We start from the raw sequence: 57,671 nt of genomic DNA on the forward strand, positions 1-57,671 counted from the left end.
CATCGCGGACCGCCGTGGCGCACGCTCCAGCCGGTGCGCTCGCCGTAGGCGTCGGCCGCGTACAGCGCGTCCATTGCGTCCACGTCCATCGGTCCGTCCGTGCCGTTCACCCCGTCCGTCCCCACCGTGTCGTGGGCGCCCGCCTGCACGCCCCGCACGTCGTCGACCCCCGCACCGTCGAACCCCACGCGGTCGATCCTCGCGCGGTGCCGCCCGCCGGGCATCTCGGAGGCCCCGGTGACCGCGACGAAACGCTCCGTGGGTGCGGCGTCCGGTCCGGCTGTGGGCTCCGCCACCCGGGTCGGAAGCGGCTCGGCCACCGCCGTCCGGCGCGCGGGCAGCGCCCAGCGGGACAGCGCCTCCGGGCCCGAGAGCGGGGCGAGCTCGGAGAGCCCGACGTGCGCGCCCGGGGTGCGGAAGGTCGGCAGCAGCGTGGTCTCGGCCCAGGGGTCGGCGGGCCAGGACGCCGTCTGCAGGGCGGCGAGGTCGGCGTCGAGGTCGTTCTCGAAGCAGTCCTCGTAGTCCTGGTACTCGTACCCGCCGTCGGCGTCGAGGCCGTCGAACGCGTGGCGCAGGGCGGCGGGCAGGTGCTCGTCCGCGGTGTCCGCGCCGGGGTGGTGCAGCCGGTACAGCTCGGCGTAGCCGGGGCTGCGGGTGAGCAGCTCGCGGTGCCGCCCGGAGGCGGTGATCCGCCCGTCCTCGAGGTAGACGATCTGGTCGGCGTCGGTCACCGTGAGCAGGTTGTGGCTGATCACGAGGGTGGTGCGGCCCTCCATCAGCCGGCGCAGCGGCGTGAGGACGCGCTCGGTGGCGCCGGCGTCGAGTCCCGTCGTCGGCTCGTCGAGGATCAGCACGGGCGCGTCGCGGACCATGGCCCGCGCGATCGCCAGCCGCTGCCGCTGCCCGCCGGAGAGCAGCCGGCCGCGCTGGCCGACCCGGGTGTCGTAGCCGTCGGGCAGGGCGGTGATGAACTCGTGCGCGTCGGCGGCCCGGGCGGCCTCGACGATCTCGGCCTCGCTCGCGTCGGGCCGGCCCCAGAGGATGTTGTCGCGCACCGTGCCGTCGAACACGAGCGTCTCCTGCAGCAGCGCCGCGACGTTGCGCCGGACGTCGGCCAGGGCGAGCTCGCGCAGGTCGTGGCCGTCGAGCACCACGGAACCGGCGTCCGGGTCGTAGAAGCGCAACAGGAGCTTGGTCAGCGTGGTCTTGCCGGCACCGCTGGGGCCGACCACCGCCACAGTGTGGCCGCGCGGGACGAGGATCGAGACCTGCTCCAGCGCGGGCTCGGTCGTGCCCGGGTAGGTGAAGGTGACGTCCTCGAGGCGCAGGTCGCCGCGGGCCCGCTCGATCCGCATCGGGTCGGGCCGGTCGGTGACCTGCGGCTCCTCGTCCAGCAGCTCGATGACACGCTCGGCACCGGCGGCCGCGGCGTAGATCGTGTTGCCCATCTCGCCGAAGCCGCGGACCGGGCCGAACAGCTGGCTCAGGTACCCGGTGAACACGAGCAGCCCGCCGAGGGTCAGGTTGCCGCGGGCCATCTGCCAGATGCCGACGCCGAGGACGGTCAGCACGCCGACGACCTCGAGCATCCCGACCAGCGGCCCGAACAGGGACTTGAGCCGCACCGCCACCATCTGCGCGGCGAAGGCACCCCGGCTCTCCCGGTGGAAGCGCTCGGTCTCGCTGGCCTGCCGGCCGTAGGCCTGCACGAGGGCGACGTTGCCGAGGCTCTCCTCGGCCACGGCCGCGATGGCGCCGGTGCGCCGCCGCTTCTCCCGCGACGCGGCCTTGATCCGGCGCGCGAAGAACCGGGACGCCAGGCCGAACACCGGTGCGGCCGCGATGGCGATCAACGCCAGCTGCCAGTTGAGGGAGAAGAGCAGGGTCGTGAAGACGATCACCTGGACGCCGTACGTCACGGCCATTGCGACTCCCGTCAGCACGAGTTCCTCGATCGCGCCGATGTCGCTCGACAACCGCGACATCACGTCGCCGAGTTGGCGCCGTTCGAAGAATCCGAGCGAGAGTCGCTGCAGATGAGCGAACACCCGCGTGCGCAGGACGAGGACGAATCGTTCACCGACCCACGCTGCGACGTACGAGTCGAAATAGTCGATCACCGCACCGAGGACGGAGACGGCGAGATAGGCCCCGATCACCCACGGCAGCAACGCGTAGTTCTGCGGGGTCAGCACGTCGTCGATGAGGATCATGAACAGCCACAGGCTGGCGGCGATCGTCAGCGGGCTGAGCGCGGAGAGGACGAGGCCGAGCGCGAAGCGGCCGCGGAAGCCGGCGGTGTAGGGCCAGAACCGGCGGAAGATCTGCCGCACGGTCAGGTGGGGCGCCTCGGGCAGCAGGGTGTCCGCGGTGCGGGCCGCGCGGTCGCCCGCGTGGTCGTCGGCAACGGCGTCGACACGGCCGTCGGTACCGGTGTCGAGGTCGGGCTCCGCGGCAGTATCGGCGCTGGTCACGGGAACAGCTGTGGTCGCGACGTCGGACGGCGCGACGTCGACGGCGGGGAACGGCTCGGGCGTCGGCTCCGGCCCGGGAGCGGGCTCCGGGGCCTCGGCGACCTCGGCGACCTCGCTGACCTCGGTGACGGGCCGGGTCGCGCGGCCGGAACCGCGCCTCGTCGCGCGGTGACGGGCGGTGGGGGACGGCATCTTCACGTGCCTCCGGTGGTCCGGGTGAGAACGGGGGAGTGCGGGGGCCGGAACGTCGGGCGAGAAGATCGGTCGGGGAGACGACGGCGGCCCCTCCCACCGCAGCGCGGGAGGGGCCGCCGCACGTTCATCGCTCTCAGAAGCGTTCTGGGAGCACCCGGGTCACTTGTGCCCGTGCTTCTTGTCCTTCTTGCCGTGCGACTTGCTCCACGACTTCTTCGAGTGTGAGCACTTGTCGTGCTTCTTCGGCTTCTTCGGGCCGCCACCGAGCGGCAGCAGAGCCAGGAAGTCCATCTGCTTCTCCTTCTCCGGGGACGCGGTCCGCTATTGCGCACCGCGTATCTCGCCTAAAGCGCGAACGGGAAAGAGGTTGCGACGTTCTCGACACGCCACTCGATCGGGCTAAACGGTCGGTGAACGTCGGGCATGCGGCGTCCGGGCGAGCACCGCCCGGTCGGGTGATGTGATCAGACCGTGATCGATCACTGCGCGCACCGTGAGGCGCGCAGAGGTGGTGTGAAAGCCGTCACGACGAATGTCCGCGGATCGCCCGGTTCGTCCCTCGGTCACTCTCCGCGGACGGAGGGGCCGGGGTCGGACGTCAGGCAGCGCGGCGCTGCGCCACCGGCTCGGCGGCGGGGTCGATGACGGACTCGACCTTCTCGACCGCCTCGTCGACCACGTCGCCGACGGCGGCCGTGAGGGCGGCCGGGACGCCCTCCGCGCGGCGGGCCCGGAGCCGGCGGCGCAGCATCCGGGCGGCCACCGTGCCCGTGACGCCGACGAGGGCGAGGGCGAGGCCGGACAGCACGATCGGCAGGATGCCGGCGTCGGGGAAGACCGCCATGAGCACGAACGAGGAGAGCGGCCACCACAGCAGGGATCGACCCGCACCGTGGCGCGTCCAGTCGTGATGCTCGGGCGCCATGTGGATCGCTTACCCACGGCGATCGGGGATCATGCCTGCGGCCCGGGAATCCCCTGTGAGCGTGGGACCCGCCGGCCCGTCGGCGTGGTTAGGTTCCGGACATGAGCAGCGACGCCGCCCCCACCACCGCGCTCGACGTCCGGGCCGCCCTCCTCGACGAGAACGCGCGGCTGGCCGAGCTGGTGCGCACCGCCGACCACGGCACGGAGATCCCGACCTGCCCGGGCTGGACGCTGACCCAGCTGTTCCGCCACGTCGGGCGCGGCCACCGCTGGGCCGCCACGATGATCACCGAGCGGGTGACGGAGGCGCTCGATCCCCGGCAGGTCCCCGGCGGGAAGCCGCCCGCCGACCTCGACGGGACGGTGGCGTGGCTACGCGAGAGCGCCCAGGCCGTGCTCGACGCCGTCGACGCGGTCGGTCCGGACGCCCCGGCGTGGTCGTTCACCGGGCCGAAGCCCGCGGCCTGGTGGATCCGCCGCCGGCTGCACGAGGAGACGGCCCACCGCGCGGACGCGCAGCTCGCGCTGGGGCAGGACAGCGACCTCGCGCCGGCGCTCGCCGCCGACGGGCTGTCCGAGTGGCTCGACCTCGTCGCTGCCCGGCGTGGCCGGGAGCTGCTGCCCGAGGGCGCCTCGCTGCACCTGCACGCCAAGGACGGCGACCTGGGCCCGGCGGGGGAGTGGACGGTCCGCCCCGACGGCTCCGGCGAGCGGGCCGGGATCGCCTGGGAGCACGGGCACGCGAAGGGCACCGTCGCCGTCCGCGGGCCCGCCACCGTCCTCTACCTGGCCACGCTGCGCCGGCTGCCCGCCGGCGACCCGCGGCTGGAGGTGTTCGGTGAGCCCGCCGTGTTCGACGCCTGGCTCGCCGCCACCCCCTTCTGACCTCAGGCCGGCGCGGTTTCCGCCGCGGCCTCCGGTGTCTCCTCCGGGGCCGCGGCGCGCCGCGGGAGCAGCACGGTGAGCGCGCCGGCCAGCACGGTCGTCACCGCGACCGCGACCAGCACCACCCGGAAGCCGGCGGTCATGCCCGCACCGGCCGCGACCTGGAACCACATGGTGCCCAGCGTGGCCACGCCGACCGCGGCGCCCAGCTGCTGGACGGCGTTGAGCACGCCCGAGGCCGAGCCGACCAGCGGGCCGTCGACGCCCGCCAGCACGATGTCGAAGAAGGGGGCGAGCAGCACACCCATCCCGACGCCGCAGACGACCAGCGCCGGCGCCAGCGTCCACCCGGTGACCGGGGCGAACCCGAGCGTGGCGAGCACGCCCAGCACGCCGACGGTCATCACGGCGGCGCCCAGCTGGATCGCGCCCCGGCCGAGTCGCGGGGCGAGCACGCCCGCGCCGAGCACCGACCCGGCTGCGACCCCGAACGCCCAGGGCGCCTGGGTGAGGCCGGCCTGCAGCGGGCCGAAGCCGAGCTCGAGCTGCAGGTAGAGGCCGAGCACCAGGACCAGGCCCGTCATCCCGGCGAAGAACACCAGCCCGACGACCGTGCCGCCGGTGAACGCCCGGATGCGGAAGAGCGCCGGCTCGACCAGCGGCGGACGCCCGGTCCGCGCGCGTCGCACCTGGTGCCCCCCGAACAGGGCGAGCAGCGGGACGGCGGCGACGGGCAGTGCGACCGCCCACGCCGGCCAGCCGAGCTCCCGGCCCTGCACCAGCGGGACGACGGCCGCGGCCAGGCCGAGCCCGACCAGCAGCATCCCGCCGAGGTCGAGCGAGCGGACCCCGCCCGGCACGTTCTCGGCCCGCGACCCGGGCAGCACCGCCCACGCCAGCGCGAGCCCCGCGAGCCCGATCGGCACGTTGACCAGGAAGACCGCGCGCCAGCCGAGCCCGGCCACGTCGCCGGCGACGAGCGCCCCGGCCACGATCGGCCCGGCCACCGCCGACAGCCCGATCGCGGGCCCGAAGGCCCCGAACGCCTTCCCCAGCTCCGCGGGCGGGAAGGCCGCCCGCACGATGCCGAAGCCCTGCGGGATCAGCACGGCCCCGCACAGCCCCTGCAGCACCCGGAAGGCGATCAGCATGCCCGGTGTCGTCGCCAGGCCGCACAACGCGGAGGTGACGACGAACCCGGCGAGACCGGCCAGGAAGACCCGCCGCCGCCCGAGCAGGTCGCCCAGCCGCGCCCCGGTGACCAGCCCGACCGCGTAGGCGAGCGTGTAGCCCGCGGCGACCCACTGGATCGTCGTGGACCCGCCGCCGAGATCGCGCTCGATCGACGGGGCCGCGACGCCGACGATCGTCGCGTCCAGCAGGTCCATGATCTCGGCGATCAGTACGGCGGCGAGCGCGAGCCAGCGCCGGCGGTAGAGCGTCTCCACGGGGCCCCCTCAGCGAACACTGTTCGAAACGAACGCCGTTCTACTCCCGAACAGCGTTCGTGTCAAATAGAATCGGTGGCGTGGAGCACGACCTGCCCGAGCCGCCCTGGCGCACCCCGCGCAAGCAGCCGGTGCGGCGCTCCCTGTCGCGGGAGGCGATCGTCGAGGCCGCGATGGGGGTGCTGCGCAAGGAGGGCATCGACGGGGTGAGCATGCGCCGCGTCGCGACCGAGCTGTCGACCGGCGCGGCCTCGCTCTACGCGCACGTCGCGAACAAGGACGAGCTCGTCGAGCTGCTGTTCGACGAGGTCGCCGCCGAGATCCCGCTGCCCGAGCCGGACCCGGAGCGCTGGCGGGAGCAGCTCACGCAGCTGTGGGTCGACTCGCGGGCCGCGCTGATGCGCTACCGGGACATCGCCCGTGCCGCGCTCGGGTCGGTCCCGTTCGGACCCAACGCGCTGCGCGTCACCGAGACGACCATGCGGCTGCTGCGGCTCGGCGGCGTCCCCGAGCAGGCGGTCGCCTGGGCGGCGGACGTCGTGGGGCTGTACGTCAGCGCGAGTGCGGTCGAGGGCGCGATGCGGGCGCAGCGGGAGGAGGGGCACGGGCAGTGGGACGACCAGGCCCGGCAGATGCAGGAGTTCTTCGCCGCACTGCCGGCCGAGCGGTTCCCGACCTTCGTCTCGCTGCTGCCCCACCTGACCTCGGGCACGGACGAGGAGCGCTTCCGGTTCGGCCTCGAGCTGCTGGTGAGCGGCCTCGCCGCGCTCGCTACAGGTCCCCGGGAAGAAGGTCCATGAGCAGGCCGTCGTGCCAGGTCCCGTCGGGGCTGCGCTCGTACTCGCGCATCAGGCCGACCCGCCGGAACCCCACCCGCTCGTAGCTGCGGATCGCCCGCTCGTTCGTCGCGGCGGGGTCGATGACGATCCGGTGGTGCCCGCGCACGTCGAACAGGTGCCGGGCGAGCGTGCGCACGGCGTCGGCCCCGAGGCCCTGTCCGTGGGCGTCCGGGTGCAGCGCGACGTCGATGCCCGCGTGCCGGTAGTCGGGGTCCTCCTCCTCGTGGAACATGATCAGCCCGACGGTCTCGCGGTAGGCCTCGACCGCGTAGCAGTGCGGCCCGAGCAGCTCCCGGCGCACGCGCTCGAGGTCGTAGCCGGCCCACCACCGCTCGACCTCGGGGTGCTGCAGGATCTGCAGGAACTCGCCGACGTGCCGCGGCTCGGTGGGCCGCAGCACCACGGTCTGCCCGGCCAGTGCGCCGGTGCCGTCCGTCTCCGGCGGCTCGTCGCCGCGCAGCGGGACCGCGCCGGGTCCCGGGTGTCCGAGCGTGCTCATGCGTGGTCCTCCGCGCTGAGGGTGACGCGGGCCCGCTCGTCGAGCGCGGAGGCCGACCGGGGCTTCTCGAAGATCACCTCGGCGTGCCGGCCGTCGACGAGCAGGGTCGCGATGTGGTTGCCGAACAGGGGGGAGCCGACCCGGTCCCACTGCGGCCCGGGGGCCGGGGCGCCGTGGTGGGCGGCCCAGGCCCGGGCCCACGCGGCGGCGGGCTTCGACCAGGCGAGCCGGAACGCGGCCCGGACGGCCCCCGGCACGTGGTTGTGCACCGGGGAGCAGACGACCTGGTGGACGCGTGCCGCGCTCGCGGGCACGCCGGGCAGCTCCGCCCGGGCCGTGTAGCTGTGGTGCACGTCACCGGACACTACCGTCACGGTCGCGGGCGGCCGCGGGCCCGCCCCGCGGGCGGCCCGCCCGACCACCTCGCCCAGCCGGTCGAACGACGCCCGGAACGCCGGCCAGTGCTCCATGTCCGCCGCCTGCCGGACGGCCTCGCCGATCCGGCCGCGCAACCCCGGGCGGGCCGCGGCGATCTCGTTGACCGTCTCGAGGTCGCCCAACGCCGGCGCGAGCAGCCAGGGCACGGACGTGCCGAGCAGCAGGTGGTCCACGTCCTCCCCGTCGGTGGTCGGGGCCGTCGCCTGCTCCTCCACCCAGGAGAACTCGCGCTCGCCGAGCATAAGGTGCTCGTCGCCGTCGAGGATCCGAGCGTTGCGCGAGTCGATCATCACCAGCCGGCTGCGGCCCATGTCCCAGCGAAAGCTGAAGCGCAGGCCCTTGCTGCCGTCGACCTCGGCGTCGGCGCGGTCGGCGAGGTCCACCAGCAGCGGCCAGACGTCGCCCTCCGCGGCCTGCACCTTCGTCCAGTCCGGGTCGGCGGCCAGCTCCTCGGGGGAGAGGTTGCCGAGGTGCTGGTAGACCCAGTACGAGGCCAGCGCGGAGCGGATGCGCTCGCGCCACCACGGCGTGCGCGCCATCTCCGCGCGCCAGGTCGCCGAGGTGTTCCAGTCGTCCCGCACGTCGTGGTCGTCGAAGATCATCGCCGTCGGCACGGTGGACATCACCCAGCGGATCTCCGGGTCGATCCAGGAGTCCCGGTAGAGGCCGACGTACTCGTCGAAGCCCACGATCTCGTCGTCCGGCCAGTCGGGGTGCCGGTCCCGGCGGCCGGCGATCCGGCGGCGGGTCTGCGGGGTGAGCTCGTCGGCGTAGACCTGGTCGCCGAGCAGCAGCAGTGCCGACGGCCACTCCTCGGCGGGGCGGCCGGCCATCCGGGCGGAGTAGGCGTCGAGGGCGTCGAGGCCGAAGAGCGCGGCCAGCTTCCGGTCCGAGAGCTTGACGTACCGGCAGGAACCGAACACGATCCGCGCCCGCCCGGCGGTGCGCGGCCCGCGCGTGGGGATCACGCTCGGCGGGAACGGGCTGTGCGGCAGTGGCCAGGCGCGCTCGCCGTCGACGTGCACCTCGTACGGGATCCGCGCGTCGGGCTCCAGCCCGGTCACCACGACGAGCGCGAAGTGGTGCCCCGCGACCTCGAACGTCCGCGCGCTGCTGCCCAGGACCTCGACCGTGGCCGGGCGTGCCGTCTGCACCCACACGACGGCCGTGGTCTCACCGACGTGGCGCAGGACGGGGCCGAGGAGGAGGGTCACGCCGTCACGCTAACGGGTGCTCCGATCGTCCGCGTGATCCAGTGCGAGCAGGGCGGCGCCGATCTTGCCGGCGGCGCTGCCGAACGTGCTCGGCAGCACCGGGACCAGCGGCCGGACCGACTTCGCGTAGGCGAACTCGGCCGCCGCTTCGCGCAGCGGGGCGAGCAGCAGCTCGCCCGTGTCGACCACGCCCCCGCCGATCACCACGGCGTCGAGCTCGAAGATCGTGGTGACGGACGCGATGCCGATGCCGAGCCACCGGGCCAGGGTCTGGAACAGCCGCCGCGCCGTCGGGTCGCCCTGCAGCGCCGCCTCCGTGACGATCTGCCCCGTGACCTCGACGTTCTTCTCGCGGGCCAGCCTGGCGATCAGCCCGTCGGGATTCGCCGCGGCGGCCTCGCGGCCGGTGCGGGTCAGGGCCGTGCCCGAGGCGAGCGACTCGAGGCAGCCGCGGTTGCCGCAGCCGCAGAGCGGGCCGTTCGGGTCCACGATGATGTGCCCCAGCTCGGCGCCGAGCCCGTGCGGTCCGCGATAGATCCGGCCGCCCAGCACGATCCCGCTGCCCACCCCGGTCCCGACGGTGACCAGCACCATCTCCTTGTGGAGGGTGTCGCCGAGACGGGCCTCGGCCAGTCCGGCCACGTTCGCGTCGTTGTCGACGACCGCGGGCAGGCCGGTCGCCTCCTCGATCTCGGCCCGCACGGCCCAGTCGCGGTAGGCGTTGTTCGGCGCCCACAGGATCTGCCCGCTCGGCCACGCGACGGTCCCCGCCGCACCCACCCCGACGGCCACGACCCCGGGGTTCTTGCGCCGCAGTGTGTCGATCATCCCGAGCAGCAGACGCGACATGGTCGGCGCGTCCGAGGTCGCGGGAGTCGGTTCGGTCAGCTCGTCGACGACCGTCCCGTCCTCGGCCACCACGGCGCCGGCGACCTTGGTGCCGCCGATGTCCAGTCCGATCGCGTGTCTCGCCACCCCGGCATGATTCCGAACGTGGGGGGTCCCCCGCCAGCGGCACCCGTGTTTGCCACCCGCGTGCGTGGGGAACGCGACCCCATGCCTGTGTTGCGTCGTGTGGCCCGTCCCATGCTGGCCGCCATCTTCATCTCGGGCGGAATCAACGCGTTGCGTCAACCCCAGGCGCACGCCGAGGCCGCCAAGCCCGTCCTGGACTACGCCGCGCCCGCGATCGACAAGGCCGTGGAGATGTCCCCGCTGGAGAGGCGCCCCGACGACGAGACGCTGGTGAAGGTCGAGGCCGGCGTCAAGGTCGCGGCCGGCACCCTGCTCGCGCTGGGGAAGATGCCCCGCACCTCGTCGGCCGCGCTCGCCGCCACCCTGATCCCGACCACACTGGCCGCGCACCGCTTCTGGGAGGAGTCCGACCCGGAGGCCAAGCAGGCCCAGCAGATCCACTTCCTGAAGAACGTCAGCCTGCTCGGCGGCCTGATGATCGCCGCGGCCGACACCCACGGCAAGCCGTCGGTCGCCTGGCGCAGCCGGAAGGCCGCCGAGGCCGCCGCGGCCGCGCTGGAGAAGCGCGCCGACGCCCTCTCCGGGGCGGCGCACAGCGCCACCGACTCGATGTCCGGGCTGGTCTCCGGCCTCGGCGGGTCGGGTTCGTCGGCCGGGCACGACCTGGTCGGTAAGGCGTCCGCCCTGTCCGACTCGTTGTCGGCCACCGTCGCGGACACGGCGCCGGTCGTGAAGGCGCGGGCCGCGGAGCTCGGCTCGGCCGCGGCCGAGCGCGCCGCCGCCCTCGGGGCCGCCGCCTCCGTGCTGGGCGCGACGGCGTCCGACCGCGCGTCCGGCTGGGCCGCCACCGCGTCGGACCAGGCGTCGGTGTGGGGCGAGGACCTGTCGAAGCGTGCCGCGAAGGCCGCGAAGAAGGCCGAGAAGCGCGGCGCGGCGCTGCGCAAGGAGGTCGACAAGCGCAGCGCGGAGTGGCAGAAGGAGCTCGACCGGCGCGGCAAGGCCTGGGAGAAGCTCGCCGACCAGAAGGGCGAGGCCTGGGCCAAGGCCGCGTCGAAGAAGCGGGCCCAGTGGGAGAAGGTGGCCGACAAGAAGCGCGCCGAGTGGGAGAAGAGCGCGCGCAGGGCCGCGAAGAAGGCCCGCAAGCAGGCCCCCGGCTACGTCGACCAGCTGACCGCGCTCGCCGCGCACGCCGGTGAGCAGGTGTCGCGCTTCGGCAGCGACGTCGCCCACCGCGCCGCCGAGGCCGGCTCGACCGCGGGCACCGCCGGCGCCAAGGCCGTCGAGGGGATCGCCAAGGACGCGCGCAAGCGCGCCAAGGCCGTCGCCTGACCCGCAGGACCCGTACGGCCCGGAAAGCCCCGGCCCCGCCACCGACGTGCCCCGGTGGCGGGGCCGTTCCGTGTGCGGCACCGCCCCCCGCGAGTCGGGAGTTCCGGCACCGCGAGTCGGGAGTTCCGGCACCGCGAGTCGGGAGTTCCGGCACCGCGAGTCGCGCTGTGGCCCTCGCGGGCCGCGCTCCGGCGCGATCCCGCCGACCGTGCGCCGTCGCCGGGCCGTCACGTACCGTGGCCGGATGCCCGCAGCCTCGGAGGAGGACTGGGACGACTGGGTCGCCGCCCGGACGCCCCGGCCCAACCCCGCCGACGAGCCCCCGCGCGACACCTACTGGTTCGTCGGCGGCCCGCTCGACGGCCGGGTCCGCACCCGCCCGGCCGAGCAGGAGGCGCCGGCCGTCGTCCGGCACGTCCACCTGCACGGCGGGCCGAAGATCGTCCACCACTACGACCTGCACGAGGTCGCGGGACACGGCGGCGAGTACCGGCTGCGCGAGGAGTGATCGTGCGGTAGGACTCCAGGGATGGGTCCTGCGTACGTGATCGGCACGCACGACACGAAGGGCGCGGAGCTGCGCCACGTCGCGGAGCTGCTCCGCGCCGCGGGTCTGGCCGTGACCTCGGTGGACGTGTCCACCTCCGACAAGGGCGCCGCGCGGGCGGACGTGTCCGCCGCCGAGGTCGCCGCCGCCCACCCGGACGGGGTCGACGCCGTCTTCACCGGCGACCGGGGCACCGCGGTCGCGGCGATGGCCGTCGCGCTGGAGCGCTGGCTGCCCGCCCGGGAGGTCGGCGGGGTGCTCGGCCTCGGCGGATCCGGCGGCACCGCGCTGGTCACGCCGGCGATGCGCGCGTTGCCGGTCGGCGTGCCCAAGGTGATGGTGTCGACGGTCGCGTCCGGCGACACCGCGCCGTACGTTGGTGCCGCGGACATCGCGATGCTCTACTCGGTCACGGACGTCGCCGGGCTGAACCGCATCTCCCGGCTCGTCCTCGGCAACGCCGCGCACATGCTCGCCGGGGCGCTGACCCGCGAGATCCCGGCGGGGGAGGACCGGCCGGCCGTCGGGCTGACCATGTTCGGCGTGACGACGCCGCTGGTCACCGCCGTCGTCGAACGGCTGGGGTCCGAGGTGGACCCGTTGGTCTTCCACGCGACCGGCACCGGCGGGCAGGCGATGGAGAAGCTCGTCGACGACGGCCTGGTCTCCTCCGTCCTCGACCTCACCACCACCGAGGTGGCCGACCTGCTCGTCGGCGGGGTCATGGCGGCGGGGGAGGACCGGCTCGACGCGATCGCCCGCACCGGGGTGCCGTACGTCGGCTCGGTCGGGGCCGTCGACATGGTCAACTTCGGGGCGCGGGACACCGTGCCGGCCCGCTTCGCCGATCGCCTCTTCTACGAGCACAACCCGCAGGTCACGCTCATGCGGACCACGCCGGACGAGAACGCCGCGATCGGGGACTTCCTCGCCCGCAAGATCAACGCGTTCACCGGGCCGGCGCTGTTCCTCGTCCCGACCGGCGGGGTGTCGCTGCTCGACGTGCCCGGGCAGCCGTTCCACGACGCGGAGGCCGACGCGGCCCTGCTCGCCGCGCTGGAGTCCGGACTGGACAGCCACGCCGTGCTGCGGAAGGTTCCGGTGGCGATCAACGATCCCGAGTTCGCCGACGCGGTCGTCGCCGCGTGGCGGGAGGTGACGGCATGAGGTTCCGCCGCGCGGAGCTGGTGGAGCGGTTCCGGGACATGGCCCGCCGCGGCGAGCCGATCGTCGGCGGGGGAGCGGGTACCGGACTGTCGGCGAAGTGCGAGGAGGCCGGCGGGATCGACCTCATCGTGATCTACAACTCCGGCCGCTACCGGATGGCCGGTCGGGGCTCGCTCGCCGGGCTGCTCGCCTACGGCAACGCCAACGACATCGTCGTCGAGATGGCTGCCGAGGTGCTGCCGGTCGTGCGGCACACGCCGGTCCTGGCCGGCGTCAACGGCACCGACCCGTTCTTGCTCACCGACCGCTTCCTCCGCGAGCTGGCCGACCTCGGCTTCGCCGGGATCCAGAACTTCCCGACCGTCGGCCTGATCGACGGCGTGTTCCGGGCCAACCTCGAGGAGACGGGCATGGGGTACGGGCTGGAGGTCGACCTCGTGGAGGCAGCACGCCGCCTCGACCTGCTGACCACGCCGTACGTCTTCTCGGCCGCGGACGCCCGCGCCATGACCCGAGCGGGCGCCGACATCGTGGTGTGCCACATGGGACTCACCACCGGCGGCTCCATCGGGGCGGAGACCGCGAAGTCGCTCGACGACTGCGTCACGCTGATCGACGAGTGGTCCGCCGCGGCCCTCGAGGAGCGCGACGACGTGCTGGTCCTCTGCCACGGCGGCCCGATCGCCATGCCGGAGGACGCCGCGTACGTGCTGGGCCGGACCAAGGCCTGCCACGGGTTCTACGGCGCGTCCTCCATGGAGCGCCTGCCCACCGAGACCGCGCTGGTCGAGCAGGCCCGCGCCTTCAAGAACGCCCTGCACCGAGAGGACTGAGCCATGCCGCGTCCGTACGCCAGTGGAGTCGTCGCCGCGCCCGCCGACGAGGTCTGGGCGCTGTTGCGCGCCTTCAACGACCTGCCCGCGTTCCTGCCCGCGATCGCGAACAGCGAGATCGTCGAGGGCACGGACGGCGCGGTCGGGGCCGTCCGCAGGCTCACCCTGGCCGACGGTGGGGACCCGTTCGACGAGAAGCTGCTCGCGATGGACGATGCCGACCGCACCCTCACCTACGCCTTCACCGGTGCGAACCCCTTCAACGCACGCCGCTACGTGTCCACGGTCCGCGTCGCACCGATCACCGACACCGGCGAGAGCTTCGTCGAGTGGTGGGCGGAGTACGACGCGGACGCAGGCCAGGAGGGGGAGCTGAACCGGACCTTCGCGCAGGGCGTCTACGCCGGCGGCATCGACGGCCTGCGGACGAAGCTCGCCTGAGGCCCGCTCAGGCGGCCGGCGTCAGCTTCAGCAGGAACTCGATCTGGCCCGTCGGATCGACGGTCACGAAGTCGCCGATGCTGGGCGGCGTCACGCCGAAGTCGGCGAAGGTGACCGGGACGGAGCCGGAGACGTCGATCCCGCCGCCGTTGCGGATCGCGGTGAGCGGGAAGGTGACCGGGCGGGTCACGCCGCGCACGGTCAGCTCGCCGGTGGCGTCGGCCGTCGCCCGCTCGCCGCCGGTGAAGCCCTCGCCGAGGTCCACGGCCTCGGTGAGCCGGAAGGTGGCGGTCGGGTGCTCGGCGACGTTCATGATGGTGCCGGTGAACTGGTTGTCGCGGCGCGCCTGGTCGCTCTTCACCGTGGCGAGCTGCACGGTGACGTCGCCCGCCGTGACCTGCGACCCGCTCACCGTGGCCGAGCCCGAGACGTCCTGGGTCCGGCCCACGGCGTCGATGCTCTGCCCGCCCAGGATCTCGTGCACCCGGTAGCCGGACTCGGAGCCGGCCGACACGGCGTAGGTGCCGCCCAGCTCGCCGGTCGCGGCGGTCCGGTCGGTGCCGACGGCGAGCGGCGCCGCGGCGTCGCCCTCGATCACCTTGGCGTAGAACAGCGGCCCGCCGACCGCCAGCACCACCACCAGCGCGACCGCGCCGAGCAGGTAGCGCTTCCAGTACGTCCGCAGCTTCACGGGCACCCCCGGATCGTGTGTTCGCCTCGCATTTGAACTTTCAACGAGCGACCGTAATGAGGGTTGCTGAGAGCGGGCTGAACGTTCAACGAAGAAGCGATCCCCGGTCGTGCGGCGCCCGCGAGTCGCGCCGCCGGCCCGCGAGTCGGGAGTTCCGGCACCGCGAGTCGGGAGTTGCGGAGCGCGAGGTGTCGCCGTGGACGCGGGCGCTAGCCTGTCGCGCGAGGGGCAGTAGCTCAGTTGGTCAGAGCAGCGGACTCATAATCCGTCAGGTCGTCGGTTCGAGCCCGACCTGCCCCACTCTCCAGACGTGGACCCGGACCCGGGGCGGCCGGCCGCCAGCCCGACCCCGGGCAACTGCTCGCAGCGTCCCGCACCCGCGGGTTGTCCCATGCAGCCTCGACAAGCTCAGCTCTTCTGCAGCGGCCGGAACGCGGCCCGCACCTCGGTCGCGAAGAGGTCGGGCTCCTCCCAGGCGGCGAAGTGCCCGCCCTTCTCAGCCTCGTTGAAGTAGGCGAGGTCGGGGTAGACCGCCTCGACCCAGCTCCGGGGCGACGCCCAGATCTCGCCGGGGAAGGTGGTGAAGCCGACCGGCACCGTGACCGCGGGCGGAGGCTGGCCGCTCGCCAGCGCTGTTGCCAGAGCTCGTGCGTCCTCCCAGTACGATCGGGCCGCCGACGCTGCGGTACCGGTCAGCCAGTACAGCGTGATGTTGTCGACGATGCTGTCCCGCGTGAGCCTGCCCGCGGGCTCGCCGTCGACGAAGGCACGGGAGATCTTGTAGTAGCTGTCCGTGTCGTGGTCGAGCAACCAGGCCGCCAGCGCGACCGGTGAGTCCAGGAGGGCGTAGCCGATCGTCTGGGGCCGCGTGGCCATCTCGAGGAAGTAGCCGAAGCCGTCCTGCCGGAACGTGGCGACCGCCTCGGCGGCTGCGCGTTCCTGTTCGGATTCCCTGGGCAGCCCATCGCCGATCGCGAGCACCGCGGTGAGCAGGTTCAGGTGGTAGCCGACCAGGCCCTCGACCGCCTGGCGACCCATGAAGTCCGTGACGAGGGCCCCCACGTCGCCGCCCTGGGCGACGTAACGGGTGTAGCCGAGGCGGTGCATCAGCTCCGCCCACGCGCGTGCGGTGCGGGCGGCGTCCCAACCGAGCTCGGTCGGCTCGCTCGAGAACCCGTAGCCGGGCAGGGACGGCAGCACCAGGTGGAACGCGTCCTCCGCGCGTCCGCCGTGCGCGGCCGGGTCGGTCAGCGGGCCGATGGTCTCGAGCAGTTCGACGACCGAGCCGGGCCAGCCGTGCGTCATGATCAGCGGCAATGCGTTCTCGTGTCGAGACCTGACGTGGACGAAGTGGATGTCGACCCCGTCGATCTCGGTCGTGAACTGCGGCAGCGCGTTCAGCCTCGCCTCGCACGCGCGCCAGTCGTAATCGGTCGCCCAGTAGCGGGTGAGCTCCTCGACCGTCGCCGACTGCACGCCCTGCGAGCGATCCGTGACCAGTTCCCTGGAGGGGAATCGCGTCGCGACGAGGCGGCGGCGGAGCTCGGCGAGCTGCTCCTCCGGGACATGGACCTCGAACGGGCGGATCGCCGTCCGGTTGGCCTCGATCGGGGCGGTGCGCTGCGCGGGTGGCGCACCGACGTCGGTGGTGCGCGAGGTGGGGTGGGTGGGCACGGACATCAGGCGCCTCCTGGCGGGTCGAGCTCCACGCGACGGGAGCTCAGGATCGGTGTGGTTGGTTGCGGTGTGCCCGACGTGGCTGGGGTCGGGAACGGTGGGTCTGCCCCTGTCCCTCGGGCCGCCTGGCGTCATGGCACGAGCGGTTGCCTGAAGCGTGGTGAACAGCGTGAGGGTCACGAGGGTTGGTCACGCCGCGGCGAACGCGTGCTCACATCGAGTGCGACGACGCCGCTCATGTCGAGCCATGTGTGGCCGGGCGTCTGCGCGATCCGCATGACCATCGCCTCGCTGTCGTACTGCCCAGGACGCAGTGGGCCCGTGCCCTCGCGGGCCTCGGGGCGACCGACGAATCCCCGCGAGATGAACCTCATGTTCTCCACCGTGCTTCGGTCGTCACCCGTCGTGGCGGTGTAGTGAGCTTCCGAGGGCGGACGGCGGGTCACGTCGCCGCGAGGGGCCAGTGTCCTCGTCAGCTCTCTCGGCACAACAATCGAATGTTCAGGTGGCGCCCGCAGGCTTCGCTCAGCTGCGCCGCTGCGCCCTATCGGGCGACACGCTTCTGCGTTGCCGTTGGCGCCGGTGGCCCCGCCCCTGCGTCATCATCTGCGAGCGATTGGCCCAGCTACCCCTGAACTGACGTACCGGCCCCTCGCCTCGCCTACGCTAGCCGGGTGTTCTTTCGGCTTCGCGTCGGATGTCCGGCCACGCGAACACGCAGGGCGGGTGCACAGCGATGACCGCCGCGGAACCTCCCTCCGCGATCCTGCTGATCCGCCACGGGGAGAAGCCCGAGGACGACGGCCGCGGCGAGCGGGGCGTCGAGTCCTCCGGCCGGCCGAACAAGCACTCACTCACCCCGCGCGGCTGGCAGCGCTCCGGCGCGCTTGCGGTCCTGTTCGGCGACCCCGCACTCATGGCCGAACGCGGTGTGTCGAAGCCGACGCGGCTGTTCAGCCCGAACTACGGACATCACACTCCGCACCATCGCGCGACTCAGACGCTCGACGGGGTTGCCCACCGCCTCGAGATCAGCCAGGAGTACCCGGCCACCGTCGACGAGGGAGCCGACCTCAGCGCGGCCGTGCTCGACGGAGGTCCGGGACCGGTCCTGGTGTGCTGGGAACACCACCGGATCCCTCACATCGCCGCACGTATCCTGACGGGAACCGGCCAGTCCGTGCCGCGGACATGGCCCGACAACCGTTTCGATGTCATCTGGGTGTTCAGGCGCGATAGCGTCGGCCCCCGGCCTGCCTATGTCTTCTCCCAAGTCCCCCAGAGACTGCTCGCCGGCGACCGCCGTGACACCATCTCGTGCTAGCTACCGGGCCGCCGTCGACCATGCAGGAATTCCGCGTACGGGCTGAGCCTTCCCGCTACCTTCGCGAGTCGTCGAGGTACTGCAGCAGCTCGTGAGCTGCGAGCTCGATGTCCTTGTGGCCCCACTCGCGGCGCGGTAGTGACAGCTGATGATGCCCATCCGGTGGATGCGCTTGAAGTCACCGAAGACGAAGGCGTAGCGGCGCTTGGTATCGGGGGCGGCGCCGTGTGGTCGTCACCCGGTCGCGGTATCGACACCCGGCGCCTCGGAGCGGTTCACTCCGACCCGCGCTGACGCCGTCCGGCGTATCAGCCACGGGTCCTTGCCGACGAAGCGGAGGTCCCCATGGACGAGCGCGTCGAGGACGGCCTCCGCCGGTCGTCGCTCGTGGAGCGCCTGGCACAGAGCCCGGTCGGCGGCTTCCTGCCGTGGATCATCTTCTGGGTGGTCGCCGGCAGCCCGAGTACCTGGGAGTACGGCGCGATCGGCGCGGCGCTCGCCGCGATCATCCTGGCGATCCCCTCGACCCGGCACCGCCGGACCAAGCTGCTCGACGTCGTCACGATCGTGTTCTTCGTCGGGCTCGCGATCGCCGGAGCGGTGCTCGGCGCGCACGACCGCGACGTGCTCGACACCTACTCGACGACGATCTCCAGCGGCGTGCTCGGACTGGTCGCGTTGGTGTCCCTGGCGTTCGTGCCGTTCACCGAGCAGTACGCCCGGGAGTCCACGCCCGAGGAGGTGTGGTCGACTCCGCAGTTCACGCACGTGAACCGGGTACTGACGCTCGTCTGGGCGCTGGCCTTCCTCGTCACGGCCCTCCTGGGCTACGTCGCGGTGCGGCTGCCGTCGACCAGCGACTGGACGAACTGGATCCTGCCGATCGTCGTCCTGGTGGGCGCCTTCAAGATCACCCGCTGGTACCCGGAGCACATGAGCAGGCGCTGACCGGAGCCTGCGGAGCGAACACTCGGTGATCGAGGCCGTCGGCACCCAGGAGTCGGCGATGATGCAGGCCATCCGCTCCACCCGTCCCGGCGGCCACGTCGGCGTCTCCCGGACGCGCTCCGGCAACCGCGGAACGCGGCCGCCGCTTGGCCGATGACGACGCACCGGCTTCCGCCTACCGTGGCCCTCCCACCTCAGAGCCTCTGTACGACTCTGTACGACGCCGGGGGGTAGCCGTGCTGTTCGCTCTGCTGTTCGTCCTCAGCCTGATCGTCGCCGCCGTCCACCTGCTCCGGGACGCCCGGCCGCGGACGCCGAACCGCATCGCCGAGATCGTCCTGCTGTGGCTCCTGGTCATCGCCGTCGGCGTGGGCGGCGTCCTCGGCTTCCTCGCGCACACGGTCTACGCCGACCCCACCGCGGCGTCGATCGGCTGGCCCGCCGGCAACCCCTTCCAGACGGAGGTGGCGGTGGCCAACCTCGCCGTCGGCGTGCTGGGCCTGCTCTGCTACCGGTTCCGTGACCAGTTCTGGCTCGCCACCGTGATCGCCTTCGCCGTGTGGTTCCTCGGCGACGCCGTCGGCCACGTGCACCAGATCGTCGTCGCGGACAACTGGGCCCCGAACAACGCCGGACCGGCGCTGTACGCCGACATCGCCCTCCCGCTCATCCTCATCACCCTGCTGGTCGTCGCACGGCGGCCCGCCCGGAGCCGGGGCGCTGCGGCCACTCTGCGGCACGAGGCACCCTGACCCGGTCGGGGAGCGCTGCTTGCGCCGGTGGGCCCCCCGCGGGCTAGGTTCGCGTCGTGAGGCTCCGGCGCCGCCCGCGCGAGGTCGACCTCTACCTCCCGATGGGGCGGATCGAGCACCTGTTCGAGGCTCCGCAGCTCGACCCGTTCGCGCCCGAGCTCGAGGACTACGACCCGCGACCCGGCCTCGAGCAGATGGTGCGGGCGGTCCAGCGGGCCAAGCGGAAGGCCCCGCTGAAGGTGACCGTCGGGTTGCCGGCCGACGTCGTCACGCCCGGCCTCGAGGAGCGTGCCCGGGCCGCCCTGTCGCGGGAGTGCCGTCGCCGGATCGCCGCACTGAACGACGACGTCGACGGCGTCCGGCGGCTCGGGATCCGCACGCTCCTGTGGGGGCTGCTCGCCGTGCTGTTCATCAACGGGGCGGTCGGCGCCCTGGGGACCACGGAACCGGGCTCGATCGAGGACGCCCTGTCGACCGGGCTGCAGACGGTCGCCTGGGTGGTCCTGTGGGTCCCGATCAACCTGCTGATCTACGACCTCTGGTACTACCGCCGGGACAGGCGCGCCTACCGCAGGCTGCGGGATCTCGCCCTCAGGGTCGTCGCCCAGGGCCCGGGGGAGACCGGCACGGGTTCCGGTCCGCACGCGAGAGGCGATGAGCCTCGAGATGTCCGGTGATTTTCGCGCTCCTTCTCCCGCAGGTCAGGGCTAGGATCGGAGAGGTCGCGGGCGTCCGCGTCGTCGCCCCTCCCCGGGCGGCCCCGGTCACGCTCTGACCCATGATCGAGAAGGTGTGCCGCGCAGTACCGGCACACCTTCCGCGGTCCGCCTCGGCGCCGTCGTACCACGCCTCAATGACGAGGAGTACCGATGTCAGTCAGCACGCGGCCGGCAACCTCCACGGCGAATCCCCTGGCGCCGCTCGCTCCCGAGGAGATCCGACGCACCACGGAGATCCTGCGGGCCGAGCGACAGATCGATCAGGGGCTCCGCTTCGTGACCGTCACGCTCCACGAGCCCCCCAAGCGCGAGGTCCTCGACCACGGCCGTGGCGACGGCCCGACTCCCGAACGGGCGGCCTTCGTGATCCTGTACGACCGCCGTCACCAGCAGACCGTCGAAGCGGTGGTCTCGCTCGACCGCGGAGTGGTGGCCTCCTGGGAGGTGATCGACGACGTCCAGCCCAGTGTGATGCTCGAGGAGTTCTTCAGCGCGGAGGAGATCACGCGGTCCGATCCGCGATGGCAGGAGGCGATGCGCAAGCGCGGGGTGACCGACTTCTCGCTGGCGATGATCGACCCGTGGGCGGCCGGCTACGACATCGACGACCCCACGGGTCGCCGGCTGCTCCGCCCGTTGACGTTCGTCCGCTCGCGGGAGGACGACAACGGCTACGCGCGGCCGGTCGAGGGGCTGGTCGTGCTGCTCGACATGGACAAGATGGAGGTCATCGACGTCCGCGACCACGGCGTCGTGCCGCTGCCGTCGAAGGCGGGCAACTACGCGCCCGAGCTGATGTTCGACGGTGACAACCGGCCGGCGTTCACGCGGCTGCGCGAGGACGTGAAGCCGCTGGAGATCACGCAGCCGGAGGGCCCGAGCTTCACCGTCGACGGGCACGAGGTGAGCTGGCAGAAGTGGCGGTTGCGGGTCGGCTACACCCCGCGCGAGGGCCTGGTGCTGCACCAGGTGGGGTACGAGGACCGGGGCCGGCTCCGGCCGGTGCTCTACCGGGCCTCGCTGTCGGAGATGTACATCCCGTACGGCGACCCCGCGCCGACGCACCGGATCAAGAACGTCTTCGACGAGGGCGAGTACGGGGTCGGCGTGCTGCTCAACCCGCTGACCCTCGGCTGCGACTGCCTGGGCGAGATCTTCTACTTCGACGTCACCGCGAACGACCAGGAGGGCCGGCCGGTCACGATCCCGAACGCCATCTGCATGCACGAGGAGGACCACGGGATCGCCTGGAAGCACACCGACTTCCGCACCGAGAAGGCGGAGGTCCGCCGCGCGCGCCGCCTGGTGATCTCCTGCATCGCGACGGTCGGCAACTACGAGTACGGCTTCTTCTGGTACCTCTACACCGACGGCACCCTCCAGTTCGAGGTGAAGCTGACCGGCGTCCTCTCCACCGGTGCCCTGGCCGACGGCGAGGAACCGCGCCACGGCGTCGTCGTGGCCCCGGGTCTGTACGGGCCGCACCACCAGCACTTCTTCAACGTCCGGCTGGACATGCAGGTCGACGGCGACCGCAACTCGGTCTACGAGGTCGACGCCGCCGCGGTGCCGCCCGGGCCCGACAACCCATACGGCAACGCCTGGGTCACGAAGAAGACGCCGCTGTCGCGGGAGAGCGAGGCGCGGCGGCTGATCGACCCGTTGGTCGCACGCGTGTGGTACGTCGTCAATCCGAACGAGGTCAACGAGCTCGGCCAGCCGACCGGCTACAAGCTGATGCCGGGCGAGAACGTGCTGCCCCTGCAGCAGGAGGGGTCGCAGGCGTTCGCCCGCGCGCAGTTCGCCTACAAGCACCTGTGGGTCACCCGCTACGACCCGCGCGAGAACTACGCCGCCGGCGACTACCCGAACCAGCACGGCTCACCGGGCGGGCTGCTCGAGTACCAGAAGGCGGACCGCCCGCTGGAGAACGAGGATCTCGTCGTCTGGTACTCCTTCGGCGCCCACCACGTGGTCCGCCCGGAGGACTGGCCGGTCATGCCGGTGACCACCATCGGGTTCTCGCTCAAGCCGGTCGGCTTCTTCGACGGCAACCCGGCGCTGGACACGCCGCGGTCCGCGGCGTGCCACACCGGCAACGGACAGGTCGGGCACGGCGACGGGCATCCGGCCCCGACGCCGGAGGTGGCCCAGTGAGCGAGCTCGCGAGCGAACCATTCCACACAGCAGCGCCGCGAACGCGGCCGACGAGCGTCAGCGAGGAGGACTCGTGAGCGCGGAGGGGGCCGGGCCGCACCCGGTCCACTCCGACACCGGGCTGGCCCACGGGACGATGAGCCAGCTCGACGTGTTGGCCCAGTCGGTGGCCGGGATCGCGCCCAGCGCCGCGATGGCCACCACCCCGGCGCTGATCGCCCTCTACGCCGGGCAGGGCGCGTGGCTGTCCTACGTGGCCGCGACCGTCGTCGTCATCCTGGTCGGGCTGGTCGCGACGCAGTTCGGGCGCCGGTTCGCCTCCTCCGGGTCGCTGTACTCCTACGTCGCGAAGGGCCTGGGCCCGGCCGGGGCGTTCGCGGCCGGGTGGGGGCTGGTCATCGGCTACGGGTTCATCGCGATGATCGGAGTGGTCGGCACCGCCATCTACTTCGGCAGCTTCCTCACCACGCTGGGGCTGCCGGTCGGCGGCACGCTCGCGGTCTGCATCATCCTGGCGGTCGCCGCGATCGGGGCCGCCGCGTTCGCGATCATCGGCATCAAGATCTCCACGCGCGTGGGCCTGGTCCTCGAGATCGTCTCGGTCGCCGCCATCCTGGTCGTGCTGATCGCCGTCCTGGTCGGCAGTGGCGGCCGCGGGGCCACCGCCCCGTTCGACCTCTCGACCCTGTCGTTCGACGGCGTCGCCTTCGGGATCGTGCTCGGGGTGCTCGGCTTCGTCGGGTTCGAGAGCGCCGCGAGCCTCGGCGCGGAGGCGCGCGACCCGCACCGTGCCATCCCGCGCGCCGTGCTCGGGAGCGCGGTCCTCGTCGGTGTCCTGTACGTCTTCGCGGCCTACGACATGGTGCGGGGCTTCGGCGACCCGAACGCCCTGAGCCAGAGCACCGCGCCGATCAGCGACCTGGCCGCCCGGTACGGGCTGGGCGGTGTCTCCTGGATCGTCGACCTGGGCATCACGGCGTCGTTCTTCGCGGTCACGATCGCCTGCATCAACGCCTCGTCCCGCATCCTCTACACGATGGCCGAGGAGGACATCCTGCCCAGGGCGCTGGGCCGGGCGCACTCCACGCACAAGACCCCGCACGTGGCGATCGCCGTCATCGCGCCGGTCGTGCTCGTGGTGCCGGTCATCCTGGTCGCCTCCGGGATGACGCCGCTCGACGTGTTCACCTACACAGGCACGATCGGGACCTTCGGTTACATGCTGGCCTACGTGCTGATGGCCGTCGCGCTGCCGTTCTTCCTGCGGAAGCGGGACGAGTTCAACCCCGCGTCGGCGGTGCTCGCGGTCGTGGTCGTCGCGGCGCTGCTCTACGTCTTCTACAAGAACGTGATCCCGGTGCCCGACTACCCGCTCAACCTGATGCCCTGGATCTTCCTCGGGCTCGTCGTCCTCGGCCTGGCCTGGTACGCGCTGGCCCGGGCCCGCCGGCCCCAGCTCGTCGAGGAGGTCGGATCGTTCGAGGAGGAGCCGGTCGCGCCGCATCCCCGGCACCGTCGGAAGGAGAACCCGTGACCGCTCAGGCGGGTTCCTCCTTCTCCAGCAGCGTCGCGGCGTGGTCGGGGACGGCGCGCTCGAGCTCGCGGGGCGGGCGGACGTAGCCGCGGCCCTCCGGGCGGGCGGGGATCGCGAGCGGGGCGCGGACCACGGGTTCCCAGGGGATGCTGTCCAGCAGGTGGGCGATCATGTTCAGCCGGGCCCGGCGCTTGTCCTCGGACTCGACGATGGTCCAGGGCGCGGTGTCGGTGTCGGTGTGGACGAGCATGTCGTCCTTGGCCTGCGAGTAGTCGTCCCACCGGGCGATCGACTCGAGGTCCATGGGGGAGAGCTTCCACTGCTTCAACGGGTTCTCGACGCGCTCGCGGAAGCGCTTCTCCTGCTCCTGCGGGCTGACCGAGAACCAGTACTTGCGGAGCAGGATCCCGTCCTCGACCAGCAGGTCCTCGAAGATCGGGCACTGCCGCAGGAAGCGCGTGTACTCGTGCGGGGTGCAGAAGCCCATGACCCGCTCGACGCCCGCGCGGTTGTACCAGGAGCGGTCGAACAACACGATCTCGCCGGCGGCCGGCAGGTGCTCCACGTAGCGCTGGAAGTACCACTGGGTCCGCTCGCGCTCGGTGGGCGCGGGGAGCGCCACGATCGGCGCGACCCGGGGGTTGAGGTGCTCGACGACGCGCTTGATCGCCCCGCCCTTGCCCGCCGCGTCGCGCCCCTCGAAGATCACGACGACCCGCGCCCCCGTGGCCTTGACCCACTCCTGCAGCTGGACGAGCTGTCCCTGCAGACGCAGCAGCTCCGCCTCGTAGAGCTCCCGCGGGAGGCGCTTCGGGGCCTTCGCCTTCTTCGTCATGGGAGAAGGGTCGGCGAGCGGCGCCCGAAAGGGAACAGGGAGATCGTCAGGCGGCCGCCGAGCGGGACCGGACGACCCGCCCGATCACCTCGATGACCACGCCCGCCACCGCGCCGAGCCCCACCCCGACGCCGACGCGGAGCCACGTGACGTCGAGCAGGAACACCGTGGCGGACAGGAAGGGCACCGCGAGGATCACCACGACGGCCAGCGCCAGGCCGCCGACGAGCAGGACCTTCCACCGGGTGAAGGGGCGGGCGAACAGGGTGAGCGCCCAGAGCGACGCCACCAGCACGGTCACGGTCGCCACCGTCTGCCCGGCCACCAGTCCGCCGGTGGGCTCCAGCCAGCGGATGGTGCGGTCGCCGGAGTACGCCGCCGTGCCGATCACCACGCCGATCGGGACCGCGGACCAGAGCACCCGGGGCAGGAAGCCCGGCACGTAGCGCCGCCGGTTCGGGGCCAGCGCGAGCACGAACCCGGGGATGCCGATCGTCACGGCCGAGATCAGCGTGAGCTGGATCGGCGCGAGCGGGTAGGCGGCCGCGGTCGCGATGACCACCAGGGCCATCAGCAGCGAGTAGACGTTCTTGACCAGGAACAGGTTCGCCGCGCGCTCGATGTTCGCCATGACCCGGCGACCCTCGGCGACGACGTCGGGCAGGTGCGCGAACCGGCCGTCGAGCAGCACGAGCTGCGCGACCGCGCGGGTGGCGGCGGCGCCGTTGCCCATCGCCACGCCGATGTCGGCGTCCTTGAGCGCCATGGCGTCGTTGACGCCGTCGCCCGTCATCGCGACGACGTGGCCGCGGCGCTGCAGCGCACCGACGATGGCCCGCTTCTGCTGGGGCGTGACCCGGCCGTAGACGGGGTTCGCCTCGAGGACGTCGGCGAGCGCGTCGGGGTCCTCGGGCAGGGTCCGGGCGTCGACGGCGTCGGCCGCGGCGGTGATGCCCGGCAGCCCGACGGCGGTCGCGACCGCGCCGACCGTGCGCGGGTTGTCGCCCGAGATCACGCGCAGGGACACGCCCTGTTCGGCGAAGTAGCGCAGGGTGTCGGCGGCGTCGTCCCGGATCCGCTCGGCGAGCACGACGAGGGCCCGCGCTTCGAGCAGCGGCGGGAGGACCGGGCCGTCGACCATGTCGTCGGCGTGGGCGAGCACGAGCACCCGCCGCCCGTCCTCCGCGATCTTCCCGGCGGTCTCCAGCAGGTCGGCGGACCCGGGATCGGCGGGCTCCGGCAGGACCATCTCGGGTGCCCCGAGCACCCACGTGCCGTGCTCGCCGGCGCCGACGGCGGACCACTTGCGGTCCGACGAGAAGGGGACGTTCGCCGTCGCGGTCCACGAGGTGTGCGAGAAGACGGTGGCGAGCGCCGCCGCGGTGGCGTTGCCGCCCGGCTCCGTGCAGCTCAGTGCCAGCGCCTCGCGGACCTCGGCCTCGGCGAGCGGGTCCGCGTCCCGCGGCAGGACGAGCCGGTCGAACACGATGTCGCCGTGGGTCAGGGTCCCGGTCTTGTCGAGGCAGACGACGTCGACGCGGGCGAGCACCTCCACGGCGGGCAGCTCCTGCACGAGGGTCCGCTTCCGCGCCAGCGTGACCGCGCCGAGCATGAACGCCAGGCTGGTCAGCAGCACCAGCCCCTCGGGCACCATCCCGACGAGCGCGGCGACCGTGCCGGTGACCGCGTCCTGCCAGCTGTCGGCGTCGCTGGTGCGGAACTGGCTCCACACCAGCAGCGGCGCGACCACCAGCATCATCACCGAGATCCACCGCAGGATGGTGTTCGTCCCGGAGATCAGCTCGCTCGGGGTGCGCGTGAACTTCTTCGCCTCGGCGGTGAGCCGGGTGGCGTACGCGTCGGCGCCGACGGCGGTGGCCCGGAACCGCCCCTGCCCGGCGACGACGATCGAGCCGGACCGCACCTGGTCGCCGGGGACCTTGGCGATCGGGTCGGACTCGCCGGTCAGCAGCGACTCGTCGACCTCGAGCCCGGCCGACGCCGTGACCGTCCCGTCCGCCGTGACCTGGTCCCCGGAGCGGAGCTCGACCAGCTCGTCGGCGACGACGTCGGCGACCTCGATCTCGGCCACCTCGCCGTCCCGCACCACCCTCGCGTGCGGGGCGTTGAGCACGGCGAGCCGGTCCAGCGTGCGCTTGGCGCGGACCTCCTGGATCACGCCGATGGCCGTGTTGGCCACGATGACCAGCCCGAACAAGCCGTTCTGCCAGCGACCGGTGGCGGCGATGACGAGGAAGAGCGCGAACAGCAGCCCGTTGAACGGCGTGACGACGTTGGCGCGCACGATCTGCCCGACGCTGCGGCTGGTCTGCGCGTCGACGGCGTTCGTGCGGCCCGCGGCGACCCGCTCGGCGACCTCCGCGGCGGTCAGTCCGCGGTCGCCCCGCGGCGACTCCATGACGGTGCCGCGTCCGAGCACGTCCTCCACGCGCGTCCCCCCGCCCTCGCGCCGCCCCGAGCCGTCCTCGGACCGGACGCGGCCCGCGTTACGCCCACCCGACGCCCGATGGCCGACGATCGGTCCGATTCTGTCGGTCGGGGGAAGGGCTGTCGATGCGGCTGTCGCGTGCGGTGCGCCGGGTGCTCCCGCTCGTCGCGGCGGTCCTGCTGGCCGGGTGCTCGTCGGGCGCGGGGCCGAGTGCGGGGCCGGGTGCGGGGTCGCCCGCGGCCGGAGCGCCGACGGCCGCGGTGCCGGCGGGCCTCGTGCCGGTCACCGTCGCGGTCCCGGCGGGCCTCGACTCGGGGCCGTTCGACACCCCGCGGCAGGCCCTCGTGCCGCCCGGCTGGTCGATGTCGGTGTTCGCGCGAGTGCCCGAGGCGCGGCTGGCCGCGTGGGCACCGGACGGGTCGCTGCTGGTCTCGGTCCCCGACGAGGGCACGGTCGTGCGGCTGGTGCCGGACGGGCGGGGCACGGCCACGGAGACGCCGCTGCTGGACGGGCTGAGCCAGCCGCACGGCCTGACCTTCGCCGGGTCGACGCTGTACGTGGCGCAGAGCGACCGCGTCGACGCGTACCCCTACGCCGACGGCCGCGCGGGGACACCCGCGCCGGTCGTGACCGGTCTGCCGGATGCGAACAGTCCTGACCTGCGAGGCCGCTACGGGCACGTGCTGAAGAGCGTGGCCGTCGGCACGGACGGTGCCGTCTACGTGTCCGTCGGCTCGACCGCCAACATCTCCTACGCGGACCTCGTGGCGGTTCCGCCGCGAGCGTCGATCCTGCGTGTGCCGCCCGGCAGTCACAGGCCCGAGCCGTTCGCCGTGGGGGTGCGCAACGGGACCGGGCTGGCGATCGCGCCGGACGGGTCGGTGTGGACGGCGGTCAACAACCGGGACAACATCCAGTATCCCTTCGACCGGCCGTACGGAGAGATCACGGGGTCGGCGCGCGGCGAGGTCGTCGAGGCCTACGTGCGGGACCACCCCGCGGAGGCCCTCGCCCGGCTCACCCCTGGTCGCAACCTCGGCTGGCCGTACTGCAATCCCGACCCGGACGTGCAGCCAGGCGTGGCGGGGACCGCACAGGTCCTCAGCGACGTCCCGTTCACCCGGGACGTGCAGACCAACCCCGACGGCGCCGCGCTCGACTGCGCCGCGCTGCCGCGGGTCGAGCAGGCGCTCGGCGGCCACTCGGCGCCGCTCGGACTGGCGTTCGTCGACGGCGGCCTGCCCGGTGAGTTCGCGCGCGGCGCGCTGGTCGGGGTGCACGGCTCCTGGAACGCCGAGCCGCCGCGGGCGCCCGAGGTGTCGTTCTTCCCCTGGCGGGACGGCGGGCTGGGGCCGCAGCAGACGCTCGTCGGCGGCTTCCAGGAGGCCGACGGCTCCCGCTGGGGCCGCCCGGTCGCCGCGGTCGCCGGTCCGGACGGCGCGGTCTACGTGACCGACGACGCGGCCGGCGCGGTCTACCGGCTGGCCCCGCCGGGGCGGTGAGGACGGCCCGGTGATCTCCGGCGAGGGACCAGGGACCTGCACCGACGGGACGCGCGACCATTCCCCTGTGGACCTCCGGCACGCCATGCTGACGGGATGAAGGCGTGGATCGTGCGGCGACCGGGGCCGATGACGACCGGCCCGCTGGCCCAGGTGGACCGGGACGACCCGGAACCGGGCGTCGGCGAGGTCCGCGTCCGGGTCTCGGCCTGCGGGGTGTGCCGGACGGACCTGCACCTCGTCGAGGGCGACCTCGCCCCGCACCACCCGGGCACGGTGCCGGGGCACGAGATCGTCGGCGTGGTCGACGCGCTCGGGACGGGGACGCGACGGTTCGCGATCGGCGACCGCATCGGGATCGCGTGGCTGCGCGGGACGTGCGGGCGCTGCCGGTTCTGCCGGACAGGCCGCGAGAACCTGTGCCCCGACGCCCGGTTCACCGGCTGGGACGCCGACGGCGGCTACGCCGAGTACGCCGTGGTCCCCGAGGCGTACGCCTACGCCCTCCCGCCGCAGCTCGACGACGCGACGGCCGCCCCGCTGCTGTGCGCCGGCATCGTCGGCTACCGGGCGCTGAAGCGGGCGGAGCTGCCGCCGGGCGGGCGGCTCGGGATCTACGGCTTCGGCGCGTCGGCCCACGTGGTGGCGCAGGTCGCCGTCGCGCAGGGTGCCACCGTGCACGTGCTGACCCGCTCCCCGGAGGCCCGGGAGCTGGCGCTCGCGCTCGGCGCCGCCTCGGCCGGCCCGGCGGACGCGGAGCCGCCGGAGCCCCTCGACGCCGCGATCACCTTCGCCCCGGTCGGCGGGCTCGTGCCGGTCGCGCTGCGGGCGCTCGACGCCGGCGGCACCCTCGCGATCGCCGGCATCCACCTCACCGACGTCCCGGCGCTGGACTACGAGCGCGAGCTCTTCCGGGAGAAACAGCTGCGCAGCGTCACCGCCAACACCCGGGCCGACGGCGAGGAGTTCCTGCGGCTCGCGGCCGCGCTCGACGTCCGGCCCACCGTCGACCCGCGGCCGCTGTCGACGGCGGACCGGGTCCTGGCCGACCTGGCGGCCGACCGGATCACGGGCGCGGCCGTGCTGCTGCCCGGGTGAGGACCCGGACCCGCAGACACCCGGCCCACGAGACCGGCGAGCGCCCCCTCGTGGGAAGGGGCGTCGCCTCCGGGGCCCGATGGGTACTCAGTAGCGCCTTGCGAGGCGCCTGGATGTGCGGCGGGCGGTGCGGCGTCCGCTGCGCCGGGCGATCCGCCGGTCTCGACCCAACATCTCCTGCCCCCTCGCCGTCAGACCGTGTCGGCCGAGGATGCGACCAGTGCCTCGGCCTCCTGCTGGGCGACCAGGCCGACCTGGACCAGGTCGAGCGGGCTGATGAACTCCGACGCCAGCCGCATACCGCCGGCGCGGGCGACGGCGTCGCGGAGCGGGATCGCCCAGCGGTGCTCGAGCAGGACCAGCGCCGCCGCGGTGTCCTCGGGGATGTCGGCCAGGACGTCCCACGCCTCCTCGTCGAGCAGCTCCACGCCCCGGTCCGCCGCGGCCTCCCCGAGGGCCGCGCCCTCCTCCGGCGTGAGCCCCGCACCGACGCCGACCAGGGCGCCGACGACCGCGCCGAACTCCTCCCGTTCGGCCTCGTCCAGCTGGGACTCCTTCAGCACGCTGACCTCGCCGCCGACCGCCTTGTACACGGCCAGGAAGTCGATCACCCGCACCGTGTCGTCGGCGCGGAGCCGCTCCAGCTCCGCGCGGATCCCGCCCTGGAAGTTCGGGTGGTCGAACCCGAGCACCAGCATCTGGACCGGTCCGATCGTCATGGGCCCTCCTCCTGTTCGTCGTCCCCGGAGAAATCGGGGGAAGGGCGGCTCACTGCCCCCCGACGGCCTGGTCCACCACGGTCGCCAGGCGCGCGAGCAGCTCGTCGGACTCGGCTCGGGTGATCAGGCCGTGCTGTGCCGCCTCCCGCACGTCGGCACACAGGACGGCGATCAGCACGCTCGCCCGGTCCCCGTCCTCGGCGACCGGCCGCAGGTAGGGATGTCCGGGACCGGCCAGGGGTCGTGCCATCGGTCGCCCTCCCTCGACACCGGCGCCGCAGCGCCGCCGTCCACCATGGGCAAGGCGCGGCGGGCGCACCTCGCCCCGACGGGGTGAGGGACGGGCGGGGTCAGAGCTCGCCGCGGCGCTGGGTGAGGGTCTCCGCGATGCGGGCGAGCTTGACGTTGAGCGACTGCGAGGCGGACCGCAGGATGCGGAAGGCCTCCTCCGCGTCGACGCCGCGGCGCTCCATGAGGATCCCCTTGGCCTGGCCGATCACGTCCCGGCTGCGTACGGCCTCGGTCAGCTGGGTGACCTGGAGCTCGGCGCGGGTGGAGGCGAGCGAGCCGGCGATGGCGGTGGAGGCGTGCGCCGCCAGGACCAGGGCCGCGTCGCGGTCGGCCTGCTCGAGGCCGCCCGGGCGCCGGGAGTAGAGGTTGAGCGAGCCGATGCGCGGCGGGTCCTGCGCGGGGAACAGGCCGACCGCCAACGCGCTCCCGACGCCCAGCTCGGCGGCCGCGGGGCCCCACTTCGGGAACTCCTTGCCGGCGGCGAGGTCCTCCGAGAAGGCGATGCCGATGCCGGGGATGCGGCTGGCGTCGAGGCACGGGCCCTCGTCGAACTCGTTCTGCAGCTCGTCGAGCCGCACGCCCACCGGGTCGGTGGTGGCCGGGGTGTCGATGGTGCCGTCCTGCGACCTCAGCGAGACGCTGACGATGTCCGCGCCGTTCACCACGCGCACCGCGGCCTGGGCGATGCGGTCGAGCACGTCCTGCACCGTGGGCGCGTCGAGCAGCTTCTCGGAGAGCGAGACGAACTCGGCGACGAGCGGGGGAGGAGCCCCGAGATCGCCGTACCGGTCGTGCTCCGACATGGTGTCCCTCCTGCTCGCCGTGACGGGCCGTTCGAGCGTACGCAACTCGCCCGGTCCTGCCGGGTGGGACCTTCCTCGGTACCACGGCTGTGGGGGATCACACCGGAGGGACACGGATCCGCGGGCGGGGACGGGGTGGGCCGGGACGTCGGCCGGCCGGTGTCCGGGGGCCGGGGCCGCAGATCTTGGGGGCGGCTCCCGGCCCGGACAGGTGGACGGGGGGAACCTTCCACCTACCTGCGTGTGTACCGACCGGCGGAGAGCGCGGGCAAGGCCCGCGCGCCCGCGGACGCAAGATTTTGCCGTCGGCTAACCGGCCTCTCAGCAGGCTCGTACGTTCGCGGCCCGCGAATCCCTCCGCGCCCGGGATGATGGCGTCGTGAGCGCGCGCATCCTCCTCGTCGAGGACGACCGGGGCCTGGGGGAGGGCATGGTCGAGAGCCTCACGCAGCACGGGCACGAGGTGGTGTGGGCCCGCACCGGCCGCACCGCCCTCGACTGCGCCGGCGCGGGGGAGCCGCTCGACCTCGTGCTGCTCGACCTCGGGCTGCCCGACATCGACGGCATCCGGGTGTGCCGGGCGCTGCGGGCGCTCTCCACCGATGTCGTGGTCGTGATCCTGACGGCGCGGGGCGCGGAGATGGACGTCGTCGTCGGGCTCGACGCGGGCGCCGACGACTACCTCACCAAGCCCGTCCGCCGCGAGGAGCTGCTCGCGCGGGTCCGGGCGCATCTCCGGCGCGGGCGCCCGGGACCGGCCGGCGAGCCCGTACGGCTCGGCGACCTCGAGCTCGACCTGCGGGAACGCCGCGTGGCCGTGGCCGGGCGCGAGGTGGTGTTGCGCGCGAAGGAGTTCGACCTGCTGGAGCGGCTGGTCCGCGACCCCGGGGCCGCGCTCAGCCGCCGCACCCTGATGGCCGACGTGTGGGACGACCACTGGGGCGGGTCCACCAAGACCCTCGACGTCCACGTCGCGGCGCTGCGCCGGCGGCTGTCCGGGTTCCCGGCCGGCACCCGGCTGCCCCGGATCCGCACGCTGCGCGGGCACGGCTACCGCCTCGACCCGCCGACGGCCTAGCCTGCACCCCTCCGCGACGGCGAACTCGGCGCCGGTGCCACCGCCGAGGGACCGCCGCGACCCGCGTGGGGCTGGGGGGTGACCGTGCGAGGGACCGCTCGCGTCCGCACCCGGATCGTCTCGCTCTCGGTGGCGATCGCGGCGATCGCCGTGACGCTCTTCGGCGTGCCGCTGGCCCTCGGGCTCGCCCGCTACGCCGTGGCCGACGAGGGCGTCACGCTGCAGCGGCTGGCCGACCTGACCGCCGCGGCGGTGCTCACCGACCTCGCCCACGACCGCGTCCCCGCGGTGCTGCCCGGCTCGGGGACACCCGGGACCACCCTCGGGCTCTTCGACGACGACGGGCTGCTCGTGGCCGGCGACGGCACCGCGACCGGCGACGAGCACGTCGCGGCCGTGCTCGCCGGTGCCGGCCCGCAGGTCGTCGAGAGCGGCGGCAACCTGGTCGCGACCGTGCCGGTGCTCGGGGAGCACGAGATCGTCGGCGTGGTCCGGGCCTCGCACCCGGTGTCGGCGGTCTACACCGCGCTGGTGCCGCTGTGGCTGGGCATGCTGGGGCTGGCCGCGCTCGTCCTCGCCGCGGCGTGGGTCATCGCGCGGCGACAGGCCCGGCGGCTGGCCCGTCCGCTGGAGGAGCTGGCGGTGCTGGCCGACCGGCTCGGTGACGGGGACTTCGGCGTGCGGCCGCGGCGGACCGGGCTCGCCGAGGTCGACGCCCTCGGTGCCGCGTTCGCCGGCACCGCCGCCCGGCTCGACGACCTCCTCGCCCGCGAGCGGGCGTTCTCGGCGGAGGCGTCGCACCAGCTCCGGACGCCGCTGGCGGCGTTGCGGCTGCGGCTGGAGAACGCCCGGGCGGACGCCGGTGCGCGGCCGGGTGCCGACGTCGGTCCCGCGCTCGACGCGGCCGTCGTCGAGACCGAGCGGTTGACCCGCACGGTCGAGGAGCTGCTGGACCTCGCGCGCTCGCGGGGCGGTGGGCGCGGCCCGGTCGACCTGCACGCCGTGCTCGACGAGGTGGCCGAGACCTACCGGCCCCGGCTGGTCGCGGAGGGCCGCAGCCTCGACGTGGAGCTGGACGGGGCGGACGTCGACGAGCCCGGGGCCGCGGAGCCGGCGGTCGTGGGGTCGCGGGCCGCGATCGGGCAGGTCCTGGCGGTGCTGCTGGACAACGCGCTGCGGCACGGCGGGGGAGCGGTCCGGGTCGGGGTGCGCGAGGTCGGCGACGCCGTGGCGGTCGACGTGGGCGACGAGGGCCCGGGCTTCACCGACGGCCGTCCCGAGCGCAACGGCCGCCCGCGCACCGAGACGCCGGCCGACGGCATCGGCCTGGGGCTCCCGCTCGCCACCCGGCTGGCCGAGGACCAGGGCGGCCGGCTGGTCGTCTCGCGGGAGAGCCCGCTGGTGATGACGCTCTTCCTGCCGCTGGACGACGGGGACGGGGAGGGCGGCGAGCCGGCGGACGAGGGGTCCCGCCCGCCGGGCTGACCGCGAGGGCGGCCCGGAGCCCGGCCGGAGCCGGTACCGTCGGCCCGCTCCGTGCCACTCGGCCCGGTGTGGGCCGACGCAGGAAGGGAACGACGCCGGGCATGGCCGACACCCCCGCCCAACCGGACGACCGCCGGGAGACCACGACCGCGGGTGGCCCCGGAAGCACGGCCGAGGACGGCCCCCGAGGCACCGTCGCGGGCGGTCCGGACGCCGCCGCGACGGGCGCGCCGCCCGCGACGGCCGCCACGGCCGCGCCGCGGCAGGCCGTGCTGTTCCCGCTGTACGCCGCCGGGTTCGTCACCGCCTTCGGCGCGCACGCCGTCGCGACGGGCGCCGGCGCCGAGGCGGGGGCCGGGCAGCTGTCCCTGCTCGCCCTGGGCCTGGTCCTGGCCGTCTACGACGGCGCGGAGGTCCTGCTCAAGCCGGTGTTCGGGTCGCTCGCCGACCGCTGGGGCCCGCGCCGCGTGCTGCTGGGCGGCCTCGCCGCGTTCGTCGTGGTGTCCCTGGCCTACGTGCTGGTCGCACTGGTCGGGGGGATCGCCGCGGGCCCGGGGGGCGCCGTCGCGCTGGCCCTGGCGCGGCTCGGGCAGGGGGCGGCCGCCTCGGCGTTCTCGCCCGCCGCCGGGGCGATGGTCGGACGGCTGGGGGCCGGCGGCCGCCGCGGGCGCGTCTTCGGTTCCTACGGTGCGTGGAAGGGCCTCGGCTACACCGCGGGCCCCCTGCTCGGCGGGGTGGTCATCACCTTCGCCGGGCTCACGGCGCTGTTCGTGGTCCTCGCCGCCGTCGCCGCCGTGGTGACGGTGTGGGTCGTCCTGGCCGTCCCCGCCCTGCCGGCGTTGCCGCGGCAGCGCCAGACGGTGGTCGACCTCGCGCGCCGGCTGTCCGCCCCGGCCTTCCTGCGCCCGACCTCGGCGCTCGCGGGCACCACCGCGGCGCTGGCGACGGCCGTCGGGTTCCTGCCGGTGCTCGGGACCGCGTCCGGGCTCAGCCCGATCGTGACCGGCGCCGTGGTGGCCTGCCTCGCGCTGTCCTCGACGCTGGTCCAGCCCCGCGCGGGCCGGGCGCACGACCGCGGCCGGTTGAGCACGCGCACGGCGCTCGCGGTCGGGTTCGCGCTGATGGTCGCGGGCTTCGTCCTCGCCGCGGTGGTCACCGGGATCGGCGCGCTGGTGGTGTCGGCCGTCGTGATCGGGCTCGGGGTCGGGATCGCCACCCCGGTCGCGTTCGCGTCGCTGGCCGCGTCCTCCCCGCCGGAGCGGCTCGGCCAGACGATGGGCTCGGCCGAGGTCGGACGGGAGCTGGGCGACGCCGGCGGCCCGCTGCTCGTCGGCGTGGTGGCCGCGGCCGCGTCCGTGGCCGCCGGCCTGGGCGCGCTGGCCGCCGTGCTCGCCGTCGTCGGAGTGGCGGCGACCGCCGGGCGCCGCGCCGCCCCTGCCCCGACGGACGGCGAGCCCGGCTGAGCCCGGGGGACAACCCCCGCGGATCCGGGGGACAGCCCCGGACGACCGGAGGCGCGTCCCCATTGGCCGGATCCGGGCGCGCCGACACCCTCGAACCACCGGCGGACCGCCCCACGCGGTCCGCGCGTCGGGTGGAGCAGCGGGGGACCACATGTCGATCACACGATCCGGCACGCAGCCGGGCGAGCACGGGCCGCCGAGCCCTGGCCGGCCGGACGTGCCGCTCTCGGAGCTGGTCGTCGTCGACCGGCACGAGGCGCAGGGCTGGCGGGTGCGCCGGAACGAGCGCCTCGACTCGGTCTTCGAGGAGCGGTGCGACTGGATCCGCGAGTACGGCCGCGCCGGCCAGCTCGCCGTCGACGCCCCCGGCGCCTCCCTGACCTACGACGAGCTCGACGCCCGCGCCAACCGGCTCGCCCGCTACCTGCGGCTGCACGGCGCCGGGGCCGGCGACCGGGTCGCGCTGCTGTTCGACGAGCGCGTCGAGGCCTACGTCGCGCTGCTCGCCGTCCTCAAGATCGGCGCCACGTGCGTGCCGCTCGACCCGGACGCGCCGGCCGACCGGCTCGCGTTCGTCGTCGCGGACACCTCGGCGCGGATCGTGCTCAGCCGCTCGCACCTGCGCGGCCGGGTGGCGGGCCCGGAGGCGCTGCGCACCGGCGGGGCCGCCGTGCTCGCGGTCGACGAGGCCGCCGCGCTGATCGCGGAGATGAGCCCGCAGCGGCTGCAGCCCGCCGAGCGGGGCGGGCTCGGCGACCGGCCCGCGTACGTCGTGCACGTCGCCGACGACTCGGGGTGGTCCGAGGGCGTCGCCATCGACCACCGCGCCATCTGCAACGCCGTGCGCATCGCCTCGGAGACCTTCGGGATCCGCGGCCACCGCCTCTACCAGGGCCGCGCGCTGTCCTCCGGCGGCGGCATCGAGGAGGTGTGGATGGCGTGGGCCGCCGGCGCGACGCTGGTGCCCGCGCCCGACGGCCCCGCGCTGCGCGGCCCGGCGCTGCACACCGAGCTCGACGAGCGCCGCGTCACCGCGCTGTGCACCACCCCCGCGCTGCTCTCGACGCTCGAGCGGGACCTGCCCCGGCTGCGGTTCCTGCTGGTGTCCGGGGAGCCGTGCCCGCCCGGCCTGGTCGCGCGGTGGCACCGCCCCGGCCGGCGCCTGCTCACGGCGTACGTGCCGCCCGGCGCGACCGTGACCGCGGCCTGGGCCGAGGCCCACCCGAACCGGCCGGTGACCGTCGGCACGCCCCTGCCCACCTACGCGGCCGTGGTGCTCGACCCGGAGTTCCCGCTGGCCCTGCCGCACGGGGAGACCGGCGAGATCGGGGTGGCGGGGCTCGGCCTCGCCTGCGGCTACCTCGACTCCGGCGACGCGTTCGTCGACGACTTCCTCGGCATCCCCGGCAACCCCTCCGGCCGGATCTACCGCACCGGCGACCTGGGCCGGGTCGACGCCGGCGGGGAGATCGAGTACCGCGGCCGCATCGCGCTGCAGGTCGTCGTGGGCGGCGAGCGCATCGACCTCACGGCGATCGAGTCGGTGATGCTGGCGGTCGCCGGCGTGGCGTCCGCGGTCGTGGTCGCGCACGGCGCGGGCCCGGAGGGCACCGAGCTGACCGGCTACTACACCTGCCGGTCCGACCGTCCCGCCGACGAGCAGGAGCTCCGGATCCGGCTGCGGGACCGGCTGGCCGCCAGCCACGTCCCGGGCCGCCTGGAGCGGCTCGCCTCGCTCCCGCTGACGGCCGACGGCCGGGTGGACCGCGCCGCCCTGCCCGGCCTGCCCGCGCCGCGGAGCGGCACCGAGATGGCGGTGCTGCGGGCCGAGAACGCCCGGTTGCAGGAGCAGATCGAGGAGCTCCGGCCCCACACCGAGCCGCAGACCGAGCCCCCGGCCGAGCCCCGGTCCGAGCCCCGGCCCGGGCCGCTTCCCGACGTGCTCACGCTCGACCAGATCCTCCGGCCCGCGGCACCTCCGGCGCCCGAGGTCCTGACCCTGGACCAGATCCTGGCCGCCCCCGCCCCCGCCGCCCCGGCGCCGGCCGCCCCAGCGCCCACCCCGGCGCCGGTTCCGGCTCCGACCGCGGCTCCGGCCCCGGCCGCCCCGTCGCACGCCGGCCTGGCCGCCGCGCTCGCGGGCGTGCTGGCCGAGGTGCTGGCCGTCGAGCACGTGCCCGTCGACCTCGACGTCTTCGACGACCTGGGCGCCGACTCGATGGTGATGACGCGCTTCTGCGCGCGGCTGCGCACCCGCGAGGACCTGCCGTCGGTCTCGATCAAGGACGTCTACGCCCACCCGACCATCGCCGGCCTCGCCACGGCCTTCGCCGGCGCCACGCCCGCCCCTGCCGCGGCGCCCGCCGACGGCGCGTCGGTGGTCGCGGGGCTCGCGCAGGTCCTGGCCGAGGTGCTGGCCGTGGACCAGGTGCCCGTCGACCGCAACGTGTTCGACGACCTCGGCGCGGACTCGATGGTGATGACCCGGTTCTGCGCGCGGCTGCGCAGCCGCGAGGACCTGCCGTCGATCTCCATCCGCGACGTCTACGCCAACCCGACGATCGCGGGCATGGCCGCCGCGGCCGCCCCCGCCTCCGTCCAGGCCCCGCCGCAGGCCCCGGTCGCCCCGGTGCGGCACAGCACCGTCGGCTACCTGCTCACCGGGTTCCTCCAGCTCGCCAGCTTCCTGCTGTACGTGACCGGGCTGGGCTACGTGATGGACCGCGCCTACGTCTGGATCCTGGGGAGCACCGGCCTGCTGGACATCTACGTGCGCTCCGCCACCGCCGGCGCGGCCGCGTTCCTGGCGATGTGCGTGCTGCCGGTCGCGGCGAAGTGGGTGCTGATCGGGCGCTGGAAGGAGGGGGAGGTCCCGGTCTGGAGCTTGCGGTACTTCCGGTTCTGGCTGGTCAGGGTGCTGACCCGGGCCAACCCGCTGGTCCTGGTCATGGTCGGGTCGCCGCTGTACACGCTGTACCTGCGCGCGCTGGGCGCGAAGGTGGGCAAGAACGTCGCGATCTTCACCAAGCAGCTGCCCGTCGCCACCGACCTGCTCACCATCGGCTCGGGCACCGTGATCCGCAAGGACGCCGTGCTGCTGGGCTACCGGGCGCACGCCGGGAAGATCCAGACCGGGCGGGTCACGCTCGGCCGGGACGTCGTCGTCGGCGAGAAGAGCGTGCTGGACATCGGCACGGCGATGGGCGACGGCGCCCAGCTGGGGCACGCCTCCTCGTTGCACCGCGGGCAGAGCGTCTCGGCGGGGCAGAGCTGGCACGGCTCGCCCGCGGAGCCGACCAGCACGGACTTCCGCGCGGTGTCACCGCTCCGGATCCGGGCGCTGCGCAAGGCCGGCTACGTGACGAGCCAGCTGGTCAAGCTGTTCGGGATCTACCTGCCGCTGGGCTTCGGCGGCCTGTTCATGCTGCTCACCGGGGTGCCGCGGTTCGCGGAGCTGCTGCAGCCCGGGGCGGCGGGGCACACCACCGCGCACTTCTACGTCAACGCGGTGATCGAGTCGGTCGTCCTGATGGTCGGCGGGCTGCTCGTCGGGCTGCTGGTGGTGTTCACGGTGCCGCGGATGCTGGCGCCGTTCGTCCGGCCCGACCGCCTGTACCCGTTGTACGGCTGGCGGTACTCGCTGCACCGCACGATCACGCGCCTGACGAACGTGCGGCTGTTCGTCTACCTGTTCGGCGACAGCTCCTACATCGTCAGCTACCTGTACCTGCTGGGCTACGACCTGGGGAAGGTCGAGCAGACGGGCTCGAACTTCGGGTCGAACCTGGCCCAGGAGACGCCGTTCCTGACCTCGGTGGGGCGCGGCACCGTCGTCGCCGACGGGCTGTCGGTGGTCAACGCCGACTTCGGGAACACCTCGTTCCGCACCTCGCGGGTGGCGATCGGCGCGAACAACTTCCTGGGCAACAACATCGCCTACCCGATCGGCGGCCGCACCGGCGACGACTGCCTGCTCGCCACCAAGGTCGCGGTGCCGATCGACGGGCCCGTCCGCCACGGCGTGGGGCTGCTCGGCTCGCCCGCCTTCGAGATCCCGCGCACCGTGCAGCGGGACCGGGTGCTGGAGATCGACGTCCGGGAGCGCCGCCGGCGGCTGCGCCGCAAGAACGGGCACAACCTGCGCACCATCGGGTTGTTCCTGCTGGTCCGCTGGGGCCAGGTGCTCGGAACGCTGCTGCTGGCGCTGCTGGCGGTGGACCACTACCACGACTGGGGCCCGGCCGCGTTCGCCGTGCAGTCCGCCGCGACCCTGCTGTTCACGATCCTCTGGTTCGCGTTCTGGGAGCGGCTGGGGAACGGGTTCCGACGGCTGCGCCCGCAGTCGTGCTCGATCTACGACGTGCGCTTCTGGCGCCACGAGCGGTACTGGAAGCTGATGGTGCCGCCGCTGGACCGGCTGCTGGCCGGCACGCCGTACAAGAACCTGCTGATGCGCCTGGTCGGCACGAAGGTCGGCCGGCGGGTGTTCGACGACGGCGGCGCCGTCCTCGAGCGCAGCCTGACCAGCATCGGCGACGACTGCACGCTGAACTTCGGCAGCATCATCCAGTGCCACTCGCAGGAGGACGGCGCCTTCAAGTCCGACCACATCGCGATCGGGTCGGGCGTGACACTGGGGGTCGGCGCCTTCGTGCACTACGGCGTGACCCTGGGGGACGCCGTCGAGATCGCCCCCGACTCGTTCGTCATGAAGGGCGAGGAGATCCCGGCCGGGGCGCGGTGGGGCGGCAATCCGGCGCGCGAGCTCCCGGCGGTGCCGACAACCGTGTAACACAGCGAGCGACTACTCCGATACGCAGCGTGACGGGCCGGCGGCGACGCCCCCCGGCCGCCGGCCCCGTCTCCGGTCCGTCCCGGCCCGGTCCGTTGCTGCAGGAGGCGATCGCCCATCACCGACATGACGAATCCCCAGGGGTGCCGGCTCGAGATCGAGGTGGGGGAGCGGACCCTCGTCCGCCTCTCCGGTGAGCTCGACGCACCCGACACCCGCAGCGCCCGGAAGCTGCTGACGGCCTACATCCGGGCCGGCACCACGATCGTCGTCGATCTCGCGGGGGTGACCCGGGTCGACCCGAGCGGCCTCGCCGCGCTGGTCGACCTCCACGAGCTGGCCCGCCAGCAGGACTCCCGGCTGGTCGTCGTGACCGGCGAGGGGGGCGGGCCGGCGCACCGGGCGCTGGAGGCGGCCGGTCTGACCGGCACGGTGGACGTCCGGCAGGTCCTCATGGACGGATGAGACTCCCGTGGTCCCGGCGGTGTGGACCACGGGGACTGCGGTCCGAACCAGCCCGGTCGCCGACGAGGCGACCGGGCCCGGAGCCGGACGGGGGGCGCCCCGGTCGTGCTCCGCCACGGGGACCGCCGGCCTCGGCCGGGCGGCCCCGTGAGCCGACCGTCCCGTGTCCGCGTGGTCGCCAGCAGGGCCCAACGGCCCGGCGGGCGGGGACGACAGGCCCCTCCGCCCGGGCCCAGGTCCGCTGCTCAGGGCTCCGTCCGGCCCACGGGGACGGTCAGCTCCCCGAGCTCCCCGAGCGCGGCGTACAGCTCGGCGGGGGTGCGCGGGTGCGCCGCGGAGCCCAGGGCCCGCAGGAGCCGGTGGACGCCCGGCGCCCAGGCCGGGCCCAGCCGCGCGGACCGCAGCAGCTCGGCGTCGCCGAGCACCTCGTCGACCGGGGCCACCCGCACCCGGCCGTCGGACACGACGGCGACCTCGTCGGCCCACCGGTGGGCGAGGTCGACGTCGTGGGTGGAGAGGACGACGGTCGTCCCGGCGCGGTGCAGCTCGTCGAGCGTGGCGAGCAGCTCCTCGACGCCGGCCGGGTCCAGTCCTGCCGTCGGCTCGTCGAGCACCAGGAGCCGCGGGCGCATCGCAACCGCGCCGGCGATCGCGGTGCGCTTCTTCTGCCCGAAGGACAGCAGGTGGGTGGGGCGGTCGGCGAGGTCGGCGATGCCCAACGCCGCCAGCGCCGCCTCGACGCGGACGGTGACCTCGGCGGGGGACAGGCCTTGGTTGAGCGGGCCGAACGACACGTCCTGCGCGACGTCGGCGGCGAAGAGCTGGTCATCGGGGTCCTGCAGGACCAGCTGGACCTGCTCGCGCAGCCGGGTCAGGCCGCGCCGGTCGCGGCGGACCGGTTCACCGTCGAGCAGCACCCGGCCCCCGCCCGGCTCGAGCAGCCCGAGCAGGAGCCGGAACAGGGTCGTCTTGCCGCCGCCGTTGGGGCCGAGCACAGCGAGGCGGCTGCCCTCGTGCAGTGCCAGGGTGGCGCCGGTGAGCACCGGCCGCGCGGGGTCGTAGGCGAAGACCAGGCCGTCGGCCTGCAGGATCGGGCCTGCGGGAGTCACCGGGCTCACCGCGGGGCCAGCAGCAACGTGGCCGCGACGACGGCGGCGAGCAGCAGGCACGTCGCCGCGACGAAGGCGGGGGAGAGCTCCCGCGCCGCGACCTGGACGCGCAGCGAACCGGTGTACCCGCGGGAGGCCAGCCCCTGCTCCAGCCGCCGGGCCCGGTCGAAGGCGCGCACGAACACCGCCGCCCCCTGCCCGCTCAGCGAGCGGTAGGAGGTCCGCCAGGTGCGGAAGCCGAGCCGGCCCGCCTGGGCGTCGCGGACCGCCCGCAGCGACTCCAGCAGCAGGAACAGGAAGCGGTAGGTCAGCGCGGCGACCTCGGTGACCGCCGGCGGCACGCCGAGCCGGTTCAGCCGGGGCAGCAGGTCGGCGAGCGGGGTCGTGGCGGCGAACAGCAGCAGGCACAGCAGGGCGGCGGTCGCGCGACCGGCCAGCTGCGCCGCCTGCGGGAGCCCGGCGGGCTCCCACCGCAGCCACGGGTCCCCGCCGACCGCGACCAGCAGCGGCAGCATCCCGGTGACGACGAACCCGAGCGGTACCCGGACCGCCCGCCACAGCGCGCGGGGCGGCAGCCCGGCCGGCCCGAGGACCAGCACCAGGGCCACCCCGCCGGTGATCGCCGCGCCCGGCCAGGTGGGCAGCACGAGGGTCAGGACCAGCAGGCCGAGCGAGAGCAGCGCCTTCTCCCCGGGGTGCCGGGGCCGCCAGCGGTTCGTGTAGGCCGCCGCGTCGAGCGGCAGCATCAGGCGGAGTCCTCGGGACGCTGCACGGACGGGCCGCGGCCGAGCCGGCGCCTGGTGCGGGCCACGCCGAAGTAGTAGCCGAGCACGCCGGCGCCGATCGCGGCCTGCAGGGCGAACAGCCCGGACTCGATCTCGCCCGACGGGGGCTCGTAGATCGAGGTGAACCAGGGCTCGTAGTCGGGGTGGGACTCGGTGACGGCTTGTTCCGCGAGGCCGTCCGAACCCCCGAACTCACCCTGCACGAACAGCACCGGGATCGCGGCGAGCGCCACGACGGCCAGCACCAGCAGCCAGTCGACCAGCGTGGAGCGCTTCACGCGCCGACCTCCTTCGCCGTGGACTCCCCGGTGGCGGACGGGGCGGGCGGGGTGGGCAGCACCCCGAGGCGGCGCAGCTCGTCCGGGCTGACCCGGACCAGCAGCCGCACCACGAGCAGGGTCAGCAGGCCCTCGCTCACGGCGAGCGGGATCTGCGTGATCGCGAAGATCGAGCCGAACTTCAGCATCGCGCCGCCGACGCCGGACGCGGCGTCGGGGAAGGCGAGGGCGAGCTGCACGCTGGTCACGCAGTAGGTCGCGAGGTCGCCCAGCGCCGCGGCGAGGAACACGCCGACCCCGAGGCCGCCGCCCGCGCGCCGGACCAGCCGGTACGTCCCGTAGGCCACCCACGGCCCGACGACCGCCATGGAGAAGACGTTCGCCCCGAGCGTCGTGAGCCCGCCGTGGGCGAGCAGGACCGCCTGGAAGAACAGCACGATCGTCCCGAGCAACGCCATCACGGGTGGTCGGAACAGCACCGCCCCCAGGCCGGTGCCCGTCGGGTGCGAGCAGGACCCCGTCACCGAGGGGATCTTCAGCGCCGAGAGCACGAAGCTGAACGCGCCCGCCGCGCCGAGCAGCAGCTTCGAGTCCGGATCCGTCCGGACCTGGTGCACGACCGCCCGCGCACCGTGCACCACGAACGGGGCGGAGGCGACGGCCCACGCCGCGGCGTGCAGGGGTGGGAGATAACCCTCGGCGATGTGCACGACCCGCTCCTTCCGGACGCTTCCGCGGACCGTGGGACCGTAAGGTTCCGCTCTGGATCAGGTCAACGGTTGAACACTCCTTCAACTGTGGGTCGGATCACCGCCCCGTCGTCGTGCTCCGCGGCCGGCTGAGCAGCCGGCGGGGGCCGCCCACCCCCACACGTGTTTCGTTTCTCCGGCGTCCGGAGGGAAGGCGTAACTAGTCGAGGAGCGCGTCGTTGCGGGGGTACCGGTCCGGCGACCGAGGCTCCGCGCATCGAGGCGCGGGCGGCGCGCCGGCGGTGGAGGTGCGAGGTGAACCCCACGTGATTCGGCGGAAGCGGACCGGGATCGCGGTCCTCGTGTCCGGTGCGCTCGCCGCCGGGGCGCTGGTCGCCGGCCCGGCGCTCGCGGCCGACGGCCCGGCCCCGGACACGGCCGGCCCGGACCTGCTGCGCGCTCCGGCGGTGGACGCGCCGCAGCTGCAGAACACCGGGATCTGGCACGCCGACCCGATCGGCGTGTGCATGACCAGCGCCTACCGGCACGGCGAGTACGTCCACCAGGGCTGCGTCTACGACGACGAGGGCGGCGGCACGCAGTGGCGCTGGCCCGACGACACCCTGCTGCGCGCGTACACCTACCCCGAGGACCCGGCGTACCGGCGCAACGCGGCGGACATCGTCGAGCTGCGGGTCAAGCCCGAGGGCGACGCCACCGCCTTCCGGTTCACGATGAACACGATGACCGACCCCGGGCTCCTGGGTCTGACCCTCGCCCTCGGCGACTCGGACACCCCGCGCGCGGCGCCGCACGGCGCCAACACGGTGATGCCGGCGGACCGGTTCGTGACGGTGCACGGCACGGAGGGCGACGTCGTCGACGCGGCCACCGGCGAGGAGCTCGCCGCGCCCGAGGTCGCGGTGGACGCCGAGCGCCGGCAGGTCGAGGTGCGGGTGCCGCACTCGGCCTGGGACCCGGCGGGTCCCGAGCGGGTGGCCGCGGCGGCCGGGCTCTGGGACGAGGCGGGCGAGGCCTACCTGGTCCCGCAGCTCACCGCGGACGAGACGCACCCCGGTGGCGCGATCGCGGGCGACCCCACGCCGTCGGCCTTCTTCGACAGCGCCTTCCGGTTCGACGAGCCCTTCGAGGCGCCGTACCGGGACAACGACCAGAAGCGCGCGATCGCCGCGGGCGATCTGTCGCCGTTCTCCGCCGAGGTCGACTTCGGGAAGCTCGCCGACGGCGTCGACGACGAGTCCGGCGTCCCGACCAGCGGCTACCAGACGCGGATCTTCGCCTCGCACTTCGAGAAGGCGCAGGGGCGGCGGCTGCCGAGCGACCCGGGCGGCCCGCCGCCGGGCTCCGGGACGCAGCAGGGCGGCATCCAGACCGGCACCGGCGAGGGCAGCGAGGGCCGGCCGAGCCTGGCCTTCGGCTGGCCGTGCCGGGACGACTGCGTCCCCGACCTGCCGGGCCGGCTGCAGCGCTACACGGTGTTCGTGCCGGAGGCCCCGGCGCCGGAGCACGGCTATGCGTCGCTCGTCTGGACCAACGGCTACGCGCTGCGGCCCGGGGACGACGTCGCCGGCGACCGCGACCTGTACCGGCAGTTCGCCGAGCGGCCGGGCAACCCGACGATGGTGATCGACGTCGACGCCCGCGGGCAGGACGAGTGGGGCTACGGCGAGTCCGGCGCGGCGGTGTTCGAGGCGATCGCCGACGCCCGCCGGCACTACGACCTCGACACGGAGCGGACCGCGATGGGCGGCTTCTCGTCGGGCGCCTACATGGCCAACAAGCTGTCGCTGACCTTCCCGGACGTGTTCAACAGAGCCTTCATCTGCGACGGGCTCAACGTGGCGCCGTCGTTCCCCGGCCTCAACGGCGTGGCCGACCAGGTGGGGGACACGGCCGGCGCGGACACGCTGACGGTGCACGAGCCGGGCTCGAAGCTGTCCGTGCTGCTGCCGAGCCGGCGCAACCAGCCGGTGATGGAGTGGGCAGGGGTCAACGACGACTTCATCCCCTACAACATCACCCGCGAGCGCGCCGACGCCTACGCCGCCGGGGACTACGACTACGAGTTCTACAGCTGGGTCGGGCTCGCCGCCGAGCACCTCGTGATGTGCAAGAACGGCATGTGGGACAAGGCGACCGGGTGGATGGGCGACGCGCCGCGCGCCGTCGACCCGCACCACGTGACCTTCGTGCGCAACCCGCTGATGGACGACCCGGAGTCCGGGCTCGTGGCGGACAAGGCCTACTGGCTCTCGGACATCGCGACCCGCGGGCCCGAGCTGGGCACGATCGACGTCGTGTCCCGCGGGAAGGGCGTGACCGACGCGGCGCCGCCCGCGCCGGGTCGCGAGCTCGGGGTGGGGGACGGGACGTTCTCGCCGGTCAACCCGTACCTGCGCGAGTTCCGGCACCTCGACCCGGCGGCCGAGGCGCCGGCGGAGGACGTGCTCGACGTCCGGTCGGCCGGTGTCGGCGCGGTCACCGTCGACCCGGGGCGGGCCGGCGTGGACTGCGACGCGGACCTGAACGTGGCCACCGACGGGCCGCTGACGGTGACCCTGGCCGGCTGCGACCGCACGGAGTCGTTCGACGGCACCGACTCCGGCGGCCCGGCTCGGCCGGAGACCTACGCCCCGGCCGACCCGCTCGCCCCGGTCGGCAACCCGGCGGCCGGCGCGCCGCTGCCCGCGGAGGTCGGCAACGCCCCGCAGCTCCCGCTGCAGGACCTGCCGCCGCTGCGGTTCCCGCCGAACCAGCCCGGCCAGGATCCGCGGCCGGGTGACGGGGCGCAGGAGGAACCGCGGGCGTGACCGCCTGACCCCGCACGACGCCCTCGCCCGCGGCTCCCGCGGGCGAGGGCGCATGTGTTGTGTGTTGCTGTGCGGTGCCGGTCGTCGTCGACCCGTTGCCTGCGAGGCGGGCGCCGCGGAGGGGCCCGCCCCGTGGCCCCGGCCCGATGATCTCCGGCCCGCCGCTCAGGCCTTGAGCAGGGCCTCGGCCAGACCGGCGGGCTCGGTGAAGCAGGCCTCGTGGCTGCCGGGGGCGGCGAGCGGGGTGACCCCGAGCCTGCCGGCGAACCGGTCCCAGCCGTACTCGCCCGGTGGCAGGGCGACGTCCTCGCTGCTCAGCACGTAGGCGACCGGCACGCCCAGTGCTGCCGGGTCGAGCGGCTCGACGGTCTCGGTGAAGTACTGGAAGGGCTGCGGCACCATCAGCGCGTGGACGGCCCGCTGGACCTCCTCCGGTGCGTCGTTCATGAACGCGGCCTGCCAGACCTCGAACGGCATCGCCACGGAGTTCGTGCCGGACGCCTGGGCGAGCTGCGTGAACAGCTCCTGGTACTGCGGCGGCACCTCGTCGTAGAGCGAGCGGCCCGCGGCGGGCACGAAGGCGCTCCAGTACACGACCTTGCGCAGCCGGCCGGACAGCCGCGGCGCCGCGCCGGTGATCACGTACCCGCCCCAGCTGTGCCCGACGAGCGTGACGTCCCGCAGGTCCTCCCGCTCGACCAGGTCGACGACGGCGTCGACGACGTCCGCGAGGTGGTACCGGGTCGGGTCGTCGCCGTCGTGCAGGCCCGGGAGGGTCGGGGTGAGCACGCGGTGGCCCGCGGCCCGCAGGTGCTCGGCCACGGGTCGCCAGGCCCAGCCGCCGTGCCAGGCGCCGGTGATCAGCACGAAGGTCTCGGACATCGGGTGCTCCTCGTCGAGTGGGGTGCGCACATCCTGGTGAGCGCTCCCCGTACGTGTCAATCACGCGCCGGTCGGCAGGAGATCGGCGCGGCTCGCCGGTGATCGCGTCGTCGACGAGGGCGCCCGGGGTGGGACACTGGGGCCTGGCGCACGGCGTCCGTGCGCGCGGGGGAGGTGGGTTCGTGAAGGCGCGGTCACTGGTCTTCGACCTGTTCGGCGACTACCTGCGCTACCGGGGCGGGGAGGCCCGGCTGCGCAGCCTCGTGTCGCTGATGGGGTGCTTCGACGTCCCCGAGCCCACGGTCCGGGTCGTGGTGACCCGGTTGCGCAAGGAGGGCTGGCTGTCCAGCCGCCGGGACGGCCGCGAGACGGTCTACGCCCTCACCGACGCCGCCTGGGCGCTGCTCGACGAGGGGCGCGAGCGCATCTTCCACCGTGCCCAGGGCCCGTGGGACGGGCAGTGGCACATGGTCATCTACTCGGTGCCCGAGACCGAGCGGGGGCTCCGCGAACAGCTGCGCAAGAAGCTCGCGTGGTTCGGGTTCGGGCCGCTGTCCTCGGCGGTCTGGCTGAGCCCGCACGACCGCACCGGGCTGGTCCGCGAGGCCTTCGCCGACGAGCCGGCCGTGCAGCTCGACGTCTTCCGCTCGCGGTCGGCCGGGCCCGCGGCGGACCGGGACATCGCCGCCCGGTCCTGGGACCTCGCGGGCCTGGACCGCGCCTACGCGGAGCTGCTCGAGACCTACCGGCCCCGGCTCGCCGCGTACCGCGCGGGCGAGCTGCAGGGCGCCGACGCGCTGGTCGAGCGGATGAACCTGATCCACGACTACCGCCGCTTCCCGTTCCGCGACCCGGACCTGCCGCCCGAGCTGCTCCCGGAGGGCTGGAGCGGGCGGCTCGCCCACGAGGTGTTCCTCGAGGCCCACGGGCTGCTGCGAGGGCCCGCCGAGGCCTGTGTGGACGCGCTCACCGGGGCGGCGATGCCGGAGGAGGAGGCGGGTTAGCCCCGTCACCCCGCTCATTAGTTACATGATCTGGACGGTCGTCGGCTGCGCGTTGTAGCGTGAGGTTCGCACCCGCCACGGCGGCGGTGTGCGTTCACCGACGAGGAGCGTGGTGCCCGTGTCACGGACGGCAGGACCGACCACCCCCCGGTCCGGACTCGTCGTGGTCGCCCTGTGCTTCCTGACGATCGTCTTCGACGGCTACGACCTGATCGTCTACGGCTCGGCCGTGCCGAGCCTGCTGGCCGAGCCGGGCTGGGACCTGGGACCGGCGCAGGCCGGCGCCATCGGCAGCTACGCCCTGGCCGGCATGCTGATCGGCGCGCTCGGCGCCGGCGCGGTCACGGACGCGATCGGGCGCCGCCGGATCATGCTGGTCGGCATCACCTGGTTCTCGGTGCTGATGGTGGCCTGCGCCTTCGCCCCGAGCCCCGGCGCGCTCGGCCTGTTGCGCTTCCTCGCCGGGCTGGGGCTCGGCGGCGTCATCCCGTCGGCGATCGCGCTGACCGTCGAGTACGCCCCGCGCGGCCGCCGGCAGCTCTACAACGCCCTGATGTTCGCCGGCTACTCGGTGGGTGGCGTCCTCGCGGCGGTCCTCGCGCTGCTGCTGGCCGCCGACCACGGCTGGCGCCCGCTGCTGGCCATCGGCGCCGCACCGCTCGTCGTCGTGCTGCCGCTGGCCTGGCGGTTCCTGCCCGAGTCCGTGGGCTACCTGCTCGCGAAGGGCCGCGACGACGAGGCGGCGGCGCTCGCGGCCCGGTACGGCGTGGACCTGTCCGCCCTGCGCGAGGAGCGAGCGGCGGCCGCGGACACGGCCGGACCGAAGGCCCTGTTCCGCCGGGGCGCCCTCGCCGCCACGGTGCTGTTCGGCGCGGCCAGCTTCTGCGGACTGCTGCTGGTCTACGGGCTGAACACCTGGCTGCCGCAGATCATGCGGCAGGCCGGCTACCCGCTCGGGTCGGCGCTGACCTTCCTGCTCGTGCTCAACGTCGGGGCCGTGGTGGGTGCCGTCGTCGCCTCGCTGCTGGCGGACCGGTTCGGCCCGAAGCCGGTCACCGTGGCCGCGTTCCTGCTGGCCACGGCCTGCCTGGTGGTGCTGAGCCAGCGCGTCGACACCGGGCTGCTGCTCGTGGCGGTCGCCGTGGCCGGGCTCGGCAGCGTGGGCACGCAGATCCTGGTCAACGGGTACGTGGCCGTGCACCACCCGGCCGCGGTGCGGGCCACCGCGTTCGGCTGGGCGCTCGGGGTCGGCCGGGCCGGCGCGATCGTCGGGCCGCTGTTCGGCGGGTGGGTGCTGGCCTCGGGCATCGGGTTCGAGTGGAACTTCTACGGGTTCGCGGTGCCCGCGCTCGCGGGTGCGCTGCTCATCGCCCTGGTCCCGCGGCGGCGGGGCGACGGGCCGGCCGCGGTCCCGTCCGGACACGTCACGGGCGCGACGACCACGGGCACGACGACCACGGGCACGACGGAGACCGCGGGCACCACGAAGGAGGAGACGACGGCATGACCACCGCACCGGAGATCACCCCGCAGGAGCAGGTGCAGCTCGACGAGCTGTACGCGGCCTTCGCCGCCGCGCACATGACGCCGCTGTGGACGCAGATCGGCGGCCTGATGCCGACCAGCCCGCGGCCGGACTCGGTGCCGTTCCTGTGGCGCTGGTCCACCCTGCTGCCGCTGGCCGAGAAGGCCGGCGAGCTGGTGCCCGTCGGCCGGGGCGGGGAGCGCCGCGCGATCGCGCTGGCCAACCCCGGCCTGCCGGGCACCCCGTACGCCACCCCGACGCTGTGGGCGGCGATCCAGTACCTCGGCCCGCGCGAGGAGGCGCCCGCGCACCGCCACACCCAGACCGCGTTCCGGTTCGTGGTGGAGGGCGAGGGGGTGTGGACCAACGTCGAGGGCGACCCGGTCGCGATGCGGCGCGGGGACCTGTTGCTCACCCCGGGCATGCACTTCCACGAGCACCACAACACCACCGACCACCCGATGGCCTGGATCGACGGCCTGGACATCCCGTTGGTCCGCACCCTCGACGCCGGGTTCTTCGAGTTCGGCCCGGACGTGCTGGCCACCAAGGAGACCCCCGAGGTCTCGCGCAACGAGCGGCTGTGGGGCCACCCCGGGCTCACGCCGGTCGGTGCACCCGCGCCGAAGGCGTCCCCGCTGATGGCCTACCGCTGGGAGCACACCGACGCCGCCCTGACCGCCCAGCTGGAGCTGGAGCGCGAGGGGTACCCCGGTGTCGTCGAGCCCGGGCACGCCGTCGTCCGGTTCACCAACCCCGCGACGGCCGGGGACTGCCTGTCCACCATGCGCTGCGAGATGCACCGGCTGCGCGCCGGCACCTCCACCGCGCTGACCCGGACCGCGGGGTCCTCGGTCTGGCAGGTCTTCGAGGGCTCGGGCGTGGTGACCGTCGGCGACGAGCGCTATGAGGTCGGCCGCGGCGACCTGTTCTGCGTGCCCTCCTGGGCCGGGCTCGCGTTCGACACCGACTCCGGGCTCGACGCCTTCCGCTACTCCGACGACCCCGTCTTCGAGGCCCTCGGCTTGTCCCGCACCGAAAGCACTGCCCGCACCGCACGAGAGGACCGTTCGTGAAGCTCGCGACCATCCGGACCACCACCGGCACCGCCGCCGTCCGCGTCGACCCCGACGCCGCCGTCGAGCTGGGGGCCGCGGACCTGGGCGAGTTCCTGGCCCGCCCGGACTGGCAGGCCGCGGCGGGGGCCGCGGACGGCCCGCGGCACGACCTCGCCGGGCTGGACTACGCGACGCTGGTCCCGCGCCCGGAGAAGGTCTTCTGCGTCGGGCTGAACTACCGCACGCACATCCTGGAGATGGGCCGCGAGCTGCCGGAGTACCCGACGCTGTTCGCGAAGTTCGCCCGGGCGCTGGTCGGCGCCTACGACCCGGTCGAGCTGCCCGCGGGGTCGGAGCAGGTGGACTGGGAGGCCGAGCTCGGCGTCGTGATCGGCGCCGAGGTCCGGCACGCCGACGCGAAGCAGGCGGCCGCGGCGATCGCCGGGTACACGGTGGTCAACGACGTGACCGCCCGGGACTTCCAGTACCGGTCCGTGGAGTGGTTGCAGGGCAAGACCTTCGAGCGCAGCACGCCGGTGGGCCCGTGGCTGGTGGTGGACGAGGGCGCCCCGGGGGAGATCTCCTGCGAGGTCGACGGCGACGTGGTCCAGAAGGCCGACACCGCGGATCTCGTGTTCTCCCCGGCCGACCTGGTCGCCTACATCTCCCAGGTGATCACGCTGGTGCCGGGCGACATCATCGCCACCGGCACGCCGGGCGGTGTCGGGCACGCCCGCAAGCCCCCGCGCTACCTGGCCGAGGGCTCGACGCTCGTCACGCGCATCGAGGGGCTGGGGGAGCAGCGCAACACGACGGTCGCCACCGGGTCGCTCGCGGGCCCGGGCCTCGGAACGGGACACTGATGCGGATCGCCGTCGCGGGGGGCGGTCCGGGCGGGCTGTTCTTCGCCACCCTGATCCGGCGGGCGGACCCGTCGATCGAGGTCACGGTGTTCGAGCGCAACCGGGCCGACGACACGTTCGGCTTCGGCGTGGTGTTCTCCGACCGCACGCTGGCCGGGATCCACGAGGCCGACCCGGTGCTGCGGCAGGCGCTGACCGAGCACGGCCGGCACTGGGACGAGATCGAGGTCCGGCTCAAGGGTGAGCGGATCCGCTGCGGCGGCAACGGCATGGCCGCCGTGGTGCGCAAGACGCTGCTGGCGCTGATGCAGGCCCGCGCCCGGGACGTCGGCGCCGACCTGCGGTTCTCCACGGAGGTCACCCTCGACGAGCTCGCCGGCTACGACCTGGTCGTGGCCGCGGACGGGACCGGCTCGAGGATCCGCGAGCAGCTCGACGCCGACCTCGGCGTGGAGGTCGAGATCGCGACGGCGAAGTTCATCTGGTTCGGCACGGACTACCTGTTCGACGGGCTGACCTTCGTGCACGAGCGCAGCCCCGACGGCGTGTTCGCCGTGCACGGCTACCCGATCTCCGACGAGATGTCGACCTTCATCGTGGAGACGGACGAGGCGTCCTGGCGGCGGGCCGGGCTCGACGAGTTCGACGTGACCCGGCCGCCTGGCGAGAGCGACCTGATCTCCAGGGAGTACCTGGAGAAGCTGTTCGCCGACCAGATCGACGGGAAGCGGCTGCTGGTCAACAACTCCCGCTGGGGCAACTTCCGCACGCGCCGGACCAGCCGGTGGCACGCGCTGCGGCCGCGCCCCGTGGCCCTCCTCGGCGACGCCGTGCACACCGCCCACTTCTCGGTGGGCTCGGGCACGAAGATGGCGATGGAGGACGCGGTCGCGCTGTCCGCGGCGCTCGCCGCGCACCCGGACGACCTCCCGGCGGCGCTCGCGGCGTACGAGGAGGCCGCGCAGCCGTCCGTCCGGAAGATCCAGGACTCCGCGCGGCCGAGCCTGGCCTGGTGGGAGCACTTCGGCGAGTACCACGACGCCTTCGAGCCGTGGCAGTTCGCGTACCACTTCCTCTCCCGCAGCATCACCGACGCGCGGCTGGCGAGGCGGGACCCGGAGTTCGTCGCCGCCGGCCACCGCGGCTGGGTCGGCGCGCACGGTGCGGAGCCGCTCGACACGCCGTTCGCGCGCGGGGGCTGGTCCACGCCGGGCCGCCTGGTCCGGGTCTCGACTGACGAGGGCGGGCCGGTCGCGGTCGAGGGCACCCTGCCGCTCGCGGAGCACGCGGACTCCGGGCCGTGGGGCGCACTCGTCGCCGCCCCGGAGACCGAGGCCGGCCTGCCGGACGTGTTCGCGCGGCTCACCGCGCTCGCGCGCCTCGACACCCCGCCGGTCCTCGTGGCCGTGCACGGCGGCACCGCGCTGACCCGCACGTTGACCTGCGAGCAGGCCCGCCTGCAGAACGGGCTCCCGGCGCTGCTCGTCGAACCGGCTGACGACGCCGACGACGACGGGCGGGCGCGGGACCGCGCGCTCACCACGGTGCTCTCCGGCCGCGCCGACCTCGTGGGGGTGCCGGCGTGACCAGCACCGTGCCCCGCCGGGACACCACGGGATCGGCGGACCTGGGGGCGCTCTTCGCCCCGCGCGGGATCGCCGTCGTCGGCGCCTCCCGCAGCCCGGGCAAGCTCGGCGCGACGCTGGCCCGCTCGCTGGCCGGGTTCGCCGCGCGCGGCGGCCACCTCGCCCTGGTCAACGGCCGCGACGCGACCATGCACCCCTCGGTGCGCGCGGCGGCCGAGGCCGGCCCCGTCGACCTCGCCATGATCTGCGTGCCCGCGCCGGCCTGCCCCGAGGTGCTCGCCGAGGCCGCCGCGGCGGGTGCGGGTGCGGCCGTCGTGTGCGGGGGCGGGTTCGCCGAGGCCGGCGGCCCGGGCGTCGGGTACCAGGAGAAGCTCGCGGCCGTGGTCGCCGAGACCGGGATCCGCCTGCTCGGCCCCAACACCAGCGGGTTCCTCGCCCCGCACGCCGGCGTGACGGCGAGCTTCGTGCCCGGCGTCGCGCAGGTCCGGCCCGGCCGGGTCGCCGTCGTCGCGGCCAGCGGCGGGGTCAACCACGCCCTCGCCTTCCTGCTCACCGAGGCCGGGCACGGGGTCAGCCTCGCCGTCGGGCTCGGCAACGGCGTCGACGTCTCGGCGCCCGACGTGCTCGACCACCTCGCCGCCACCCTCGACACCGACCCGGACACCGGTGCCGTCGCCCTGCACGTCGAGTCGGTGGCCGACGGGCCCCGGCTGGTCGCGGCCGTGCGGCGGCTCGCCGCCCGCCGGCCGGTGGTGGCGCTCGTCGTCGGCCGACACGACGTCGGCGCCTTCGCCGCCTCCCACACCGGCGCCCTCGCGACCTCGTGGCGCACCACGCGCGCGGCCCTCGCCCAGGCCGGTGCGGTCCTGGTCGGCGACGAGCGCGAGCTCGTCGACGCCGTCGGGGCGCTGTCGGTGACCCGGGCGCGGCCCGCCCGCGCAGCCGGCGTCGGCGTCGTGACCGCCCAGGCCGGACCGGGCCTGCTGCTGCTCGACGACCTCCGCGGCCGGGGCGCCAGGGTGCCCGAGCTGGCCGCGGCCACCCAGGAGGCGCTCGGCGGGCTGCTGCCGCCGCTGACCTTCCAGCGCAACCCGGTCGACACCGGCCGCCCCGGCCCCGAGCTGGGCCGGGTGTTCCGGGCCGTGGCCGAGGACCCCGAGGTCGACGTCGTCGCCGGGTACGCGCTGCACGAGCCCGACGCCGTCGACCTCGTCGCGGCCGCCGGTGAGGGCCGGGTCGACGACGTGCCGGTGGTCCTCGGGCTCGGCGGCACCGGCGACGAGGTGGTGCGGGCCCGCCGCGCCCTGCTCGACGCCGGGATCGCCGTCGCCGGCGATCCGCGGGGCGTCGCGGCCGGCGTCGGCGCCCTGCTCACCGACGCCCGCGTGCGCGCCCGCCGGGCCGACCCCGTCGTCCCGCGGCAGGTGCCCACCGGCGTTGCGGGCGCGTACGACGAGCACGCGGCCAAGGGGCTGCTCGACCGGCTCGGGATCCCGACTGCACCACGGCGGGCCTGCGCGAGCCGGGCCGAGGCGCACGCCGCCCTCACTGCTCTCACGGCGCTCGGTGGCCCGGTGGCCGTCAAGATCCTCGACGCCGCCGTGCTGCACAAGACCGAGATCGGCGGCGTGCACCTCGGGATCGCCGACGCCGCGGGGCTCGACGAGGCCCTCGACCGGCTCGACGCGATCGGCGCGCGGCGCTACCTCGTCGAGCGGATGGCGCCCGCCGGGGTGGACCTCGTGCTCGGCGCCCGTCGCGACCCGGTGTTCGGGCCGATCGTGCTGCTCGGGCTGGGCGGCACCACCGCCGAGGCCCTGGCCGACGTCGCGATCCGGCTCGCCCCGCTCGGACCCGGCGAGGCGGCGGAGATGCCGGCCGAGCTCGCCGGGCATGCCCTGCTCGACGGGTGGCGCGGCGGTCCCGTCCTCGACCCCGACGCGCTCGGGCGGGTCGCGTCCGCTCTCGGCGACCTGCTCGTCGCCAATCCCGGCCTCGCCGAGATCGAGGTCAACCCCCTGCGCCTGACCGCCGGCGGTCTGGTCGCGCTCGACGCCGTCGTCATCCCCAGGGAGGCCAGTGATGCCCAGCCCGATCAGTGAGCACACCGTGTCGTGGCCCGCCGACCTCGCCGAGGACTACGTCGGCAAGGGCTACTGGGCCGGCGTCCCGCTCGGCCCCCTGCTGCGCGAGGTCGCCCACGCCCGGCCGGACGCCCCGGCGCTCGTCGACGCCGCCGTGGGCCTGCGGCTGACCCACCGCGAGCTCGTCGAGCGTGCCGACGCCGCTGCGGCCCGGCTGCTCGACCTGGGCCTGGCCCGGGGCGACCGGATCGTGGTGCAGCTCGGCAACGGGTGGGAGTTCGTGGTGCTCACCCTGGCCTGCCTGCGCGCCGGGATCGTGCCGGTGATGGCGTTGCCCGCGCACCGCCGCACCGAGCTCGCCCACCTCGCCCGGCACGCCGAGGCCACCGCCATCGCGGTGCCGGACCGGATGCGCGACTTCGACCACCAGGCGCTGGCCCACGAGCTGGCCGACGAGGTGGTGCCGGAGACCGGGGGACCCTGGCGCGTGCTCGTCGCCGGCGACGACGTCGTGCCCGGCGGCGTGGACCTGCGGGCGCTCTGCGGGCCGGCCGGCGACCCGGCCGCGGACCGGGCACGGCTCGACGCGGTGCCGGTGAGTAGCCGGGACGTCGCGGTCTTCCTGCTCTCCGGCGGCACCACCGGCCTGCCGAAGCTGATCGCCCGCACGCACGACGACTACGCCTACAACGCCCGCGCCAGCGCGGGGACGGCCGGCGTCGACCCCGACACCGTCTACCTGGTGAGCCTTCCGGCGGGGCACAACTTCCCGCTGGCCTGCCCGGGCATCCTCGGGGTGCTGCTGGCCGGTGGGCGCGTCGTCCTGCTGCCGTCGCCGGAACCGGCCCGCGCCTTCGCGACGATCGAGGCCGAGGGAGTCACGCACACCGCCGTCGTCCCGGCGGTGGCCGGGCGGTGGCTCGACCACGCCGAGAAGCACGGCTGCGGGCCTGTTGCGAGCCTGCGCGTGCTGCAGGTCGGCGGCGCCCGCCTCGCCGACGAGCTGGCGCGCAAGGTCCGGCCCGTCCTCGGCTGCACCCTGCAGCAGGTGTTCGGGATGGCCGAGGGACTGCTCAACTTCACCCGGCTCGACGATCCCGAGGAGGTCGTCTGCACCACCCAGGGCCGGCCGATGTGCCCGGACGACGAGGTACGGCTCGTCGACGAGCTCGACCAGGACGTGCCCGAGGGCGAGCCCGGCTCGCTGCTCACCCGCGGCCCCTACACCCCGCGCGGCTACTACCGGGCGGCCGAGCAGAACGCCCGCGCCTTCACCGCGGACGGCTGGTACCGCTCCGGCGACATCTGCCGGCGCACGCCCGAGGGCAACCTGGTCGTCGAGGGCCGGGACAAGGACATGATCAACCGCGGCGGCGAGAAGATCTCCGCCGAGGAGGTCGAGAACCTCGTCTACCAGCTGCCGGCCGTCGCGCAGGTGGCGGCGGTCGCGATGCCCGACCGCGAGCTGGGGGAGCGGGTCTGCCTCTACGTGGTCCCGCGGCCCGGGGCGGGCGTGACGCTCGAGGAGATCCGGGCGTTGATGGAGCGGATCGGCGTCGCCCGGTTCAAGCTGCCCGAGCACCTGGTGGTGGTCGACGAGCTCGCGTCGACGAAGGTCGGCAAGATCGACAAGAAGGCGCTGCGGGCCGACATCGCCGACCGGCTCGCCGGGGCGTCGGCATGAGCCGGCACGACCTCGACCGCACGCTGCCCTGGATGCGGGAGGGCACCGCCTTCCTGGAGACCCAGGTCGCGGCGCTGACGGACGACGAGCTGCGGGCCCCGAGCGCGCTGCCGGGCTGGACCCGGGCGCACGTCGTCGGACACGTCGCCCGCAACGCCGAGGCGCTGACCCGGCTGGCCGGCTGGGCCCGCACCGGAATCGAGACCCCGATGTACGCCGACCGCGCGCAGCGGGCGGCGGAGATCGAGGCGTCGGCCGAGCTGCCGGCGTCGACGTTGCGGGCCGAGCTCACCGCCACCG

48 protein-coding genes and 1 tRNA gene (2 of these 49 cut by a window edge) are annotated in these 57,671 nt (G+C 74.3%); 30 read left to right on the top strand and 19 right to left on the bottom strand.

What is annotated here, in order from left to right; translation table 11 throughout:
* The 3 genes from PKE99_RS06560 to PKE99_RS06570 all read right to left on the bottom strand — a co-directional run.
* Positions 1–2,666: the 5' portion of an ABC transporter ATP-binding protein gene (locus PKE99_RS06560; RefSeq protein ID WP_197040479.1), read on the bottom strand. It extends 1 nt beyond the left edge of the window; the window shows 2,666 of its 2,667 coding nt (coding positions 1–2,666); the start codon lies at positions 2,664–2,666; only part of the stop codon is in view: it crosses the left edge, with 2 bases visible at positions 1–2.
* 162 nt (positions 2,667–2,828) lie between these two features.
* Entirely contained in the window at positions 2,829–2,960 is a 132-nt protein-coding gene (locus tag PKE99_RS06565) for a hypothetical protein (protein WP_269322910.1), read from the bottom strand.
* 307 nt (positions 2,961–3,267) lie between these two features.
* The gene (locus tag PKE99_RS06570) at positions 3,268–3,594 is read right to left on the bottom strand and encodes a hypothetical protein (RefSeq protein ID WP_037040515.1); all 327 of its coding nucleotides are present in this window, start codon (positions 3,592–3,594) and stop codon (positions 3,268–3,270) included.
* Between the two features lie 101 nt (positions 3,595–3,695).
* Between PKE99_RS06570 and PKE99_RS06575 the strand changes: the two genes are divergently transcribed.
* Positions 3,696–4,481, top strand: coding sequence for a maleylpyruvate isomerase family mycothiol-dependent enzyme (locus PKE99_RS06575; RefSeq protein ID WP_037040516.1), 786 nt, complete (start codon positions 3,696–3,698; stop codon positions 4,479–4,481).
* A gap of 2 nt (positions 4,482–4,483) precedes the next feature.
* Here the strand turns inward: PKE99_RS06575 and PKE99_RS06580 are convergent, their stop codons facing one another.
* The gene (locus tag PKE99_RS06580) at positions 4,484–5,929 is read right to left on the bottom strand and encodes an MFS transporter (RefSeq protein WP_037040521.1); all 1,446 of its coding nucleotides are present in this window, start codon (positions 5,927–5,929) and stop codon (positions 4,484–4,486) included.
* An 80-nt stretch (positions 5,930–6,009) separates the two neighbouring features.
* Between PKE99_RS06580 and PKE99_RS06585 the strand changes: the two genes are divergently transcribed.
* Positions 6,010–6,729 (top strand): TetR/AcrR family transcriptional regulator, encoded by a 720-nt coding sequence (locus PKE99_RS06585; RefSeq protein WP_037040523.1) that lies wholly within the window; start codon positions 6,010–6,012, stop codon positions 6,727–6,729.
* Here PKE99_RS06585 and PKE99_RS06590 read toward each other — a convergent pair.
* The 3 genes from PKE99_RS06590 to PKE99_RS06600 are packed head-to-tail and all read right to left on the bottom strand — an operon-like array spanning position 6,701 to position 9,894.
* Complete coding sequence (locus tag PKE99_RS06590) at positions 6,701–7,267, bottom strand: GNAT family N-acetyltransferase (protein ID WP_081923729.1); 567 nt, start codon at positions 7,265–7,267, stop codon at positions 6,701–6,703. The genes PKE99_RS06585 and PKE99_RS06590 overlap by 29 nt on opposite strands.
* Positions 7,264–8,919, bottom strand: a complete 1,656-nt coding sequence (locus PKE99_RS06595; RefSeq protein WP_037040524.1) for an alkaline phosphatase D family protein — start codon at positions 8,917–8,919, stop codon at positions 7,264–7,266. Before PKE99_RS06595 ends, PKE99_RS06590 begins: the two co-directional genes overlap by 4 nt.
* A 9-nt stretch (positions 8,920–8,928) precedes the next feature.
* On the bottom strand, positions 8,929–9,894 hold the full coding sequence (locus PKE99_RS06600; protein ID WP_037040526.1) for an ROK family protein: 966 nt from the start codon (positions 9,892–9,894) through the stop codon (positions 8,929–8,931).
* Between the two features lie 99 nt (positions 9,895–9,993).
* Between PKE99_RS06600 and PKE99_RS06605 the strand changes: the two genes are divergently transcribed.
* The 5 genes from PKE99_RS06605 to PKE99_RS06625 all read left to right on the top strand — a co-directional run bounded on the left by PKE99_RS06605 (position 9,994) and on the right by PKE99_RS06625 (position 14,211).
* On the top strand, positions 9,994–11,223 hold the full coding sequence (locus tag PKE99_RS06605) for a DoxX family protein (RefSeq protein ID WP_231498030.1): 1,230 nt from the start codon (positions 9,994–9,996) through the stop codon (positions 11,221–11,223).
* A gap of 244 nt (positions 11,224–11,467) precedes the next feature.
* Positions 11,468–11,731, top strand: coding sequence for a DUF8847 domain-containing protein (locus PKE99_RS06610; protein ID WP_037040527.1), 264 nt, complete (start codon positions 11,468–11,470; stop codon positions 11,729–11,731).
* Positions 11,732–11,752: 21 nt separating this feature from the next.
* Positions 11,753–12,937 (top strand): Tm-1-like ATP-binding domain-containing protein, encoded by a 1,185-nt coding sequence (locus PKE99_RS06615; RefSeq protein WP_037040531.1) that lies wholly within the window; start codon positions 11,753–11,755, stop codon positions 12,935–12,937.
* The gene (locus PKE99_RS06620) at positions 12,934–13,770 is read left to right on the top strand and encodes a phosphoenolpyruvate hydrolase family protein (protein WP_037040535.1); all 837 of its coding nucleotides are present in this window, start codon (positions 12,934–12,936) and stop codon (positions 13,768–13,770) included. The genes PKE99_RS06615 and PKE99_RS06620 overlap by 4 nt, the downstream gene beginning before the upstream one ends.
* A gap of 3 nt (positions 13,771–13,773) precedes the next feature.
* Entirely contained in the window at positions 13,774–14,211 is a 438-nt protein-coding gene (locus tag PKE99_RS06625) for an SRPBCC family protein (RefSeq protein WP_037040536.1), read from the top strand.
* 7 nt (positions 14,212–14,218) lie between these two features.
* Here PKE99_RS06625 and PKE99_RS06630 read toward each other — a convergent pair whose 3' ends face one another.
* The gene (locus tag PKE99_RS06630) at positions 14,219–14,908 is read right to left on the bottom strand and encodes a YceI family protein (RefSeq protein WP_051736726.1); all 690 of its coding nucleotides are present in this window, start codon (positions 14,906–14,908) and stop codon (positions 14,219–14,221) included.
* Positions 14,909–15,127: 219 nt separating this feature from the next.
* On the opposite strand from PKE99_RS06630, the gene PKE99_RS06635 reads away from it, so the two are divergent.
* Positions 15,128–15,202: transfer RNA gene (locus tag PKE99_RS06635), tRNA-Ile, on the top strand.
* 108 nt (positions 15,203–15,310) lie between these two features.
* On the opposite strand, the gene PKE99_RS06640 is transcribed toward PKE99_RS06635, so the two are convergent.
* Complete coding sequence (locus PKE99_RS06640) at positions 15,311–16,582, bottom strand: epoxide hydrolase family protein (protein WP_081923731.1); 1,272 nt, start codon at positions 16,580–16,582, stop codon at positions 15,311–15,313.
* Between the two features lie 733 nt (positions 16,583–17,315).
* Here PKE99_RS06640 and PKE99_RS06645 point away from each other — a divergent pair.
* From PKE99_RS06645 to PKE99_RS06670, 6 genes are all read left to right on the top strand, one after another.
* On the top strand, positions 17,316–17,903 hold the full coding sequence (locus PKE99_RS06645) for a hypothetical protein (protein ID WP_037041459.1): 588 nt from the start codon (positions 17,316–17,318) through the stop codon (positions 17,901–17,903).
* Between the two features lie 345 nt (positions 17,904–18,248).
* On the top strand, positions 18,249–18,851 hold the full coding sequence (locus tag PKE99_RS06650; RefSeq protein ID WP_197040441.1) for a DUF3159 domain-containing protein: 603 nt from the start codon (positions 18,249–18,251) through the stop codon (positions 18,849–18,851).
* A gap of 236 nt (positions 18,852–19,087) precedes the next feature.
* Positions 19,088–19,603 carry a DUF6790 family protein gene (locus tag PKE99_RS06655; protein ID WP_063739644.1) on the top strand — a complete coding sequence of 172 codons (516 nt, stop codon included), beginning with the start codon at positions 19,088–19,090 and terminating at the stop codon, positions 19,601–19,603.
* A 56-nt stretch (positions 19,604–19,659) separates the two neighbouring features.
* Positions 19,660–20,280 (top strand): hypothetical protein, encoded by a 621-nt coding sequence (locus tag PKE99_RS06660; RefSeq protein WP_051736728.1) that lies wholly within the window; start codon positions 19,660–19,662, stop codon positions 20,278–20,280.
* A 192-nt stretch (positions 20,281–20,472) separates the two neighbouring features.
* Positions 20,473–22,479: a primary-amine oxidase gene (locus tag PKE99_RS06665; protein ID WP_037040542.1), complete on the top strand. Its 2,007-nt coding sequence runs from the start codon at positions 20,473–20,475 to the stop codon at positions 22,477–22,479.
* A gap of 73 nt (positions 22,480–22,552) precedes the next feature.
* Complete coding sequence (locus PKE99_RS06670) at positions 22,553–24,013, top strand: APC family permease (RefSeq protein ID WP_037040543.1); 1,461 nt, start codon at positions 22,553–22,555, stop codon at positions 24,011–24,013.
* A gap of 4 nt (positions 24,014–24,017) precedes the next feature.
* Here PKE99_RS06670 and ppk2 read toward each other — a convergent pair whose 3' ends face one another.
* Both ppk2 and PKE99_RS06680 read right to left on the bottom strand, forming a co-directional pair.
* Positions 24,018–24,848 carry a polyphosphate kinase 2 gene (gene ppk2 / locus PKE99_RS06675; protein ID WP_037040544.1) on the bottom strand — a complete coding sequence of 277 codons (831 nt, stop codon included), beginning with the start codon at positions 24,846–24,848 and terminating at the stop codon, positions 24,018–24,020.
* A 46-nt stretch (positions 24,849–24,894) separates the two neighbouring features.
* Positions 24,895–27,297 carry an HAD-IC family P-type ATPase gene (locus PKE99_RS06680; protein ID WP_231498031.1) on the bottom strand — a complete coding sequence of 801 codons (2,403 nt, stop codon included), beginning with the start codon at positions 27,295–27,297 and terminating at the stop codon, positions 24,895–24,897.
* 125 nt (positions 27,298–27,422) lie between these two features.
* Between PKE99_RS06680 and PKE99_RS06685 the strand changes: the two genes are divergently transcribed.
* Both PKE99_RS06685 and PKE99_RS06690 read left to right on the top strand, forming a co-directional pair.
* Positions 27,423–28,799 (top strand): PQQ-dependent sugar dehydrogenase family protein, encoded by a 1,377-nt coding sequence (locus PKE99_RS06685; RefSeq protein WP_037040545.1) that lies wholly within the window; start codon positions 27,423–27,425, stop codon positions 28,797–28,799.
* Positions 28,800–28,895: 96 nt separating this feature from the next.
* On the top strand, positions 28,896–29,897 hold the full coding sequence (locus PKE99_RS06690; protein ID WP_037040546.1) for a zinc-dependent alcohol dehydrogenase family protein: 1,002 nt from the start codon (positions 28,896–28,898) through the stop codon (positions 29,895–29,897).
* A 191-nt stretch (positions 29,898–30,088) separates the two neighbouring features.
* Here the strand turns inward: PKE99_RS06690 and PKE99_RS06695 are convergent, their stop codons facing one another.
* From PKE99_RS06695 to PKE99_RS06705, 3 genes are all read right to left on the bottom strand, one after another.
* Positions 30,089–30,616 carry a hypothetical protein gene (locus PKE99_RS06695; protein ID WP_037040547.1) on the bottom strand — a complete coding sequence of 176 codons (528 nt, stop codon included), beginning with the start codon at positions 30,614–30,616 and terminating at the stop codon, positions 30,089–30,091.
* 49 nt (positions 30,617–30,665) lie between these two features.
* Positions 30,666–30,866 carry a hypothetical protein gene (locus PKE99_RS06700; RefSeq protein WP_037040550.1) on the bottom strand — a complete coding sequence of 67 codons (201 nt, stop codon included), beginning with the start codon at positions 30,864–30,866 and terminating at the stop codon, positions 30,666–30,668.
* Between the two features lie 100 nt (positions 30,867–30,966).
* A complete protein-coding gene (locus PKE99_RS06705) occupies positions 30,967–31,710 on the bottom strand; it encodes a GAF and ANTAR domain-containing protein (protein ID WP_037040555.1) in 744 nt (247 codons plus the stop codon).
* Positions 31,711–32,089: 379 nt separating this feature from the next.
* Between PKE99_RS06705 and PKE99_RS06710 the strand changes: the two genes are divergently transcribed.
* The 5 genes from PKE99_RS06710 (at position 32,090) to PKE99_RS06730 (ending at position 40,993) form a co-directional block, all read left to right on the top strand.
* Positions 32,090–32,788, top strand: coding sequence for a response regulator transcription factor (locus PKE99_RS06710; protein WP_037040557.1), 699 nt, complete (start codon positions 32,090–32,092; stop codon positions 32,786–32,788).
* 84 nt (positions 32,789–32,872) lie between these two features.
* A complete protein-coding gene (locus PKE99_RS06715) occupies positions 32,873–34,273 on the top strand; it encodes a sensor histidine kinase (RefSeq protein WP_081923814.1) in 1,401 nt (466 codons plus the stop codon).
* Positions 34,274–34,374: 101 nt separating this feature from the next.
* Entirely contained in the window at positions 34,375–35,736 is a 1,362-nt protein-coding gene (locus PKE99_RS06720; protein WP_081923732.1) for an MFS transporter, read from the top strand.
* A gap of 151 nt (positions 35,737–35,887) precedes the next feature.
* Positions 35,888–40,528: a Pls/PosA family non-ribosomal peptide synthetase gene (locus PKE99_RS06725; protein ID WP_081923733.1), complete on the top strand. Its 4,641-nt coding sequence runs from the start codon at positions 35,888–35,890 to the stop codon at positions 40,526–40,528.
* Between the two features lie 126 nt (positions 40,529–40,654).
* Complete coding sequence (locus PKE99_RS06730; RefSeq protein WP_037040560.1) at positions 40,655–40,993, top strand: STAS domain-containing protein; 339 nt, start codon at positions 40,655–40,657, stop codon at positions 40,991–40,993.
* A gap of 245 nt (positions 40,994–41,238) precedes the next feature.
* Here the strand turns inward: PKE99_RS06730 and PKE99_RS06735 are convergent, their stop codons facing one another.
* Genes PKE99_RS06735 through PKE99_RS06750 form a run of 4 tightly spaced genes read right to left on the bottom strand, consistent with a single transcriptional unit; the run spans position 41,239 to position 43,875 of the window.
* Positions 41,239–42,102 carry an energy-coupling factor ABC transporter ATP-binding protein gene (locus PKE99_RS06735; protein ID WP_051736874.1) on the bottom strand — a complete coding sequence of 288 codons (864 nt, stop codon included), beginning with the start codon at positions 42,100–42,102 and terminating at the stop codon, positions 41,239–41,241.
* A 5-nt stretch (positions 42,103–42,107) separates the two neighbouring features.
* Positions 42,108–42,848 carry a cobalt ECF transporter T component CbiQ gene (gene cbiQ, locus PKE99_RS06740; protein ID WP_037040565.1) on the bottom strand — a complete coding sequence of 247 codons (741 nt, stop codon included), beginning with the start codon at positions 42,846–42,848 and terminating at the stop codon, positions 42,108–42,110.
* Positions 42,848–43,165, bottom strand: a complete 318-nt coding sequence (locus tag PKE99_RS06745; protein ID WP_051736730.1) for an energy-coupling factor ABC transporter substrate-binding protein — start codon at positions 43,163–43,165, stop codon at positions 42,848–42,850. Before PKE99_RS06745 ends, cbiQ begins: the two co-directional genes overlap by 1 nt.
* A complete protein-coding gene (locus PKE99_RS06750) occupies positions 43,162–43,875 on the bottom strand; it encodes an energy-coupling factor ABC transporter permease (RefSeq protein WP_037040567.1) in 714 nt (237 codons plus the stop codon). Before PKE99_RS06750 ends, PKE99_RS06745 begins: the two co-directional genes overlap by 4 nt.
* Before the next feature lie 305 nt (positions 43,876–44,180).
* On the opposite strand from PKE99_RS06750, the gene PKE99_RS06755 reads away from it, so the two are divergent.
* A complete protein-coding gene (locus PKE99_RS06755; protein ID WP_037040569.1) occupies positions 44,181–46,685 on the top strand; it encodes a hypothetical protein in 2,505 nt (834 codons plus the stop codon).
* 165 nt (positions 46,686–46,850) lie between these two features.
* Here the strand turns inward: PKE99_RS06755 and PKE99_RS06760 are convergent, their stop codons facing one another.
* Positions 46,851–47,567, bottom strand: coding sequence for an alpha/beta fold hydrolase (locus PKE99_RS06760; RefSeq protein ID WP_037041476.1), 717 nt, complete (start codon positions 47,565–47,567; stop codon positions 46,851–46,853).
* Positions 47,568–47,749: 182 nt separating this feature from the next.
* On the opposite strand from PKE99_RS06760, the gene PKE99_RS06765 reads away from it, so the two are divergent.
* The 8 genes from PKE99_RS06765 to PKE99_RS06800 all read left to right on the top strand — a co-directional run.
* Positions 47,750–48,571 (top strand): PaaX family transcriptional regulator, encoded by an 822-nt coding sequence (locus PKE99_RS06765; protein ID WP_037040571.1) that lies wholly within the window; start codon positions 47,750–47,752, stop codon positions 48,569–48,571.
* A 118-nt stretch (positions 48,572–48,689) separates the two neighbouring features.
* Positions 48,690–50,078 carry an MFS transporter gene (locus PKE99_RS06770; RefSeq protein ID WP_081923815.1) on the top strand — a complete coding sequence of 463 codons (1,389 nt, stop codon included), beginning with the start codon at positions 48,690–48,692 and terminating at the stop codon, positions 50,076–50,078.
* On the top strand, positions 50,075–51,172 hold the full coding sequence (locus tag PKE99_RS06775) for a cupin domain-containing protein (protein WP_051736731.1): 1,098 nt from the start codon (positions 50,075–50,077) through the stop codon (positions 51,170–51,172). Before PKE99_RS06770 ends, PKE99_RS06775 begins: the two co-directional genes overlap by 4 nt.
* Positions 51,169–52,017, top strand: a complete 849-nt coding sequence (locus tag PKE99_RS06780; RefSeq protein WP_051736732.1) for a fumarylacetoacetate hydrolase family protein — start codon at positions 51,169–51,171, stop codon at positions 52,015–52,017. Before PKE99_RS06775 ends, PKE99_RS06780 begins: the two co-directional genes overlap by 4 nt.
* Entirely contained in the window at positions 52,017–53,603 is a 1,587-nt protein-coding gene (locus tag PKE99_RS06785; RefSeq protein WP_037040577.1) for an FAD-dependent monooxygenase, read from the top strand. The genes PKE99_RS06780 and PKE99_RS06785 overlap by 1 nt, the downstream gene beginning before the upstream one ends.
* Positions 53,600–55,705, top strand: a complete 2,106-nt coding sequence (locus PKE99_RS06790) for an acetate--CoA ligase family protein (RefSeq protein WP_037040578.1) — start codon at positions 53,600–53,602, stop codon at positions 55,703–55,705. The genes PKE99_RS06785 and PKE99_RS06790 overlap by 4 nt, the downstream gene beginning before the upstream one ends.
* Positions 55,686–57,371: a (2,3-dihydroxybenzoyl)adenylate synthase gene (locus PKE99_RS06795; RefSeq protein WP_037040580.1), complete on the top strand. Its 1,686-nt coding sequence runs from the start codon at positions 55,686–55,688 to the stop codon at positions 57,369–57,371. The genes PKE99_RS06790 and PKE99_RS06795 overlap by 20 nt, the downstream gene beginning before the upstream one ends.
* Positions 57,368–57,671 carry the 5' portion of a maleylpyruvate isomerase family mycothiol-dependent enzyme gene (locus PKE99_RS06800; protein WP_037040581.1) on the top strand. 395 nt of this gene lie beyond the right edge of the window, so 304 of the gene's 699 nt are visible here — the first part of the coding sequence; it begins with the start codon at positions 57,368–57,370; its stop codon lies beyond the right edge, outside the window. Before PKE99_RS06795 ends, PKE99_RS06800 begins: the two co-directional genes overlap by 4 nt.

The organism is Pseudonocardia halophobica (genome assembly GCF_027922425.1).
Classification (GTDB): domain Bacteria; phylum Actinomycetota; class Actinomycetes; order Mycobacteriales; family Pseudonocardiaceae; genus Pseudonocardia; species Pseudonocardia halophobica.

Bases quoted from the DNA above. Each gene is read 5' to 3' on its own strand.
- PKE99_RS06695 (WP_037040547.1), bottom strand. From the start codon at position 30,616: ATGACGATCGGACCGGTCCAGATGCTGGTGCTCGGGTTCGACCACCCG.
- PKE99_RS06760 (WP_037041476.1), bottom strand. From the start codon at position 47,567: ATGTCCGAGACCTTCGTGCTGATCACCGGCGCCTGGCACGGCGGCTGG.
- PKE99_RS06690 (WP_037040546.1), top strand. From the start codon at position 28,896: ATGAAGGCGTGGATCGTGCGGCGACCGGGGCCGATGACGACCGGCCCG.
- PKE99_RS06645 (WP_037041459.1), top strand. From the start codon at position 17,316: ATGACCGCCGCGGAACCTCCCTCCGCGATCCTGCTGATCCGCCACGGG.
- PKE99_RS06730 (WP_037040560.1), top strand. From the start codon at position 40,655: ATGACGAATCCCCAGGGGTGCCGGCTCGAGATCGAGGTGGGGGAGCGG.
- cbiQ (WP_037040565.1), bottom strand. From the start codon at position 42,848: ATGCTGCCGCTCGACGCGGCGGCCTACACGAACCGCTGGCGGCCCCGG.
- PKE99_RS06725 (WP_081923733.1), top strand. From the start codon at position 35,888: ATGTCGATCACACGATCCGGCACGCAGCCGGGCGAGCACGGGCCGCCG.
- PKE99_RS06565 (WP_269322910.1), bottom strand. From the start codon at position 2,960: ATGGACTTCCTGGCTCTGCTGCCGCTCGGTGGCGGCCCGAAGAAGCCG.
- PKE99_RS06785 (WP_037040577.1), top strand. From the start codon at position 52,017: ATGCGGATCGCCGTCGCGGGGGGCGGTCCGGGCGGGCTGTTCTTCGCC.
- PKE99_RS06720 (WP_081923732.1), top strand. From the start codon at position 34,375: ATGGCCGACACCCCCGCCCAACCGGACGACCGCCGGGAGACCACGACC.
- PKE99_RS06590 (WP_081923729.1), bottom strand. From the start codon at position 7,267: ATGAGCACGCTCGGACACCCGGGACCCGGCGCGGTCCCGCTGCGCGGC.
- PKE99_RS06570 (WP_037040515.1), bottom strand. From the start codon at position 3,594: ATGGCGCCCGAGCATCACGACTGGACGCGCCACGGTGCGGGTCGATCC.
- ppk2 (WP_037040544.1), bottom strand. From the start codon at position 24,848: ATGACGAAGAAGGCGAAGGCCCCGAAGCGCCTCCCGCGGGAGCTCTAC.
- PKE99_RS06685 (WP_037040545.1), top strand. From the start codon at position 27,423: ATGCGGCTGTCGCGTGCGGTGCGCCGGGTGCTCCCGCTCGTCGCGGCG.
- PKE99_RS06620 (WP_037040535.1), top strand. From the start codon at position 12,934: ATGAGGTTCCGCCGCGCGGAGCTGGTGGAGCGGTTCCGGGACATGGCC.
- PKE99_RS06610 (WP_037040527.1), top strand. From the start codon at position 11,468: ATGCCCGCAGCCTCGGAGGAGGACTGGGACGACTGGGTCGCCGCCCGG.
- PKE99_RS06615 (WP_037040531.1), top strand. From the start codon at position 11,753: ATGGGTCCTGCGTACGTGATCGGCACGCACGACACGAAGGGCGCGGAG.
- PKE99_RS06575 (WP_037040516.1), top strand. From the start codon at position 3,696: ATGAGCAGCGACGCCGCCCCCACCACCGCGCTCGACGTCCGGGCCGCC.
- PKE99_RS06640 (WP_081923731.1), bottom strand. From the start codon at position 16,582: ATGTCCGTGCCCACCCACCCCACCTCGCGCACCACCGACGTCGGTGCG.
- PKE99_RS06665 (WP_037040542.1), top strand. From the start codon at position 20,473: ATGTCAGTCAGCACGCGGCCGGCAACCTCCACGGCGAATCCCCTGGCG.
- PKE99_RS06625 (WP_037040536.1), top strand. From the start codon at position 13,774: ATGCCGCGTCCGTACGCCAGTGGAGTCGTCGCCGCGCCCGCCGACGAG.
- PKE99_RS06795 (WP_037040580.1), top strand. From the start codon at position 55,686: ATGCCCAGCCCGATCAGTGAGCACACCGTGTCGTGGCCCGCCGACCTC.
- PKE99_RS06650 (WP_197040441.1), top strand. From the start codon at position 18,249: ATGGACGAGCGCGTCGAGGACGGCCTCCGCCGGTCGTCGCTCGTGGAG.
- PKE99_RS06700 (WP_037040550.1), bottom strand. From the start codon at position 30,866: ATGGCACGACCCCTGGCCGGTCCCGGACATCCCTACCTGCGGCCGGTC.
- PKE99_RS06775 (WP_051736731.1), top strand. From the start codon at position 50,075: ATGACCACCGCACCGGAGATCACCCCGCAGGAGCAGGTGCAGCTCGAC.
- PKE99_RS06705 (WP_037040555.1), bottom strand. From the start codon at position 31,710: ATGTCGGAGCACGACCGGTACGGCGATCTCGGGGCTCCTCCCCCGCTC.